Raw genomic sequence first — 57,671 nt, forward strand, 5'->3', positions numbered from 1 at the left:
CTAACTTTCTTATCCTGTTAGAAAACTTGGCTTTGCCAAGCCTCTGGCAAAGGCAAAGTCTTCGTTGCGACTGCCTAGTGTTCGGTGAGCCGCAGGACGCGGCGTTCTATCGAACCACGTACACTTCCTTATTTTTTGTACTGTCTTCCCAGTGCGAGATAAGATTCAGCCGGCATTCGGTTGCGGCTGCACTGAATTTTTCTTAAAGGTGATCGTAAAGGAAGATCCGTGTCCGGGTTCACTTTCAACATGGATGCGTCCTTCATGCGCTTCAACTAAATGCTTGACGATCGCTAAGCCTAATCCAGTACCGCCTGAATCCCTGCTGCGCGCCTTGTCAATCCTGTAAAAGCGTTCAAAAATGCGTGGAATTTTGTCTTTTTCAATACCGATGCCGGTATCGGTAATAACAACATCTACCTCGTCTTCTCGTTCATGGATTGAGATTGAAACCTTGCCGCCCTCCGGTGTGTAGGCGATCGCATTCGTGATCAAATTAATCATGATTTGGCGAATTCGGAACGCATCTCCGTCAATGATTCCCTCGTCCCCCGGTTCAAATCTCAGATCAATCGTTTTTTCTTTCGCTCTTTCCTTGAAAATAAGCAGTACACTTTCAATCAGCTGCTTAAGCGACAGTTTGGCGAATTCAAGATTAAAGTGCTCGCGTTCAATTTTGGACAGTTCAAGCAAATCCTTAATGAGGCTTTGCAAACGTTGCCCTTCATGAAGCATAATGTGCAGGAACTGATCCTCAAGTTCCTTATCTTCACGAGCGCCATCAAGAAGCGTCTCGATAAAACCAATTAAAGAGGTTACCGGCGTTTTCAGCTCATGCGACACATTCGCGACAAAATCTTTACGCATTTTCTCCAATTTTTTGATTGTCGTTATATCGTGAAATACGACAACAATGCCTCTGACCTTGTTGTGTTTATTTAGAATGGGGGCACAAGAAACATCATAGTATTTGCGTTCGATCCCCACATTCAGCTGCAGTTGACGAGCGAGCGTCGCTTTTGTGGTATAAACCTCGTCAATCATATGCTTCACGCTGTCATAAGTAATCACTTCATGATAGTCAGCAAGTTCCCAGTAACTGGCATTCGTTTGAAAGGAATCTTTAAACGTTTGGTTCACATAGTTGATTCTGCCGACACCATCAATGAGGATCAAGCCATTTCCGATATTTTCTGTTAAGGTTGCCATGCTGGCCCGCTGACGATTATACGAATGCTTGAGATCGTGAATTGACTCTGAAATCCGGTTCATCGCGAGATTCAAATGCAGGATACTCTCTCGTTTCACTCGATCGGGAGCGATCATATTATAAGAGCCTTCTAATAGATTCTCCGCCATTCGTGTCGCAAAGCGAATCGGTCGGACATACGTGCGTACGAGATAGTCACGATAAAGAAGCAAAGCAACCCCTGCAGCGACAAAGAAACAATAGAGAAGGTTAAGTCCGACAATCGACGACTTGTTCCCGATCAGTTTCAGATAGCCGGCCTGAGCGTGGGTGCTTGGCAGCTGCTTTATGTACGCTAAAGAATGCTCTGATACGACCAACTGCTTTGTCCCTTCAAGCATTCTTTGTTCCTCATTTTTTGTGGAAAACACGAGCTGTCGTTTCTTATCATAGACTGAAATCTGCATCTTTTGTTCTTTAGCAAACTGAACAAGCATGTTTTTCGTCGTGCTGGTCTGGATTGATTCATCTTGGCTTACCAAAGTCGCAATCCACTGCGCTCGTGATTCCATGGTCCGCCGATCATTATGCAGCATCGTCACGTCAACGACCTCATTTGTGACAAAAACGATAAAAAACAAACCTGTGAGTGCAAAAGCCCATCGCAATAGAGTTCTTATCTCAAACCTTTGGCTCATCAAGTTTATACCCCAGACCACGCACCGTTTTTATATAGAGCGGCTTACGCGTGACGTCTTCAATCTTGTCTCGGAGATGGCTGACATGAACGTCAACAATCCGTGTATCGCCGGCAAAATCGTAATTCCACACAGCATTGAGCAATTGTTCGCGCGTAAGTACGCGTCCTTTGTGTTTCATCATGTAAACAAGCAGTTCGAATTCTTTCGGTGTTAAAACCATTTCCTCATCTTTAAACTGCGCCTCAAAGTTATTCGGATAAACCTTCAAGTCGCCAATCACGAGCACATCGCTATGTTCCCGTTGGCCAATTTCGGTTCTTCTTAAGATCGCTTTAACTCGAGCAACGACTTCACGCGGACTGAATGGCTTCGTCATATAATCATCAGCGCCTAGTTCTAGCCCAAGTATTTTATCAAATTCATCGTCCTTAGCCGTCAACATCAGAATCGGAACATAATTCCTCTCTTGTCGAAGTTGTTTGCATACATCCATGCCGTCCATTTCAGGAAGCATGAGATCCAGAACAACCAAATCCGGTTGCCCCTCTTGAGCAAGCTTCAACGCATCAGCACCGTTCGTTGCCGTCTGGACATCAAACCCGGCTTTTTTCAAGTTAAATGAGAGTAGAGTAACAATCGATACTTCGTCATCAACAACCAGTATTTTCTTTGCCAAACCGATCACTCCTTGCATCTCTTCTTATCATATCAATTTTGAATCAAAGATACAGCAATGAGTTGACGGAATTAACCAAACCGTCCCGAAATATAATCAGCCGTGCTCTTTTTCTCTGGAGTCGTAAACAAGGTCTTTGTTGTACCGAATTCGACCAGTTCGCCCTGATAGAAAAATGCAGTGTAATCAGCGATACGGGCTGCCTGCTGCATGTTGTGTGTCACAATAACGATCGTGTAACTAGTTTTCAATTCGAGCAGAAGTTCTTCAATCTTGGCACTTGACACCGGATCAAGAGCAGATGTTGGTTCATCGAGTAGAATCACATCCGGTTTCAACGCTAATGCGCGTGCGATACAGAGACGCTGCTGCTGACCACCGGATAAGCTTGTTGCTGAACGATCCAAACGATCTTTAACCTCGTCCCACAGCCCAACCTGTTTTAAGCAATCTTCCGTGACTTGTTTCAATACTTTTTTGCTGCGCACACCTGCAAAACGGAGCGGCAGTTGAATATTTTCACTAATTGATTTTGGAAATGGGTTCGGCTGTTGGAAGACCATGCCAATTTCCTTGCGAAGTTGAACAACATCCACCTTAGGATTAAGAATATTAACCGCTTTATAGCTGATCGTTCCTTCGCATCGCGCGCTTGGAATTAAGTCATTCATTCGATTAATGGTGCGCAAAAAAGTTGATTTTCCACATCCGGATGGTCCGATCAATGCGGTAATCGACTTCTCGTGAATCGGAATCGTAACGTCTTTAACTGCATGGTTTTCGCCATAAAAAATATTCACATGCTCAACACTTAGTTGAACGGGACGCTTTTGGGTCACTGTATTATTTGCAAATGAAACAATGTTGTTTTTCATTTCAATCATTATGATTCCTCCCACTTATTTCCCAGAAAATTTTTGATTAATGATTTTCCCAAGCATACGTGCAAACAGATTGAAAATAAGCACGCAGATAACAAGTACTGCAGCAGAACCATTCGCAATCGTATCCACATCAGGCATAATTCCACCGGTATTGACGGACCAGATGTGTACCGAAAGTGTTTCGGCAGATCGGAAGAGATTAAGCGGCGAATTGGGTGCGAGTGGATTCCAGTTTCCAAAATTGAGATCCGGTGTTGATAACCCGGCCGTAAATAGAAGTGCCGCCGACTCACCGAATACACGCCCTGCTGAAAGAATAATTCCTGTAAGAATGCTTGGAAACGCTGCAGGCAAGAGGATCGTTTTAATTGTATGCCAATGCGTCATCCCAAGAGCGAGCCCACCTTCCTTCTGATGTCTCGGCAATGCACGGAAACCATCTTCGGTTACGCGGACGATGACCGGCAAGTTAAAGACTGTAAGTGCAAGCGCTCCTGAAAGAACCGAATACTTAAAGCCAAAATAATTAACGAATAAAAGCAAACCGAACATACCAACCACGATCGAAGGAAGCGAAGCGAGCACCTCAACGCATGTGCGTATAAATGAGGTAACTTTTCCTGGTTTCGCATATTCAGCCAAATAAATACCGCCACAAACACCAATTGGAACCGTAAGCAGCATGGTAATGAACAAGACATAGAAAGAGTTCCAAAGCTGGTCCTTTATCCCTCCACCAGGCATAAAGGGACTGGCACTCGTTGTGAGAAAATGCCATGAAATGCTTGATAGACCTTTCACTAAAATGTAACCAAGCATTGAAATCAGTATCGTAGCCATAGCCGCAGCACAAAGAACAATGACTGATAGGGCAATACGATTCGTTACTTTACTGTTCATCGTACTTCACCCCTTTTTGCTAAGTAACGGACAATAACAATAAACACATAGGAAATCAGTAACAAAATAAGTCCGAGAGACCAAAGAACATCGTTGAGCACACTGCCTGTTGTTGTGTGTCCCATACTTAAAGTAATGATCGTTGTCAATGTTGCTGCCGGATCAAGAATTGAGCCTGGAAGATTTCGCGCATTGCCAATCACCATCTGAACGGCCAGCGCTTCTCCAAACGCCCGCGACATGCCTAAGACAATCGCAGTAATCAAGCTCGAACCCGAGGCTGGAATGACGACACGCCATATCGTCTGCCATTTCGTTGCGCCAATGGCATAGGAGGCCTGCCGCAGCGAATCGGGAACAGCGCGAATGCTGTCTGCAGCAATACTCGCGACTGTTGGCAAAATCATAACGCCGACAACAATAGCGCCGGTAATCAAGTTAAATCCCGATCCTCCAAAATGTTGCCGCATGAATGGAGCAACGATCGATAAACCGATCAAACCATAAACAACCGACGGAATGCCTACCAAAATTTCAATCACCGGCTGCATTATTTTTGTGCCCCATTTTTGAGCAATTTCAGCCATGAAGATTGCAGTTCCAATTGCAATCGGTGTTGCAATTAAAGCAGCCAGAAAGGTTACTGCCAGCGAACCGAAAATAAACGGAAACGCACCGAACGAGGGGTTATTCGCGCGATCCGGATACCATTCCGTGCCGGTAATAAACGTCCAAAAGTTAAGGTGATCAACAACGAATGAGCGAAGTCCCTGCAGGGTTAAGAACAAAGTGATGGCCGTGACCGCAATAATCATTAATAGCGCGCTGCAGTAGATCAGCGCCTTTCCTCGACTTTCGCTTCTGCGATCAGTTAGACGGGCAAAAAAACTTTTCTCATTAATCAACGGTGATCTTCCGCTCCCTAATGCAGATCCAGCATTCGAAGTCGTTCTATTCTTAATCATTTTCACACCTCATTTGCATAGTGTCCGAACGCCCATATGACGGCAAGCGGGTACGTTAGCCGTTCCCGCTTAAGCCGCCATTGGACTAATCTTTATTCACTTAACCTGACATCAGGAAAAGTCATCATTTATCGGTTTGTTTTCCTGTCGCATCACGTTCAACTTTCATGTCTTTAACCGACAAGTAACCTTGTGCCGGTACATCTTTGGTTTGCACATCATCACTCATCATGAAGTCCAGGAATGCTTTAGCAAGTTTTGAAGGTTCACCTTTCGTATACATGTGTTCATAAGCCCATACAGGGAATTCACCGCTTGCAACGTTAGCGTCTGAAGCTTCCACACCGTCAATAGAGAGTTTAACAACAGAATCATCATTAGCGGTGAAGTAAGACAAAGCCATGTAACCAATTGCTCCAGGTGTATCAGCAACAATTTTCTTTACCGTATTGGTTGAATCTTGAGTAATTCCTTCTGCCGGAGTTTTGTTATCAAGAGCAAATTGATCAAATGTTGCGCGCGTGCCCGAACCATCCGGACGATTTACAAGCGTAATTTTTTGATTCTTGCCGCCAACTTCTTTCCAGTTCTTCACTTTGCCTGTGAAAACGTCTTGAAGGTCTTTCTTAGAAAGGTTTTTAACGCCCACTTTAGGGTTAACCGCTGCCGTCATGCCGACAACCGCAACTTTATAATCTTTAAGTGCTTTTGCGTCAACGTTTGACTTGCTTTCTGCGAAAACGTCGGACATGCCGATATCAAAGTTTCCAGCTTGTGTTTCGCTCAGCCCGGTACCGCTGCCGCCGCCCTGTACTTCGATCTGTACATCAGGATTCTTTTCCATGAATTCCTTTGCTGCCTGTGCCGCCAGCGGCTGGAGCGCTGTTGATCCGCCAATCGTCAGTTTTCCGGACAATGCAGCAGAGGAGCTGGATTCAGATTTTGAAGCGTCGCTACTGCTACCTGACGAGCTGTTTCCGCAGCCGCTCAATACGAGCGTTAATGAAAGGATGAAAACCAATCCAATCGCAAGCAAGTTTTTCTTTTTCATTAGACTATTTCCCCCTCAGAATGTTGAGTCACCTTATTGCACTATCTATATTAAGGCTTGACTTTTAAACGGGTATAAACGAATTGTAAAGGTTTTGTAAAGACGAATTGTGTCGATCGTTGCATCTACCCATAGAATGGACACAACGGGCTCAATCATGCATTAATAAAATGAGAAAATCTGGGCAAAAAGCGCCCGGTCCTTACTTCTGCCTTCCATTCATTCAGGCTTTGATTCATTACCTTGTACACGAACGACACTCCAGCTGCTCGCTGGCACGCATCAACAACACGTGATCCCGCAGGCGCCAGAGCACCTCAGCTTTGATCCTTGGCCAAGACACTGCTCTATTGGTTTGAAGAAGGGGCTAAATCATAAATTTTCTTTACCTGTTAAAAAACGAAAAGAGTCTTAAAGCGAATGCTTTAAGACTCTTTTCGTTTTTCATGCGTGGGTGCTGCATTTTCATGCAAAAATTTTTATGCACGAGTAGGCAAGAGTGTACTTATGAACGCCGTCATTGATCTGGTAATGAAGGTGTTAAATCAAAGATTTTGGATCAGTGCATCAGCAAATTCCGAGCATTTAACTTCCGTTGCATCGTCCATCAATTGTGCAAAATCAAAGGTCACGATCTTGCTGGCAATGGTTCGTTCAATCGCCTTCATAATTGCTTTTGCCGGTTCGTACCACTTCAGATGTTCAAGCATAAGCACTGCAGAAAGAAGAAGGGACGATGGATTGACCTTATCCAGCCCTGCAAAGGTCGGCGCGGTTCCATGCGTTGCTTCAAAAAGAGCGGTACCCGTCTCAAAATTGATGTTTGCTCCCGGTGCAATGCCGATCCCGCCAACCTGCGCCGCCAGTGCATCGGATATATAGTCACCGTTTAGATTCAATGTAGCAACGACATCGAAGTCTTCCGGACGAATCAGAATCTGCTGCAAGAAGTTGTCGGCAATCGCATCCTTAACGAGCACACGGCCATCCTGCAATGCCGCAGTCAATTCCTGGTCTGCAGCTGCTTTCCCTTGTTTTTTCGTAAGGGACTCATAGTGACGCCACGTAAACGTTTGATCCGGGAATTCACGCTCGGCCAATGCGTAGCCCCAGTTCTTAAAAGCTCCCTCGGTGAATTTCATAATGTTGCCTTTGTGCACAAGCGTCACACTTTTCCTATTTTCACGAATGGCGTAGCGAATGGCTGCGCGAACCAGCCGTTCCGTCCCTTCCTTTGAAACCGGCTTAATTCCAATTCCAGAGGTTTCGGGAAAACGAATCTTTTGCACATTCATTTCTTCTTGCAGAAAACGAATCAGCTTTTCGGCATCAGATGATTCTGCCGGAAACTCAATGCCTGCATAAATGTCTTCCGTATTCTCGCGAAAAATAACCATGTCAACCTTTTCCGGATGCTTGAGCGGTGATGGAACGCCTTCAAAATAACGAACCGGTCTCAGACAGGTAAATAAATCGAGCTGCTGGCGTAGCGCGACATTAAGCGAACGAATGCCGCCGCCTACTGGTGTCGTGAGTGGTCCTTTAATGGCGACTACATAGGTTCGGATTGCATCAACCGTTTCTTTTGGTAGCCATTCTCCTGTCCGGTCAAACGCCTTCTGACCAGCAAATACTTCCTTCCAAACAATACTTTTCTTACCTTGATATGCCTTTTGAACCGCTGCATTAAGAACACGTGAAGCTGCTTGCCACACTTCCGGTCCAATTCCGTCTCCTTCAATTAAGGGGATAATCGGATGATCGGGAACGACTAGGCTGCGTTGATCTACTTTAATTTGTTGTCCTTGTGTCATCAATTTCTGTCCTCCATACCTGTTTTTCTGATCCGATTTACAGTTCATTCACTCAGTCAACTCCCGTTTCAGCGCAAATCAATGGGGATGACGCGCCGCAGATGCGGACCATTGTATTCAGCACGCGGGCGAATGAGACGGTTATCTTTATATTGTTCCATGATGTGTGCCGCCCAACCCGATGTTCTGCTCACCGCAAATACGGGCGTAAATAAATCGTGGTCAATGCCTAAGAGATGGTACAGGGTTGCTGAATAGAAATCGGTATTCGGCAGCAGCCCTTTTTTCTCTTTCATGATTTGTTCAATTCTGAGCGACATCTCATAAAGACGTGTATCTTCGTGCAGTTCGCTGATTTGTCGTGCCATATCTTTAAGGATACGTGCCCGCGGGTCACCATTTTTATAGACTCTGTGACCAAAACCCATAATTTTCTTTTTTACCGCAAGCGCTTCATAGATATAATCATCAACCCAATCGATCGATCCAATTTCTTCGAGCATGTGCATGACTTGCTCATTTGCGCCGCCATGGAGCGGACCTTTCAATGCACCGATTGCTGCCGTTATTCCCGAATAGATATCGGACAGCGTTGCAACACAAACGCGTGCTGTAAATGTTGAGGCATTCAGTTCGTGATCTGCATGAAGAATTAATGCGCGGTCCAACAATCTCGCCTCAAGATCTGAAGGCGCTTTTCCGCGCATCATATAGAGGAAATTTTCTGCAAAATGCTTCGATGGGTCAGGGGACACAGGGTCAAGGCCTTGGCGAATTCTCGAGAATCCGGCAACGAGTGTGGCAACTTTAGCTTGCAGCCGAATCGCCTTAGTCTGATTTGCTTCAATGCCTGCCCGCTCGGCGTCGGTATCATAGATACCAAGGTTTGAGACGGACGAGCGTAACACGGCCATTGGGTGCACCTGATCGAGCGGGAACATCTTCATCATTGCAAACAGTTCATCAGGGACAGCAGCGTCAGCCGCAAGCGATTTTCGGAATACGGACAACTGTTCTGATGTTGGAAGATCTCCGTTCCACAACAGGTAAATAACTTCTTCAAAAGTTGTTTGTTCGGCTAAGTCCTGTATCCTGTATCCACGATAGGTAAGTACATCATCTCTTATTGAACTGATGGCTGATGTTGTCGCAACAATGCCTTCAAGTCCTCTTGTCATGGTCACATTGGTCCCCTCCCTAATAACATCTCTTTTTCTGCGCAGTACTTTGCTCTGTCGCGTGGCAAAGTACCCATTCATTAGATTGACATGAACAAAAGCAGATCCGCTCTATTCATGCATTTTAATTATCATATCGATACCTAATTTAACAACATTATATTGATTATATATGCTTTCAACTAATTTGTGAATATATTTTATTTTTCTGCAGTTTGTTTTCTGTGTATATTCGTACCTTGTCCGCATACCTATAGACGTAAGGTGGGATGAGGACATGAACGCTCAAAATTCGCAACCGTTTCTTACGCTTTTCTTTATTGTTTTGCGTGCCCTTGTTGTCATCGCGATTACAACATCGATCATCGCGATGTTAATGCTTGCCGTTCGTTATGCGCTGCCCTTCATCATTGCTTGTGCGCTTGCATTCTTAATAAATCCGCTGGTCCTGTTTATTGAAAAAAAAACGGGGCTGCCCCGGGGAGCAGCCTCATTTGTTGTTCTCTTCTCTTTTTTTTCCATTTCAATCGGCAGTCTTTTATTTATTGCCTTTGCTCTGGTTCGCGGCGTTGCCTCACTCTCCCGGACAGTGCCTGATGAGTTGTCCATCCTAATTGGTGACATGCAAACCTTCTTTTTTTCACGCCTTGTGCCGTCATGGGAACAAGCCATACACATTTTCTCCGGGCTTCCGAACGGACAGCAGAAAGCGATTCAGTTGAATGTAGAAAGCATGGCAGGAACACTCGTCGACATGCTGAATGATTTAGCCGGTCGGTTACTGACCAATTTAACTCAATTTATCGCTACAATTCCCAGCACCCTGGTTTCAGCACTCTTTATTTTCCTTGCGTCATTTTTCTTATCCAAAGATTCTGAGCGGATCAAGAATCACGTTCATCGATTATCGATGCGTTCTTCGATTGGGCGTCCGATCTACAAAGTTCTCTCCGAATTAAAGAAAACATGCATCGGTTTTGTACGGGCTCAGTTCCTGCTCATTTTTATGACCATGACTTTGGTTTTTGTCGGCATGCTGATCTTGAAAGTGCCGCATCCCATCACCATTACATTAATCACTGGAGTCGTTGATTTGATTCCCTATTTGGGTACCGGTGTTATTTTTATTCCCTGGATTATCTATCAATTTTTTACACACAACTATTCCTTCACCATATGCTTGACTGCTCTCTATATCGCTGCAATCATTCAACGGCAACTGATGGAGCCGAAAATCATTTCGGCGAGTATTGGCATTGACCCGCTTGCTTCACTTGTTTCCATTTATTTCGGATTTCGTTGGTTCGGGCTTACCGGTCTGATCATCGGACCATTAGTGCTTGTTGTCATTAAAACGCTCTACTATTCCGGAACTTGGATGGATCTTTGGCAGTACATCTTAGGCAAAAAGAGCACCTGATCATCTCCGAAAGAAGTGAACGGTACATTCGCCGCTGCGCATCCGTTCACGAATCCAGCGTGACATGCGTCTGACCAATACGCTGCGAACCGCAGGAATCAGCAAAATAATGCCCGCCAAGTCACTGATTAATCCAGGCAACATGAGCAGCAGACCACCAATCAGCAATCCGGCTCCGTCAATGAGCGGTTCACTGGGGACTCTTCGCTGCTCGAAATCCTGCCTGAACTTCTGCATGAGCTGAAGTCCTTGCTGCTTGATCATCCATGCCCCCAAAAGGGCAGATGCAAGCAAAATCAGCAGCAAATGAAATCCACCGATCAGTCCACCGACATAAATAAGGGTACAGACTTCAACCAGGGCATAGACGATCATCACAATGAACAGTTTGTTCAGCATCTTCTTAATCTCCCTTATTTTGATGTTACCTTTACCGGCAAGCTTCGACAATCAGATGATGCAGTTCCGGATTCTTTCTTCTAATCGATACCGGACGCAAAGACAGATCAGTCCAACAATGCTCACTTGAACCGTCCGCAAGCAGCTTCTGATCCGTTTTGCGATAGATCTTGTAATGAAACTTCATTCTGATACTGTCGTAGGCGGCAATCGTGGTTTTCACGATCAGTGTATCATCATAAAATGCCGGTGAATGGTAGTGAGCCTCGACGCCCAGCACCGGCATCATTAGCCCCTCTTCTTCAACCTTTCGATAGGGGATCCCTGATTCTTGGATAAAATGAGTGCGTGCCAACTCAAAATAGATGACATACTGGCTGTGGTGCACAATGCCCATTTTATCGGTCTCATTGTAGCGGACAACGACTTCCGTAGTTGATTCGATCATCATTCATCACTCCGTTTAGCTAGTCGGTTTACTTGAAATAGAGGTTTTAAAAAAGGAGGCACATTAGGATGTGCCTCCTCTTATCATAAACGATGAACTTACAGAATAGAAATAAGTTGAGAAATTCAACACATTTCTTAAGCTTGTGTCAGTGTTTCTCCAATTTGGTGAACACGCATGATGTTCGTTTTGCCTGACGCAGCAACCGGAAGACCTGCTGTAATGACGACAAGATCACCGTCTTTAACCAGTTCCGTTTTCTTTGCGCTGTCAACAGCAATTTCGAACATTTCATCCGTTGACTTTGCTTGTTCGCTCAGTACCGGAGTCACGCCCCATGCCAGGCACATTTTGTTTGCCACACGTTGTGAGTTCGTAACCGCAACGATTGGTGCTTTCGGACGGTAGTGGGAAACAACGCGCGCTGTGTAGCCGCTGACCGTTGCCGTAACAATTGCGCCAACACTGAGGTTCAATGCTGTATGCGCTACGGCTTCGCCGATTGCAGCCGTAACTGTTGCTTCACTTGAATCACTCAATTTCTTGAGTATCGCCTTGTAGTCAATTGCAGATTCTGCTTTCAACGCAATATTGCTCATCGTTGTAACAGCTTCAACCGGCCATTTACCAGAAGCAGATTCACCGGAAAGCATGATCGCATCGGTGCCGTCGAAGATCGCGTTTGCAACGTCGCTTGCTTCGGCACGCGTACAACGTGGGTTGCGAATCATCGAATCAAGCATCTGTGTTGCTGTAATAACCGTTTTGCCTGCTTTGTTGCACATTTTGATGAGACGCTTTTGAACGAGCGGTACATCTTCTGGCGGAATTTCAACACCAAGGTCACCACGGGCAATCATGATGCCATCGGAAACTTCGAGAATTTCATCGATGTTGTCAACAGCTTCTTGGCTTTCGATTTTAGGGAAGATGTGTACGTCTTCTGCACCATTTTCTTTGCACAGGTTGCGAATGTCGTTAACATCCGATGCATGGCGAACGAAAGAAGCAGCGATAAAGTCAATACCTTCGCCGATACCAAAAACGATGTCGTTCGCATCTTTTTCAGTCATTCCCGGCAGGTTGATGCTGACGTTAGGTACGATAATACCTTTTTTGCTCTTCAGAACACCAGTATTCAAAATTTTGTTATGGATAAGGCCGGCTTCTTTATCGATACCTGTAACTTCAAGTTCAACTAAGCCGTCATCGATCAGAATCTTTGAACCAACATGAATGTCGTCAATCAATTCTGCGTAAGTAATGGAGAATTTTTCTGCTGTTCCGGCAACTTCTTTTGTTGAAATATCAACTGATTTGCCCTCTTCAAGAAGAACTTCTGGAGTTGCCATATCATGTGTACGAATTTCCGGTCCCTTTGTATCGAGAAGAATACCAATCGTTTTGCCGGTAATCTTCATCGCTTCACGAAGGTTAAGTACTTTTTGATGGTGTTCTTCATGATCACCATGCGAGAAATTAAAACGCGCAACATTCATGCCTGCGTTAATCATTTTGACAAGCATTTCAACCGTATCACTTGATGGTCCCAGTGTACAAACAATCTTTGTCTTTTTCATTAAATAGTTCCCTCCAGCAATTTATATGGATAATACTTTTGCTAACTTATACAACTCATCGTTAAACTCGTGTTTCTTCGTGAGAAGATCGAGAATGTTATGCGCGACTATCTTGTTATCTTGAATACCGATCATTTTGCCCTTCTCGCCATTCAATAACAAGTCGACAGCCTTATTGCCCATCCGGGCTGCCAATACACGGTCGAATGCTGTTGGTGCACCGCCGCGCTGAACATGTCCGAGAACCGTGACGCGAGTATCCATGTTCGTTTTCGCTTTAATTGCTTTTGCGACTTCATCGGCACTGCCCACACCTTCAGCCACGATAATAATATTGTGCCGTTTTCCGCGTTCTATTCCTCGGTTCAAACGTTCAACAATCGTGTTCAAATCTTCTTTTGTTTCCGGAATCAGAATCGATTCAGCACCATCAGCAAGTCCGGACCACATCGCCAAGTCGCCGCAGCCCCGACCCATAACTTCAATAATGAATCGGCGTTCGTGCGAAGTTGCCGTATCACGGATTTTATCGATCGCATCAATGATGGTATTCAATGCTGTATCGAATCCAAGGGTGAAGTCGGTTCCCGGGATATCATTGTCGATGGTGCCGGGAATACCGATCGTAGGGAAACCAAGCTGTGTCAACTTGACACCGCCCATGAAGGATCCGTCGCCGCCGATCACAACAAGACCTTCAATGCCGAACTTCTTCAACTGTTCAATTGCGATCGCACGACCTTCTTCAGTCTTGAATTCTTCACAACGTGCGGTGTAAAGAATGGTACCGCCGCGCTGGACGATGTCGCCAACATCAGAAACCTCAAGCTTTTTGATGTTGCCGGTGATTAAGCCTTTGTACCCGTGGTAAATGCCGTAAACTTCCACACCGCGATAAATCGCCGAGCGGACGACAGAACGAACCGCTGCATTCATACCCGGAGCGTCTCCGCCACTTGTCAGAACTCCAATTTTTTTCATCACAATAATCACCTCATTTTAGTGTCCCTACTATTGCTTATCTGATGAAGATGAATAAGAAAAAATAGAAAGATCGGTTTGATTCTTCTGGGCAGTATCATAATCACCGATCTGGCGATACTTGGCCAATCGCTGCTCGCGCACTTGGCAGGGACTTAATTGATCCAATTGGTCCATCGAGCCCGCGAGCGCCTGATCAATGAGTTCAGCTTGTTTCTTCGGGTCATTATGCGCACCGCCCAAAACCTCCGGAACCAGTTTATCAATAATGCCGAGTTTTTTCAAATCTGATCCGGTAATTTTCATCGTTTCTGCGGCTTTTTCTGCTTGACCGGCATCTTTCCACAGTAATGCGGCAGCTCCTTCAGGCGAAATAACCGAGTACCAGGAATTTTCCAGCATTAAAATCTGATTGCCGACACCGATGGCAAGTGCCCCGCCGCTTGCTCCCTCACCGATTACGACACAAATGACCGGTACGGACAGCCAAGACATTTCATAAAGATTGCGGGCAATCGCTTCGCTTTGGCCGCGTTCCTCAGCAGCTTGCCCTGGAAACGCTCCTTTTGTATCTATAAAGGTAATGATCGGCCGATGAAACTTATCTGCCTGTTTCATCAGACGCAACGCTTTGCGATAGCCTTCCGGATGAGGACTTCCAAAATTACGCATAATATTTTCTTTTGTATCCCTGCCGCGTTGTTCGCCGATAACCGTGACCGGGCAACCATGAAATTTTGCGATTCCGCCTACAATTGCCGAATCATCTCCATAGAGCCGGTCACCGTGACATTCAAGAAAATCGGTAAAAAGAAGCGGAATGTAATCCAGTGTTGTCGGACGGTTCAATTTTCTGGCGACACCAACACGTTCCCAAGGAGTCATGCTGCCGTAAGTTTCTTTTTCAAGGTTTGCCAGCCGTTCTTGCAAGTGATTCAATTCATCGGAGAGGTCAATGCCCTTCTCATCCATAAACTGTTTTAATTCAGCTATTTTCCCCTGAAGCTCATGAATCGGCTTTTCAAATTCTAGTTCCGGTCCCATGCTTCAGCACTCCCTTCAGTATGAATCGACAAGATCCGTCCCAGAACAGTTCTCAATTCAGCGCGTGGAACCACTTGATCGAGCTGTCCGTGCTTCAACAGAAATTCAGCCGTTTGAAAATCCGGAGGAAGCTCCGCACCGATTGTCTGTTCAATAATGCGTCGTCCGGCAAAGCCGATTAATGCCCCCGGTTCGGCAAGGTTATAGTCGCCTAAAGAAGCAAAGCTTGCCGAAACCCCGCCAGTGGTCGGGTGGGTCATGATTGAAATATAGAGACCGCCGTTCTCGCTGAACGCCTTTAGCGCAGCACTCGTTTTTGCCATTTGCATCAAGCTGAGGACGCCTTCCTGCATACGTGCCCCGCCGGATGCTGAAAAGATGATGACCGGTATCCCCTGTTTTCCGGCATATTCAATCAGTCGCGTAATCTTTTCACCGACAACCGAGCCCATACTGCCCATCCGGAAGCCCTTATCCATAATAGCTACCGCACATTCGCAGTCTTCAATCCGGCCTTTTCCTGTCCAAACCGCTTCGTTCAACTTGGTCTTTTTGCGATCCGATTCCAATTTATGCATGTAATTGGGAAACTGAAGCGGATTTAATGAAACCATGTTCTTGTCAAATTCGACATATGAATCTGCGTCAAAAAGCATTTCCGCACGTTCATACGCACCGATGGGATAATGATAGCCGCAAGATTGGCAAACAAACAGATGCTTCTTCAATTCTTTGACATACATTATCTTCTTGCATTTTGGGCATTTACGGACAATGCCCTCAGGAACGTCCTGTCTCGCTTTTGCAGATGGGACGGTAGCGTACTTTTTTTTCTTGGTAAAAAAGTCCTTCATCAAGTATATCACCCTCTTACATAGTCAAAGCTCGCGATTTGCTTTGTCAGACAACATGTCACTATTTCTTCACGTATAATTCATGGAATCGTCGAATATTCATCCGGGTTGTCCTATAAAAAATAGAGATAAAATAAATGCATTCCGATTATCGAGCTTGAATTGAAAAATGCACTAAACCATACCATTATAACAAACGTTACATCAAAAAATAAGCGGGCACCCTGATCATTCCACTCAAGAAAACCGCTGATCGTCTTTTCGAGGTTTTCGTGCAGCCCCGTTTCCCATCATTCGTTTCGCCATGACATTCTGCTCTCCGAGTAAGCTGCGCATCGACCTTACAAGCGATTCATTGATCTGAACGGCATAGTTTAATCCAAGTGCCACAGTACGCTTATTCGCTTCGTAGTAAAGAATCACGCGATGCAGTCCTGGGGCAGTCTCAATTGCTCGTTTTACTTTTTCAAGAAGCTGAGTTTGATGATGCGCCTGATCAATTCTCAAGAAAAGCGCAGTATCCCGTTCATCAAGATAATCCTTTAACGAAAGTGCCCGTTGAAGGATAAGCTGCGGATTGTTCTGTTTTCCTGACGACTTTTTCGCTTGAATGACGAGCATCTGACCATTATTTATCCATTGCTCAATCTTTTCATACGTATTTGGGAAGCAAACGGTGTCAATTAATCCGGATTCATCACTTGCGGAGAAAAACGCCATGGGCTGCCCTGATTTTGTACGGATCCGTTTAACCTGCTCCACCATGACTGCAAGTACGGCATCGTTTCCTTCAGGCAGCCGCTCTGTTTCGCGAACGGTCAGGACCGATCGAGGCAGAGCATCCCGGTATTCTTCGATCGGATGGGCGGACAAAAACACGCCAAGTGCTTCATGTTCGTAATGCATTTTTTCTTCCGCGGTAAGCGGCGGCACATCAATATAAATTTCTTCATCATGCTCCGGAATTAAAAAGGATGTTTGTCCTTCACCTTGTTTTTGCTGCTCCTCCCCAAGTCGGAGGGCTTGGTCTAAGGTAGCCAGTAAACCCGCACGATCAACACCAAATAAATCAAACGCGCCGGCAAAAATCATCGATTCGATTGCTTTTCTGTTCACTTTCCGAGCGGGCACGCGCCGGCAGAAATCATAAAGATTCTTAAATGATCCATGCTTGGTCCGTTCCTCAATTAGTGATTCGATCGCACCTATGCCGACATTTTTGATCCCTGACAAACCAAAGCGGATGGCCTGTCCCGATGGTTCGAAACTGGCGACACTCTCATTAATCGATGGTGGAAGCAGCCGAATGCCCTGATCACGCAGTTCACGAAGTGTCGCTTCCATTTTTTCTTGATTTCCGATAATTCCGGTCAAGTGGGCGGCCATGAATGATTGCGGCACATGTGCTTTGAGGTAGGCAAGCCTGTAAGACAGAAAGCTATACGCAACGGCATGAGAACGGTTAAATCCATAATTGGCAAACCGTACAATCAGATCAAATAGCTGATGCGCGGTTTTCTCCGAGTAGTGGCACGCCATACATCCGGAAATAAAGGTTTTTTTCTGCGCCTCAAGCAGTTCACGCTTCTTCTTGCCGACTGCTCGACGCAAAATATCGGCTTTTCCCAACGTATAGCCGGCCATCTGTACAGCAATTTGCATGATTTGCTCCTGATAGACCAAAACGCCGTAAGTCGGCCGCAGTATCGGTGCCAAATCCGGATGTGGATAGACAACTTTTTCCAATCCATGCTTTCGCCGAATATACTGATCAATAAATTGAGAAGGTCCGGGACGGTACAGCGCGTTGACGGCAACAATATCTTCAAACTCAGTTGGTTTCAGCTTTCGAAGCACTTGCCTCATACCCTCGGATTCCAATTGAAAGATCCCCATTGTATTCCCGCTACACAGCAGTTGAAAGGTCTCCGGATCGTCAAGCGGTATGGAATCGATGGACATCCGCCCTTCGCGGAATGCCGGCGTACGTTTTAACACCTCACGCATGAATGTTAAATTGCGCAAGCCTAGGAAATCAATCTTTAACAAGCCGAGTGATTCCAATACATCCATTGGATACTGCGTGACCGGTATGCCTTCATGGCCGCTTTGAATCGGTACCGAACGTTTCAGCGGCTGGTCGCTCAGAATCACTCCGGCCGCATGGATTGAGGTATGTCTCGGCAGTCCTTCAATGCGGCGTGCCAGTGTAAATAATGCTACTGCTTCGGTTGACGCTTGGAGCAGTTCCTTTAGTTTGTCCGAATCCTTATAAGCTTTCTCAAGGGTCATCTTCGGAACACCGGGTATCAGTCGGGCCATGCGATCCACAAGCCGCGGATCGGTGTCCAGAGCGCGCCCAACATCACGAATCGCCGCTTTTGCTGCCAGAGTTCCAAATGTAATGATTTGTGCAACATGATCGTGGCCATACTTTTCAAACGCGTAGGCGATCATTTGATCACGATTAACATCTGGAAAATCCAAATCAATATCCGGCATGGTCACACGCTCCGGATTCAGGAAACGTTCAAAAAGCAAATGATAGCGAATCGGATCAACTTCAGTTATTTTTAACACATAGGCAACAAGTGAACCGGCAGCTGAGCCGCGCCCAGGACCCGGAAGATAACCTGAATGTCGCGCATGGGCAACAAGGTCGGCAACAATCAAGAAATAGTCGTTGAAACCCATTTGATCAATAATTGACAACTCATCATTCAATCGAGCTTCAATTGTTTCGTTCACATCCGAATAGCGTTCTTTTAATCCCTTCGCACATAGTTCACGCAGCTTCTGAGCAGCCGTCATCCCGCCGGAAATCGGAAAATGAGGCAGGCGCGCCCGTCCGAATGAAAAAGAAACCTGACATGCCGCAGCGATTTTCTCCGTCACAGCTAACGTCTCCGGCAAATCGGCAAATCGTTCCAGCATTGCCTCCGTCGTCTGGAAGGACAAATCGCGCGGATCTTGAGGCTGGTCTGCAAGTTTCGTTCCATCCTTAATGCATCGTAAACAGGCATGAGCCTTTGCGTCATTTTTGCTCAAATAATGAATGGTTCCTGTTGCTGCGCAGCGGATCGATCGGCGCTTCGCGATTTCCAGCACCTGCTTCTCGATTTGCCGCTGGCTTCGATCCCCTTGCCGCTGGATCTCCAATAAAAACCGACCGGAAAACAACGTTTGCAGACCAACCGCCCATTGTTCTGCCCGTTTTGATTCCCCAGATGCGAGTGCTTGGTCTACCAGCCCGTCGGTACCGCCGGACAGCGCGATGAGCCCGTCCGTATAGCGCTTCAACTGATCCAATGACACATAGTCACGCGCATTCAGCTGTACAAGAGAAGAAAGCTGGACTAAGTTTTGATACCCGAGATCATTTTGAGCAAGAAGAACCAGCACAGGCATTGATGCAGCGGACTTAGGACGTGCTGTGCCGATTTCAGCGCTCATTGAATCATCAAGAGCTACAGCTACCTCCATGCCGATCACGGGATGAAGACCTGCGTCTCGACATGCCTGATAAAAAGGAACAACGCCATACATAACGTTTCGATCGGTAATCGCGATCGCTTTTTGTCCCGATCGTTTCGCTTGAGCAACAAGATCGCTGATTCGACAAGTGCTGTCTAATAAACTGTATTCACTATGTACATGAAGATGAACAAACCCCATATGCCTGTACCTCCTTTATGCTGTGGTGTATGAAAAAAGAAGCGGAATAAGGGGCGTCAATCGGCACACAACGCGCGCAGATCATCAACCAGTTGATCCGCTTCTTCCCAATTAGCTACCGTCGCACCCGAGGCCATTGGGTGCCCTCCGCCATGATATTTTGCCGCCAATTCATTAATTGAAGGCGCTTTGGAGCGGATACGTGCACGAATCTGTTCCTCATCTTCTGAAAAGAGTACCCAGGCTTTTAAGTGTTCGACATTGGCAAAACAATTCACGAGTGCCGATGCATCGGAAGGCTCAAGCCCATAAGAATGAACCAATTCTTTTGTCAGTTTAATATAACCGACGCCTTCCTCTGTTAAGGAAAAGTGCTGCAGCACATAACCATTAAGCCGGGCCTGCTTTAAATTACGCGCATAGAGCTGGTCAAAAAAAGATTGACGGTCAAACGGCTGCTTAACCAGTTCTGAAGCAGCGAGAAACGTCTCAGAAGTCACATTGCTGAACTGAAATCTTCCGGTATCACCAACAATTCCTGCAAAAAGCAGCCGGGCCGATTCCTTGGACAGAGTGAGTTCGGGATGTGCCCGATAGATTGAGGCAATCATTTCACTTGTTGAACTTGCTTGCGTATTCACCCATTCAGGTTCCCCATAAGAATCAACGACCGGATGATGATCGATTTTGACGAGACGTGCGCCTCGCGCATAGCGTTCGTCTGAAATACGTTCTTGTGTTGCGGCATCACAAACAATAACGAGTGCTCGATGATAAACGGAGTCTTCGATTGAATCCATTTGAATCAGAAAGCGCAGCGACTCTGATTCCTCGCCGACTACATACACCTTTTTATCTGGATAATTGTCTTTGATAAGCGTCGCGAGGCCGCCCTGCGACCCTAATGCATCAGGGTCGGGCCGGACATGTCTGTGTATAATAATGGTTTCGTACTGTTGAATAAGCGCCAGAATCTCATCGATCATTGTGAATCTCCTCCTTATGCATTCAATGCATGCATTGTGCAAAACGCTGTTAATAGCGGTCAATAAACTGAGCATTCAATAGTGCCTTGCCGCACAGCTGACCGTCTACAAATAATTCAATATCCATTTTTCCATTCCGCCTGGTCATCTCAAGAACCTTTGGCTGAACGGTGACGGTTTGTTCCAACTGCACCGGTTTAAAAAAGTAAAAGGAAAGATTGTCAATGACCAAATCGCCACGTCTCATGTGATTAAGTACCCGGCGGCATACCGTCGTAATCATGGACGTCATCACGCCATGGGATACCGATCCCAGATAATCACTCATTTGCGGTGTGACATTAAAGTGAAAAATGTAATGGTCATTCTTCGAGTAGTCCTTTAATTGTGAAGAGACAATATCCTCAATGGTTTCGCCCATTTGTGGCTGCTGCTGAATCATTTGCAATGCTTTAAGGACATCGCGCCGAGTGATCATCCCGAGCAGATGCTGCTGCGTGTCAACAACGGGCAGCCCGTCAAAGCCTTCCCAAATCATCTGATGGGCGGCAGCAGCAACGGATGTTGTCGGATTCACGACAACCGGAAGTGGTGTCATCAAGGTTTCAATGGTATCGGCCGTCTGCTGCTTCATGACGTCTTTCATCGCCACAATACCGACAACTTTCATCTGAGAATCAACGACTGGAAAACGACTGTGCGACGTTTTATGATTTAACTCATACCAGCGTTTCGGCGCATCGTAGGTAAAGACAAACTCCGTCTCAGCGAAAGGGATCATGATGTCGGAAACATGAACGATTTCTTTTTTAATTAATTGATCATAGATCGCGCGATTGATTTTCGCCGCAACAGTAAACGTATCGTATGAAGTGGAGATGACCGGAAGCCCTGTCTGATCCGCAAGTCGTTTAATTCGCTCGCTCGTATTAAATCCACCTGTAATGAGCACAGCCGCACCTTCTTTAAGTGCGTACTCTTGTACCGATTCGCGGTTGCCGACAATCATCAGATCGTTTGCGCCAATGTAGCGCTTCATTGCATCCATCTCCATGGCGCCGATCACGAAATGATTCAGCGTGCGTGACAGGCCGGCTTTTCCTCCAAGAACCTGACCGTCAACAATGTTTACCACAGAGTCGAAGCTCAGCTTTTCAATGCTCTCCTGCACTTTCTGTTCAATCCGGATCGTTCCGACACGTTCAGCCGTACTGACTAATCCTTGGGTTTCTGCATCTTTAATTGCGCGATAAGCTGTTCCCTCGCTGACTTGAAGTGCTTTTGCTGTCTGACGCACCGAAATTTTACTGCCGATTTCCAGATTTTCAATATATTTTATGATCTGCTCATGCTTCGTCTCCATTTCAATCGCTCCAAACAGCCCCTACAGCTCTAGTGTTTGACCAGGTGACACTACATATCCATGTCCGCCAAGCTGGTCTGCAAATTTATCGGCATCTTGAGTAATGACGGGGAACGTATTGTAGTGTATTGGGACAACGCGTTTTGCCTTAAGCCACTTTGCAGCGATCAAAGCATCTTCAGGCCCCATCGTGAAATTGTCGCCGATTGGCAAGAAGGCGAGATCGAGATCATTTTGCTCGCCAATAAGCTTCATATCAGAAAAGAGTGCCGTATCTCCTGCGTGATAAATCGTTTTGCCTTCCAAGCTCAGCAGCAGTCCCGCCGGCATTCCGGCATAAATGATCTGCTTGTGCTCGGAGTCGGTGATGCTTGAACCATGGAACGCTTGCGTCAATTTTACCTTACCGAACGGGAACGTATAGGAACCGCCGATGGACATTCCATGGACACGAAGTCCGCTCCAGCTAAAATAGGTAGCAAGCTCTGCGATTGCAATCACAAGTGATCCGTCCCGCTCAGCAATCGCTTGAGTATCCAGAATATGATCGCCATGCCCGTGAGTGAGCAAAACGGCATCAATTTTCGGCAAGTCGTCAAGAGACAGCGGCGTATGCGAATTACCGCTGATAAAAGGATCGATGATCAGATTTGCCTTTTCCGTTTGAATAAGAACCGTTGAATGGCCAACATAAGTCACATGCATGCTCTTCACTCCTCATTATAGAATGTTTGTTCGTATTTCAGCAATCGTTTTTGTCTCTTGGGAGGATCCTTGGACACGTGTTTAATTTTCACCTTATTATACACTACGCCGCACACCATCCGCATCGGCCGGCTCCTTAGCCTGAGGATTCGCCAACCTTTTTCCAATGAAATCGATTTAGATTTATCCGTAATGCTCGAGATTGTGATACATTAAAGGTATTATGAATGAAACTGGAGTGACCCTTATTGTCAGAGAAAATGAAACAAATTGAAGCATGGTTAAGAAGACAGGACGGCCGGTTCGCATACATTGCTGATCCGACGAATGTATTCTATCTGACCCATTTTAAATGTGATCCGCATGAACGTTTTCTTGGATTATTTCTCTTTCCTGAAGATGAACCCTTCTTAATTTGCCCTGAGCTCGAAGTCGGTCAAGCACAAGCTTCCGATTTCGGCCATGAAGTAATCGGCTACCGAGACGACCAGGACCCATGGATTTTTGTAAAAAAAGCCTTGGATCAGCGCCATACCGATTCGACTAAAGTTTTCATTGAACCAACGACACTGCCTTATCAAAAGGCGCTTGCTTTGAAAAGCATTGACGAAAAGGTAACGTTTGGCTCGATTGAAGACTACCTTTCCGATATGCGCAATATTAAAGATGCTCATGAACTTGCAGCCATGAAGAAGGCGGGAGAGATTGCCGATTATGCCGTTAAATTGGGCATTGATGCAATCAAAAAAGGCAGAACAGAGGCGGAAATTGTTGCAGAAATTGAGCATGAACTTGCAAAACAAGGCTATTCGCAAATGGCCTTTGATACCATGGTCCTGACGGGCGAAAATACCGCCAACCCGCACGGTTATCCGGGTACCCATCAGATTCACGAAGGCGATTTTGTTTTGTTTGACCTCGGCGTTGTCATTGACGGCTATTGTTCCGATATCACCCGAACGGTTTGCTTCAAACATGCAACCGATGAACAGCATAAAATCTACGAGACCACCCTGCAAGCCAATCGAGAGGCGATTAAGGCTGCGCGAAAAGGGCTACGCATCGGTGACCTGGATGGTGTCGCTCGCAAAGTGATCGCAGATGCCGGTTACGGTCACTACTTTACGCACCGCCTTGGACACGGACTTGGGCTTGGCGAGCATGAGCAGCCATCAATGAGTGCCGCAAATGATAAAACCTTGACCACAGGGATGGTATTTACAATCGAACCAGGGATATATGTTCCAGGCGTTGGCGGCGTTCGTATTGAGGACGATGTTTACCTCAGTGAAAACGGTCCGGAAACATTAACCCATTTCCCAAAAGAGCTTCAAATTATTGATTAAATAAAAGCGAACGATTCAAAATAAAGAAGGTGTCTCAAGAGCTATTTTTGCTAAAGAGACACCTTCTTATTATTTTCAAGAAATTTACATGCATCGTTTCGCGAATGATCGCGCGCACTTAGGACTCGTCAATTTCTTTCTGCTGGTTTGAGAGACGCACCGTATCGCGCGCAATCATCACTTCTTCGTTTGTCGGAACGACCAGAACTTTTACCGTCGATTGATCGGTGCTGATGAATAGCTCCTGACCATTAATTTGATTGCGCCTCTGATCCCAATCAATGCCCATAAAACTGAGTCCTTCGAGAACGCGGGCGCGAATCATGGAACTGTGTTCCCCAATGCCTGCCGTAAAAATAATTGCGTCAACGCCGTTCATCTTTGCTGCAAACGAACCAATGTACTTTTGAATCCGTTCGACAAACACGTTAATCGACAGAATTGCCCGTTTATTGCCTCTTTTCGCTTCTTTTTCAATATCTCTCAAATCACTGGAGAATCCGGAGATGCCAAGCAAACCGCTCTTCTTGTTCAGTACATTGACAACTTCGCTGGCATTCATTCCGGTCTTATCCATAATGTATGGAATCAGCGCAGGATCAATATCACCGGAGCGCGTCCCCATCGTCAATCCGGCAAGCGGAGTAAAGCCCATCGAGGTGTCAATTGATTTGCCGCCCTTGATCGCGGTGATACTTGCACCATTGCCCAGATGACAAGAAATCAAGCGCAGATCTTTAATTGGCTGCTTCAGCAGTTCGGCCGCGCGGTAGGCAACATATTTGTGGCTGGTGCCATGAAATCCATACTTTCTAACCCCGTAATCCGTGTAATATTTATAAGGCAGACTGTATAAAAAGGCAGCGCTATCCATGGTCTGATGAAACGCAGTATCGAAGACGACAACCTCCGGAACATTCGGGAGAACATCGCGAAAAGCGCGAATTCCCACTAGGTTGGCCGGGTTATGAAGCGGGGCCAGCTCGGAAAGGTCTTCAATCTTTTGAATCACTTCATCCGTGACAAGTGCCGAATCATCAAAGGTTTCGCCTCCGTGCACCACCCGATGACCGATGCCTTCAATTTCATCTAATGAACCGACGATCTTCTGCTCCGTGAGCTTATCAAGCAAGATGCGAACTGCTTCTTCATGATCTGAGATGGATGCGATCTCCTGCTGTTTTTCGCCATTTACTTGAATGGTAAAAATTGAATCCGACAAACCAATCCTTTCTACCGAACCTTTAGTGACCAAATGCTCAGCAGGCATATCGAGAAGCTGAAACTTCAGCGACGAACTGCCGGCGTTGATCGCGAGTATTAAAGCCATTGTCGATCACCCTCTCGTCTTCTTAAACCGAACGATGTAGAAACCAATGATCCAGCTGCTGCATAAACTTACGCATCTTGACTTCGTTGGAGAAGTCGGGCATTTCTGCAAGCAATGCTTGTTTTGCATGATCCTGGATATCGGTTTTCTTCTGCATCAACAAGATGCTCTTCGCTTGATCCGCTCGAAGAAAGAGTGACACCGGGAGCTGAATCAATGCGAGAATGGTCGCCTTCTTTTGAAGAAAATCGTGAAAAGCATGCCCTTGATCATCTGCAAACAGATGGTTGGGAACAAGCGCAAGGAAGTATCCTTCGTCTTTAAGCATACGTAGTGCTTGTTCCACAAATAAGAAGTGAATCAGCGGCTGCTTCGGATCAACATCATTCAAACGATAATTTTTTGCAGTTTCTTGATCCGGATAGACTCCGATCGGCAAATCACAAACAACATAGTCGACCGGATCAGCCAAGATTGGCTTCAAACCGTCTTGGTGAAAAAGCTGCACTGCTTTCTGCTGCAAATTGGCATTTGCCGCAGCCAAACGAATAAGCAATGGATCTGCATCGACACCAAACGCTTGAATTTCATCTGTCGCCGACTGATTCATAATTCCTGTCAGCAGATTTGCCGCACCAACAGCCGGATCAAGAATTGAAAACGGCTTTTTGCCAGCAAGCATGGCAACCATATGCCCCATGAGCAGCACCAATGTATCCGGAGTCAACTCGTGATTTGGCTGAGGCGATGCTTTCATTCCCTTGAGCAACGCAAGTTGAAGTGAACGCCGTACATCTTCTGCCGTCATCTTCTGACTATAAAAACGTTCATACAACGGCTTCAGTTTATCAGCAATCGTTTCAGCCTTTATTTCGTCCTGAACCAATCCTTCAGCCGTTTCGCATAGTGCGGTTAAGTAATCTGATTTTCGTTCTTTTTTTGTATAAAGTGTTGCTTGATCAATTATTGTAAAAAGTTCACTAACTGTTGTTGTCTGCAAAACGATTTCCTCCATAACAATTAAAACGCTTACATTGTATATTATACAGCGAAGTAAAAAAGATTACTTGCTGATTTTGGCGCTTATTTATGTATTTGTGACAAAATAGTGAAAATCCACAAAAAAATGGAATGACGTTGCGGATCTGTGCTGCGAACTGGCGGCACGTGTCACATCCGGATACAGATCTCTTGCACAGTTGTCCCATTGCCATTCACTCCTTCCATTTTTCCATTCTTTCACATGCCTATGTTCACTATAGACCAAATTTGCGAGCAGAGCAATTGATGCACAGATCCTGCTCCCTACATACGCGATTAGCACCGGTTTTGTTTCACGAATCAACAATATACTTGAAAGACACTTCAGCTGCTCGCATCAACAGCGTGCGACCGCTTGCATCTAGGAGCCTCCTCGGACACGCAATTTATTTGCGGGATCTCGCTGTCACGCATCAACAAGGCGAGATCCCGCAGGCGCCAGAGCATCTAAATGAGGGGATTCTTGGACATTATTGAGATAATAAAATGATCCCCATCCCTCTCACTTCTTTTTCATTAAGCATTCTGGTCCTTAATTAAGTAAAAATAAGCGGAGATTTTTCGGTTATATGCCGGGTAGCGCTCATTTCAGAGGTATATAAGCGGAATTTTTCCGATTATGCAAGGCAAAATCCCCCATTTTCACATTTTTCAAGTGAATAAGCGGAATCTCTCCGTTTATTAAAGCTATTTTTTATTTTATTTTCTAATTAAGGGGAATTTTTCCGTCTATTTAATTCCGCGTTGTGCACAGGACGTACTTTCACCGGACGTGATGACTTCCGCATTGCATACAGGACGTGCTTCCGCAGGATGCGGTGACTTCCGCGTTGGTTCATAAATAAAAAAAAAGAGGCATCCCAAAGTCAGCGGCAGACTTCTGAGACGCACTCTCATATTTTGGTCAGTTAATCGCGTTATTCTTCGTCGTTCCATTCACTGCGGCGTTTTTTCCGCTTTAAACTGCTTCCTGCACCGCTTTTTTCAAGGATTTCTTTAATACGCTCAATCGTTTGCGGTGCCAAATCGATCAGCCGTTCATACAAATGCGTATTATTGTCGAGATGGATTGTTTTTACGCCTTCATCGCCGATGATTAAAAAAGCAATCGGTGTAATCGAAACGCCGCCGCCGGTACCGCCGCCGAATGGAAGATAAGCTTCGGTCTCCTCAGTTTGATCTTCATCCGGATTTTCATTCTTTGTATTGAACTCGCTGCCGCCGGCAACAAAACCGAAACCGACCTTTGACAATGTGATGATGGTATGTCCGTCTTCTGTTTCAATCGGATCTCCGACAATCGTGCCTACGTCCACCATGGACTGCAGGCTTTCAAGTGCAGTCTTCATCAACCCTTGTATCGGATGATCTGCCATAGTTTACCCTTCTTTCAATTGGCTCCTTAATTTCCTGATCATAGCTATAGCGTCTCCGAAGCGCATCTGAAACATGCACGACAATGCTGAGTTCAAACATTTTCTCTGGTAAGCCGGGACAACATTGATCCGCGGATGATCGGAACTCATTGCGTTCACCCAAGGCAATAACGATGCTTTAACTGTCCAAATCAAGCCGCAGAGCATAGCCGTTTCCGCGGCATCCCCGGTTCCGCATGTCGTCACCCACACAACCTGGGTTATTTGAATATGTTGGTCATGCTGTCCCGTTCGTAGAAAATCAACGCCTTTTTCCAATTGTTTATAAAGGGACGCCGCTTGGTCTGTCGTTTGTTTTTCTTCATTTTGGAAAATGTTCTTGTTTTCATTTTTTTTAGAGGAAGGTTTCCTACCCGTTTTCTTTCTTGGCGTTTCGGAGTGAAAAGTAAAAATTTTCCTCTTCCTAAAGTACAGATCAGCCTTCCACTCGAAATGATGCATGCCGATCAGATACTTGACGCGCAGTGTCAGCGTACTTTTTAAAATAAATAAGATCAATAGAATCAAAAGTCCAACACTTAACCCTGACAAGACAATGAACAGGCGCACCAGCAAACGCTCCTTTTTTGTACCCTTTATACTTGCTAGTATTCGAAAAATGGTTCAAAACATACAAAAACCCGAGAGCAAGATCGCTCTCGGGGCGCTACTTATGAATGCATTATAAGCCAAGATCTTTTGCTTTTTCCCGCTGAAATTCACTCTTGTCACGGTGACGCTGTTCAAGCACACGAAGCACGCGGTCAAAGCCGACGCCTTGTTCACGCAGCATAACCAGTGTGTGATAGACCACATCAGATACTTCCCATTCCAGTTCTGCAATGGAATGATTCTTGGCAGCGATGATTACTTCGGACGTTTCTTCACCGATTTTCTTCAAAATCTTGTCAATGCCTTCGTTAAACAGATACGTTGTATAGGTGCCTTCCGGACGTTCTGCCTCGCGCTTTGCAATCACGTGTTCCAGTTCAGCAAGGATTTCATAGCGAGCGGACCCTACCGTTTCGGCTTCCTGCTTGTCACTTTTTTCCGGAACAAAACAACTGTACTTGCCTGTGTGGCAGGCAGGTCCCGCCGGTTTCACTTTAATCAGCAGAGTGTCTGAATCGCAGTCAACCGCCCAGTCAACGATCTCCTGGGTGTTGCCTGAGGTTGCACCCTTGTGCCAGAGTTCCTGACGTGAACGGCTGTAGAACCATGTTTCGCCGCTCTCCAGCGATTTATTAATCGATTCCTTATTCATATAAGCCATCATTAGGATTTCCTTGCTCTGCGCGTCTTGCACAATGGCTGGAATCAATCCTTGTTCGTTATACTTTAATGTTTCTGCATTCATCGTATTGCCACTCCTTTTTGTTTTAAAAACGACTTCACCTTTGCAACAGATGTTTCTTTGTAATGGAAAATGGATGCGGCGAGTGCGGCATCTGCCTTGCCTGATTCAAATGCATCGAGAAAATCCTCGGCTTTGCCTGCTCCGCCGGACGCAATGACCGGAACATCGACTGCTTCGCTAATCGTTCGCGTCAGTTTCAATTCAAATCCGCTTTTCTCGCCATCTTGATCCATACTGGTGAGCAGAATTTCGCCCGCACCCAAAGAAACAGCCTTTTTTGCCCATTCAACGGCATCAAGTTCGGTTTCCTTTTGTCCACCGTGTGTATAGACCTTGTATGTACCTGAATCCGAATCCCAGCGAGCATCAATCGCACAGACAATACACTGATTGCCGAAAAAATCGGCCCCTTCTTTAATTAGCTGTGGATTCGCAACTGCTGAGCTGTTCAGCGAGATCTTGTCTGCACCGGCACGAAGCAGCGTTTTAATATTCTCCAATGTTCGAATCCCGCCACCAACCGTAAAAGGAATGTTGAGTTTGGCGGCAACTTGTTTGACGACTTCAACCATTGTGTTTCTGCCTTCATTCGAAGCAGATATGTCAAGAAAGACCAGTTCATCGGCGCCTTCACGATTATAAAACATTGCCAGTTCCACAGGGTCACCTGCGTCGCGCAGCTGCACGAACTGTTTGCCTTTTACAACGCGGCCGTCCTTAACGTCCAGACAAGGAATAATCCGTTTGGCAAGCATCAGTCGTTCACCGCCTTCAACACGTCGCTTAACGCGATCTGTTTCGTGTACAGTGCTTTACCGATGATCGCTCCGCTCACTTTGCGATTGCCGATCATCTTTTTGATTTCATCCAGCGTCGTGACTCCGCCGGAAACTACCACCGGTTTTCCGATTTCTTCGGCAAGCTGTTCCGCCGCTGCAACATTTGCGCCTTTAAGAGCACCGTCGCGCGAAATATCGGTATAGATAAATTGCTCAGCGCCTTCTTGAATCAGCTGTTTAGCCAATTCAGCAGCACTTAAATCGGACACTTCGAGCCAACCGCGTACAGCAACCTTGCCTTTTTTTACATCCAAACCTATCGCAACCGCATTTGGATAGCGTTGAAGCACTTTTTTACAAAAGTCCGGATCGCTGATTGCCGAACTCCCGAGAATCACACGCTTAATTCCTTTTTCCAAATACCATTCTACCGAATCCATGGAACGAATGCCCCCGCCAATTTCAATATTAATCGGCACTTCTTGAGCCATACGTGCGATCAGTTCTTGGTTCAGCGGATGCCCCGCTTTGGCACCGTCAAGATCGACGACATGCAGCCACTCCGCACCCTGATCGAAAAAGGAACGCGCGACTTGGATGGGATCCTCTCCATAGACCGTCGACTGGTCGTAATCGCCCTGAAACAGACGGACGCATTGGCCATCAATGAGATCAATTGCCGGAAATACGGTAAACATCAACATTTCCCCTTTTCTAAATCACAAGTGTCGCCTTTATTATCTTGGTGCACGAACTGCACGTAATTTTTGAGAAGTGCCTGGCCGAATGCCCCGCTCTTTTCAGGATGAAACTGGGTACCAAAAACACGGCCCTTGCCGACTACGGCCGGAACTTCACCATAATAATCGGCAACCGCAATCAGCGCCGAACGATCCGTAAGCTTGGCACGGTACGAGTGCACAAAATAGGCGTAATCCGGTTTCAATCCGTTCAGAAGCACTGAATCAGGAGTGAGGAAGGTCAAAGTATTCCATCCCATATGGGGGACTTTGTAGCGTCCCCCTTCTTCAGCTACGCCGGAAAAACGAACCACACGCCCAGCAATTAAGCCGAGTCCCTTAGTCGGCACGCCTTCCTCGCTTTCATCAAATAACAGCTGCATACCGAGACAGATTCCGAGCAGCGGCTTTTTCTCAGCATACCCTCTAAGGTAATCGCTCAATTTCTTCTGATTGAGCAGTCCCATCGCATCCTTAAAGGCACCGACACCGGGAAGAATTAAACCGTCTGACTTGTCCAACTCGCTCGGATCATCACTGATCACATAGGGTTGTTCCAATCTTTCCAATGCTTGGCTCAGGCTGTAGAGGTTGCCCATGCCATAATCTACGATTCCGATCATCACAGCGTTCCTTTCGTTGACAGAACCCCTTGAATTCTTGGATTTTGTACAGTCGCCGCGTCAAGGGCACGGCCGAGCGCTTTAAATACCGATTCAATCATGTGGTGCGTATTTTCTCCGTAGCGTACGGTCACATGAAGGTTCATCTGCGCCTCGATGCACAGCTTATCGAGAAATTCCTTTACAAGTTCCGTATCAAAGGTACCGACTTTTTCAGAAGGAAAGTTTCCGTTAAATACAAAATAAGGACGCCCACTTAAATCGATAGCAACTTCAGACAAGGCCTCATCCATCGGGACAACTGCATAACCGTAGCGATTGATTCCCTTTTTATCTCCCACGGCCTGCCTGATTGCTTTGCCAAGACAAATACCGATATCTTCGGTCGTGTGGTGATCATCGACGTCGGTATCCCCATGGGCCTCAACGTCCAAAGAAAACAAGCCGTGTTTGCTAAACAGTGTCAGCATATGCGTTAAAAAAGGTACACCGGTTTCCAGATGCGATTCACCGCTGCCGTCGATCGCAAAGTTTAATTTAATCTGTGTCTCAAATGTATTACGTTCCACAAATCCTGTTCGATTACTCATGAATGACAGCACCCTTCATTCGTTTTTCCACCGCTCGTGCATGGCCTTCCAATCCTTCAAATCGCGCGAATGCGGCAATAGCTTGTCCGTTTGCTTGCAGCGCCTCATCACTATATTCGATGATGCTTGAGCGTTTGATGAAGCTCTCCACACCCAGCGGACTCGCATAGCGTGCCGAACCATTTGTCGGAATGATGTGGTTCGGTCCGGCAAAATAGTCGCCTACCGGTTCAGAACTGTATTTTCCAAGGAAAATTGCGCCGGCATTCCGAACAAATTTCAATACTTCCTTCGGTTCCCGTGTCGCCAGTTCCAAATGTTCCGGAGCAATTTGATTAATAACGTCGGCAGCCTGCTGCAGATTGGCGGTCAAGATAATTTTCCCTTGTTTATGCACTGACTCTGAAGCAATGGCTTCGCGCGGCAGTTCTTTTAACTGATTTTCAACTTCCTGCTCCACTTGTTGGCCGAACGCCTCCGAATTGGTAACGAGCACCGGCATCGACAAACGATCGTGTTCTGCTTGAGACAGCAAATCGGCAGCCACCCATGACGGATTCGCAGAATCATCCGCAACAACGGCAATTTCACTCGGACCCGCAAGACTGTCAATCGCTACATCACCGAATACATATTTCTTGGCAAGCATCACGTAAAGGTTCCCCGGTCCGACAATTTTATTTACCGGACGTATCGATTCGGTTCCGTAGGCCAGTGCTGCGATTGCCTGGGCGCCGCCGACTTGATAGATTTCATGAATACCGATCTCACGTGCGGCAGCCAGTACACCGTCAGCGATTAAGCCGTTTTTCTGTGGCGGGGATACCAATACAACCCGCTTCACGCCGGCCACCAATGCCGGAATTGCGCCCATCAGAACGGAGGATGGATAACAAGCCGTTCCGCCGGGTACATAAACACCAACCGAATCCAGCGGTGTCACTTTTTGACCAAGGACGACCCCTTGGTCCACGGTTTCCGTCCATGATTGAGGGAGCTGTTTTTCGTGAAAAGCGCGAATATTACGCGCGGCTTGCTTGATCGCCTGAAGAACCGGTTTCGGTACACGCGCAGCGGCGGCAATCATCTGATCTTCCGTTACTTGTATCGCTTCTAGTGCAATGCCGTCAAATTGCTTCGTAAATGCCTTCAGCGCTTCATCGCCGCCGCTTTTAACCCGATTAATAATTTCCGCGACCGATTGCTGCGCATCTTCTCTTGCTTCAACTTTTCTTTTTCTCAAAAAGTCCAAATTCCCGTCTTTAATCCATTCCAACCTTGGTCCCCTCCGTTGCCTTGATCATTTTTTCAACGATTCGATCAATCAGCCCTTTTTTTAATCGGTAGCTGACCGGATTCACAACAAGCCGTGAACTGACGTCCAAGAGACGGTCATATTCGACCAGACCGTTTTCTTTCAGCGTCTGTCCGGTAGATACAATATCGACAATTGCATCGGCGAGACCGACAATGGGTGCCAACTCAATCGATCCGTTCAGTGCAATAAGATCCACTTGTTCGCCGCGTTTTCGATAGAAGTCCGAAGCAATGTTCGGATATTTCGTGGCAATCTTCAAAAACGGCCGGCGGCTTTGATGCTTTGCTAACCCGGCAACGGCCATATGACATTTACTGATCCCAAGATCGACCATTTCGTATACATCTCTTCCGCTCTCAAGCAATACGTCTTTCCCTGCAATGCCGATATCGGCCGCACCATATTCAACATAGGTTGGTACATCAACCGGTTTGGCAAGAATAAAACGGAACGGTTCGGATTCAAGATCAAAGATCAGCTTTCGCGTTGTTTCAAATGTTTCCGGAAGCCGAAAACCGGCATTTCTCAGCAGTCTACAAGCATCGCCGAATATTCGTCCTTTAGGCATCGCAATTGTTATGAGTGATTCATTCATTCTTCCGTCTCCGTTCTCTCAAGAAAATAAGTAACCGATTCAAATTGCTGTTCAAACGTTTCCTGTATGTCGATCCCCTCTGCGTGCTGGAGAACGACCGATCGCCCCTTCTCACGTTCTTCTGCCGCGTAGCGCATTGCGTTGCCGGCATTCTCACGGTCGTAGATGACCGCACATTTCTTTTCACGCTCTGCCTCTGGCATGGCTATGGCACTCATCAGCCGGTCCAAACGAATACCAAATCCGGTAGCCGGACATGGCCGATTGAATTTTGCCAGCAAATCATCATAACGTCCTCCGCTTGCTACCGGAAAACCAAGATTGCCGCCGAAGCCTTGGAAAACAAAACCGGTGTAATAACTCAGATGAGGCACAAGCGTGATATCAAGATCAATCTGTGCGTCGAGATTATCTAACTTCAACAAATGAATGAGTTCCGTAATATTTTGATAATAGGAGTGAACCGGAGTCGAAGACGTATCCGCCAATCGTTCCAAAAATTGAAGCGTTTCCTTATTGTTCATTCGCCTTGAGTCAACGAAGCTATTCAATAGAGCGGCAACTTCGCCCGTGACGTGAAGCGTCGCCACATAGTCGTGAAAACCAACATCATTTTTGCTGTACAATAGATTACGTAAATGATTCACAATCGCTTTGTCTTTAACCATATCATAGAAAAAAGCATTCACGAATCCGACATGACCGACAGCCAAGCGCACGGATGCCAATCCGCTTTTCTCAAGCAGGCTCATCATTAAGGAAATAACCTCTACATCTGCATAAGGGGTTGCATCGCCGATTAATTCGGCACCGGTCTGTTCGAATTCGCTCGGATGTCCGCCTTCTTTACGCTGGCTCCGGTAAAGATCTGCTGTATACGCCAAACGAAGCGGCAGCGGTTCTTCCCGCAAACTGGATGCAGCAATCCGTGCAATCGGGGTTGTCATATCCGGACGTAAAACGACCGGATGTCCTTCCGCATCTAAAAATTTAAACAGACGGTTATCGGCAATCGCTGAAGCACGTCCAATGGTTTCTGCGTATTCCAAAGCCGGTGTTTTAATAAAATCGTATCCCCAACGCTGCAATTCACGTTGAAAAATCATTTCTAATCGGGAGATTTCTTTTTGGGCTTGCGGCAGCGTATCACGCAGCCCAAGCGGTTTTTCAAACATATAGGGTTGGGACATCATGTTTTTCTCCTTCTCGCAGTGCCTTTTTATTATGTAGTTTATCATAAAAGGAAAGTCGCTTTATCTCATTAGCATAGTAAAGTATGTAACGTGTATTTTAGCGGAAATCATTCCATTAGTCAATAGGTGATTATGCCAATGTACCGCTTAGGACGGTCGGGAACTGAAGGACCGTACAGCTTATTTTCAACCTATTTTCTCGTTGTAGGTTTCTATTTTTTTGCATACAAAAAGGACGGCATCGCCGCCCTTTTTTAATCCATTCAGATTAGAACTTGCCGCCAAGCTGCTGTTGTGCCGTTGCAACGAGACGTTTCGTAATTTCACCACCAACGGAACCGTTAGCACGTGAGGTCGTGTCAGGACCAAGTTGTACACCAAATTCAGAAGCGATTTCGGTTTTCATTTGTTCAAGAGCTTTTTCTGCACCTGGAACAAGGATCTGGTTGCTATTATTTTCTGCCATGTCTCTCACCTCCTTGTGCCATTATATTGTGCAGACTTAGTGGTCTACATACACAAGGAGGAATGGTAGTTTTTTCTAGAACATTTTGTGATACCCGTTTAAAACGGTACGGAATCACAGCAACTGACTGAGTGCATCTTCCTGTGCATCTTCATCAATCACAATGGTTTCGATCCCATCGACCGCTTCACGAACCAGCGCATCAACATCCAGCTTCTGTTCAAATCGTGCCGCATGGTTGCGATCCGGTCGTGTACGCGGGGCTTTCGGCAAGAAAATGGTACAGCAATCCTCATAAGGACGAATCGAAATCTCATACGTATCGATTTCCTTTGCGATTTTTGCAATATCAATCTTGTCCATCGTGATCAATGGGCGAAGTATAGGAAGATTCGTTACCGCATTAATCGTATTCATACTCTCCAGCGTTTGACTGGCTACTTGACCCAAGCTTTCACCGGTAGCAAGTGCCAATGCGCCGCGCCGAGCTGCCTGCTCTTCCGCAATACGGAACATCAGACGGCGCATAATCGTGATTCGGTAATCTTCAGGCACTGCATCTCTTATCGCAACCTGCGCCTCAGTGAACGGAACAAGGTGCAGCACAAACTTGCCTCCGAATTCCCTTAACTTCTTCGCTAAATCAATAACCTTTTGTTTGGCACGATCGCTTGTATACGGCGGACTTTGGAAGTGAACCGCTTCAACAATTGCACCGCGTTTGGCAACGAGGTACGCGGCTACCGGGCTGTCGATCCCCCCGGACAAAAGCAGCATGACTTTTCCGCTTGCACCAACCGGAAGACCGCCTGCCCCTTGGACTTCTTTTCCATAGATATGCGTCTCATGATACCCGACATCAACTCTGATGCGCAGATCAGGATCATGGACATCAACATGCAGCCAGTCGCAATGTTCCAGTACCGTGCCGCCGAGATCCTGATTGAGTTCGCTGCCATGAATTGGATAGCGCTTATCTTTTCGCCGAGCAGCGATTTTGAACGTTTCGGCACTTTTTTCCTGATTGGCAATGCGTAATACGCCTTCGCGTATGTCTTCGATGTCGGTTCCGACTTTAATCGCCGGCCAAATGTTTTGGATGCCAAAAACTTTCTTCAGAACAGCGAGCACATCGTCGGCTGTTTCATTATTTAGTTTTATTTCCAGGTCATCAAAATGACGCTTGATCTCAAGTGATGCAAATTTGCGTAATTTGTCGCGCACATCATTTTCCAATTTCACGACAAATTGTTTTTTATTCTTGCCTTTCAACGTGATTTCGCCAAAGCGAACCACCAAATAATCATAAATCACCTCATTCACCTCATCACGATCTTTAGCTGACCGACTTTTTCAGCCAGTTTTTTTAAGAATACGTCTATGTCTTGTTCCGTTGTCTCATAAGCCAGACTGATCCGGATGGTTTGCTCTGCTTCTTCGTCCGAGATACCCATCGCCGTTAACACCGCACTGACTTTATTTTCTTTTGACGAACACGCTGATTTCGTTGAGACGTAGATCTCATCTTTTTCCAGTGCGTGAACGAGTACTTCCGATTTAATGCCGCGCAGCGAGACGTTGACAATACTCGGAGCGGAATGCTCGGCCGGTGTATGAATAACGGCACCATCAATGTTCCGCAATCCTTCAAACAGTTGGCTTTGCAGTTTTTTTAAATGGCGGATGCCTTCATTTTCATGTTCACGCGTGATGCGCAGTGCCTTAACCATGCCGCAAATGCCCGGTAGATTCTCGGTGCCTGATCGGCGCTGATGTTCCTGACCGCCGCCGGCAAAAAGCGGCGACAGCACAGTGCCTTGTCGAACATAAAGCAGTCCGGTTCCCTTTGGTCCGTGGAATTTGTGACCGGAAATGGTGCACAGATCAATCCCGCTTTCCGCGAGTTGCAGAGGTACTTTAGAGAAGCCTTGAACATGATCGACATGAAAGACCGTTTTCGGCTTATCACGCAAAAAAGCTGCAATTTCTTTAACCGGCTGCACCGTTCCGACCTCATTATTCACATGCATCAGTGAAACAAGAATCGTATCATCGCGATAGGCTTGTTTAAACTGTTCAAATGAAACGCGCCCGTCACGGTCAACAGGCAAGTACGTCACGTCAAAGCCAAGCGACTCCAGCTGCGTGAACGCACCACCTGCTGAAGCATGTTCAATCGCCGTCGTAATCAAATGCTTGCCGCGTTTTCGATACGCGAAAGCCGCGCCTTTAATCGCCAAGTTATTGCCTTCAGTGCCTCCTGAAGTAAACACAATCTCTCCCGGTTCAACGCCAAGCAGTGCAGCTGCTTGTTCGCGAGACCGCGTAAGTAGCTGCTCGCTTTTTCCACCGAGACTGTGAAGTGATGACGGATTAGCAAAAAATTGTTCAGAAACCGTACGGTAGGTGTCCAGCACCTCAGCATACGGCTTCGTCGTCGCACTATTGTCTAAATAGATCATGAAAACAAGGGAACTCCTTTCAAAAAAACTCAGCTCATTAATAAAATAGGTAATCTCTCCGCTGCCCATTTTATCTGAATCTTAGCATGAGTATTTCCTTCTTGTACATTAAGATGCAATTTTTTTATAAAATTGTTATTCACTGACTTCAATTTGCTTCTTGGTCTTCATACAGTTCTGTGCGTTTCAGAATTTTCGGTTCTCTTTTTTCAACGGCATGAACTGCTGTTTCGACAGCCGACTGGTAGTCATAATTTCTGAAATGCTGTTCTGCTTTTTTTAACGCTTGGTCAATCTCAGCATCATCAGAACGGTACCGGTTCCCGTATTGGATCATTTCTTCCGCAAATTTAGCCGTATCCACCAGTTTCTCGGTTCGCTGGAAAACATCATCGGCATCCTGACCGGCTTGCTCAAGCAGCTTCTGAACCATCACCATATTAAGCGGTTTTTCGTCAAGCTTGGCATTTACTGCATTCAGCTGCTCTCCTGCTTTCTGCAATGCTGAAGCAAATGAACCCGGAACGCCGGGAAGATTACTTTTCAAAAGGATTTGTCTCGCTTCGTAAAGCTGATGCTTGAGGCTTTGGACCTGACCGCGCGCCTTCATTTCATCTTTGCGGAGTGCTTTTATTTTTTGATTGAATTCATCGGCTACCGTCTCCATTTCAGACAGATCCGATTTAATGGCCTCCAATTTTTCATAAATGGCACTGAAGGCTTCCTGCTGCTGGTCGGTCTGCGTGTCAACATATACCGATTCAATCTTTTGAAATGACCGGCTTAGATCATGATGCATCTTCAAGTCCTCATCGGAAATATGATAACTGTCCTGAACCACAGCGGTTTCCTCGCTCAGATTCTTGATTTTTGTACCGATACGTGTCACATTGGTTTCGATTGCAGGCGCAAGCTCCTGCAGTCTTTGGCGACTGACCGCTTCTTTTTCCAGTTGTGCATACAGCCAGTCCAGCTGGTCATGAATCCCCTTCAATCCATCCTCTGCTTCGTCAAGGGCCAGCTTGTTCACAGCCGTTTCCAGAAGAAGACGGTGTTTCTCCATTTCTTCCAGCTGCTCATCAATCTGCAGCTGATCTAAATAATAGCCGTCGTCGATCATCTCTTGTTTGCCTTGGCGAAGCTCTTTCATTTGATCCGGGATTGTTTTTCGAAGATCCTTATAGAGATCGGGAATGCGATTGATTTGATCAGACAGAACATCTGCAGCCTCACGGACGTGTACGAGGATTTCGCGTGCATTAAGATAATTGCCGTTTTCGGTTTCCGCCGCGTAGTTCATCAATTGCGTTTCAACAGCTTTCATCGACTGTTCTAAAGCTGGAAGCGTTTTGTCGAACCGGCTTCTCTTTGTTATCATATTCTTTTTAATCTGATGAAAAGTTTCTTTGATCGGTGTGATATCCGTGCGGTTCTTCTCTTCACTTTCAACGATAAGGTTCAAATCTTTGATCATCTCATCAATGCTTTTTTGAATCGCGACGATCTTTTTATCGGTTTCTTTAACCTGCTGTTCCGCTTTATGAAAACGATATTTATCCGTCAATTCTTCTGCATTGAAGAGCATCTCCTCAAGGTTCGGCAGTGACTGGCTGACGATATTGTCCCAATCCTTGCGCCATTGATCGAATTTTTCCTCAGTATCTCCCGCCATGTTCAGCTGTTTAATTTTGGACAGTTCGGCAGCCACCGGCCGGTTCATTATTTCGACCCGTCGCTCCTCAACACGGTCGATTTCGCCGAACAGGCGCTTTCTCATCCAAGTGCCGTAACCAACGAGAAATACGATTACTAAAATCAAGCCTACCAGAACGTATAACAACATACGGAATTTCCCCCATTCTCGCATGGAACCTCGCATTGCTTCTATATGTTTACATTGTAACAAAATATTGCGGTTTAAGGTCAATAAATTAAGCAAACTGTCGTTTTTTATGTGACTAAAGCAAAGTTCTGTTTTTTTATCAAGTCATCGGTACCCTTCGCGGAAAACAGTTTTAACGCCCCAACTTAAGCTTCTCCAAATACAAATAAGCTCGCCAGTATTGTAAAATCACTCGCTGACGAGCACGCTGCATCTATTCGTTTCGAAATAACGGACACCGTCAGGCGCGCTGCAAGCGTCGATCCAGCCCGCATGCCCACTCATTAATAAAGCGCAAATATTGGATGCGAAAGGACGGTTCGCTTGGCTGCATAAAAAAGACTTCTCTAAAATATTGGGGCTGAAGAAACGGTTGTATGATCAAATCACGATAGTGAATAATCGCAAATTCAAGTTGGATCGGACGCAATGACTGCTCGTGAAACAAATGCTGAAAGAGATTGATGAACAAAAATTTTTCCTTAATCAAATAACTCGACATTAATTCTCTAACCAGCTGATTGTCAAACGTCATTTCGCGATGGACGAAACGTGAAAGATAGAATGCGTGCTGCTGATAGCGAATCAATTGATCCGCAAGTTCAGTCAGACAGTCAGCTGCAGATTTGTTTTCCATTACGATTTGCTCCGTGTCTTCTAGCGTAGACAAATACCCCTCGAAGAAAGCGGCCATTAAATACTCCAGCAAACCTTGTTTCCCGCCGAAATAATAGGAAACAAGTGCCACGTTAACCCCGGCATCCGATGCAATCGCGCGAACAGAAACCCCATCGTATCCACTCATCGTGAACAGTTTCAGCGCTGAATGCACCACAGCATCCTTCGTTTTATTTCCGCTTGCTTGATTCACACGTTTCGCCTGCATCCACATTCGCTCCTTTTCTTGAACAGATCCTGCCCGTCCTCTTACTATTATATATGTTCGACTCTAAATACCTCTTCCCTCTCAGAACCTTTCGACATCAGAGCTGAAAAATACGGATTGTTCTGCTAAAATTAGAGTAAATTCTCTAATGATCGAGGTGGAAATAATGAATTCTGTCAATAAAACAAGAATTCAGGTTCTCGAATCCTTAATCAAGGATGAACCCAATCGAATAACAAATTTGGCAAATGCCTCTGCGTGGTTAAATGAATGCCTTGATAAAATAAATTGGGTGGGCTTTTATTTAGTAGAAAACAACGAGCTTGTTCTTGGTCCATTCCAGGGAAAAACCGCCTGTGTACGCATTACAATCGGCAAGGGTGTTTGCGGGACAGCAGCAAAAGAACGTGAAATCCTTCGCGTTCCTGATGTTCATGAATTTCCGGGACATATTGCCTGTGACGCTGCATCACGATCGGAAATTGTGGTTCCATTGATTAAAGGAGGCACCTTGATCGGCGTTCTCGATATCGACAGCCCGATCTGCGACCGTTTCTCAGAAAATGATCAACAATTTCTTGAAGCGTTTGCTGAAACATTAGTTGCCTACCTCTAGGCTTGACATGTTCTCCTGAAAAAGGGTATAATCGCTTTCGTGTAAAAGACGGCAGCACTGCATGGCTTCAAAGCCCTTCTATTTTGTTCCTCTTAGTGAAGAGGTGTACTGCGTAACCTAGACTGCCTGGGCGAAGGTGCAAGATAGCAAAATATCTTTGACGCGCGTGCAGAGGTGTCATTTTATACCGCTTGAGTTTGTTTGTGGGCTTACCGCAAACACTCTCGAATAAAATGACGAAGGAGGAGTCATTCAATGGCTCGATATACTGGTCCAGTTTGGAAAAAGTCCCGTCGTTTGGGTATTTCACTCAGCGGCACGGGCAAAGAACTCGAAAGACGTCCTTATGCTCCGGGTCAGCATGGTCCGACCCAACGGATTAAGCTGTCTGAATATGGTCGTCAGCAACAAGAAAAACAAAAACTGCGTTTCATGTACGGTTTAAATGAGCGCCAATTCCGCCGCACCTTTGATGATGCTGCGAAAATGAAAGGTGTTCATGGTGAAAACTTCATGGTTCTGCTTGAATCCCGTCTCGATAACCTCGTTTATCGTCTCGGTCTTGCAAGAACACGCAGACAATCACGTCAGCTCGTAAATCACGGTCACATCACCGTTAACGGTAAACGTGTCGACATTCCGTCTTATCGCGTAAAAACCGGCGATACGATTGGTGTACGTGAAAAATCACGCAACCTTGTGATTATTAAGGACGCTCTGGAAACAAATGCGTTTGTTCCGGAATACCTGACTTTTGATGAGAAGACGCTGGAAGGCACCTACAACCGTCTTCCTGAACGTTCGGAACTCCCTGCAGAGATTACCGAAGCAATGATCGTCGAATTCTACTCAAAATAATGAGTCCTGCATTAAACCTTTCCGGGTTTCTCGGAAAGGTTTTTTAATTATCAAGACGCATGGCCATCACTGCAACGCGCAACACGCATTAATTCTTTTCTTCCTTATCGATTTACGCTAATATATAAGAAGCTTTAATGAAACTTTTCGAATGTTACATGATAACTATGACTAACCATTAAGAGGAGATTTGCGAATGCATGCCCCATTAAAAAGCTTTTCCGATTTTTTCGACCGGTTGGCGGAAAAATGGGCGACCAGCTCAGTCATCCAAAACGCGCAATCCATAACAAACATTATATGGAATTCATTTTTATTCACGCTGTCTTTGCTTCTGATCGGATCCTTTTTTGCAGCAGGAACCGTGAGCGGCTATTTCGCTGCTTTAGTACGCGATCAGCCTGCTCTAAGCTACGAGACAATGAAGCATGACATTGACAATTACTCAGAGAGCAGCATCACCTATTTTGCCGGAAAAATCCCGATTGGGAAAATGAACAGCGATCTCGTGCAGACCCGAACACGATTAAAGGAGACCTCTCCTGCCCTCATCCATGCAGTGATTGCGACCGAAGACGAACTCTTTTATCAACATAAAGGGGTTGTCCCGAAAGCGATCCTCAGAGCGAGTACAGAAGAAGTGTTACATAGGCCCCAAGCCACGGGCGGAAGTTCAATCACGCAGCAATTGGTTAAAAACCAAATCCTTACGAATGAAGTCTCTAATGAACGTAAATTCAAAGAAATTCTGCTCGCGCTGCGCGTAGAACGCTATTTCTCAAAAGATGAAATTCTTGAATCCTACTTTAACATGGCTTCATTCGGACGAGACTCATCCGGAAAAAATATAAATGGTGCTGCAACTGCGGCTGAAGGAATTTTCGGCGTTAAGGCAAACAAGCTCTCAATCCCGCAGGCCGCATATATTGCCGGATTACCGAAAAATCCGTTTTCATACTCCCCGTTTCAAAATCACGGCGGGCTTAAGAAAGATCTCTCTGCCGGAATCAATCGCGCGCACTCCGTACTGAAGCGTATGTACGCTGCCGGTTACATCAACAAAGATGAATTGAATCAGGCGCTCAAGTATGACTATAAAAAACACTTTGCGAAACCAAGCAAAACGATCAATGATGATTATCCTTATCTATCCAAAGAAATCGAAAATCGCTCCGCCATAATCCTTGCCAAAATGATGGCACAGAGCCAAGGATACAGCAGCGATAAGCTTTATAACGATTATCTCAAGTACAAAAATATCGTATACGAAGATAACCACGGAATCTATAAAGGAAAAAGTTTGCAGGAAATCGCAAAAATCCATGATTACAACGCGGCAACGCTGACGGATCACTATAATCTATTCAAGGAATTCATGAGCAATGCAGCGGTAAAATTGGAAAGCGGCGGCTACCGGATTTATACAACAATCAATAAATCGATTTACGATGATATGGAGTTGTTTGCCCAAAATTATTCCGGATACAGTCCGGATCAAATTGCGCGCGATGCAAAAGGAAAAATACTTGAAGTGACCGGTCGCGACGGCAAAAAAGTACCGGTAAAAGATCCGATGCAAGTTGGGTCGATTCTGATTGAGAATAAAACAGGTAAAATCATCAGTTTCGTCGGCGGACGCGGATTTAACCAGTCACAACTAAACTATGCGACCGAAGTTCCGCGTCAGAACGGATCCACAATGAAACCTCTGCTCGTCTATGCACCGGCGCTGGAACTTGGGCTTATTCAGCCAGGCTCGATCGTCGCCGATCTTCCCTACAAACGGATGATTAACGGCAAATTGTACGCACCGACAAACTATGGCACCACATCAACCAGTGGAGCTTTCCACGGTTTTGAAACGGCTCGTGCAGCTTTGGCCGCATCTCATAACGTGCCTGCGGTCAGTGTCTTTACCCGCCTAAGTGCAAAAACAAATACGGCACCGGATTACTTGAAGAAGATGGGCATCACTTCCTTGGTTGGTTCGGACGGTTACAATGTTTCCGCCGCACTCGGGGGAATCAACCGCGGCATTACCATTGAAGAAAATACGGATGCCTATACGACCTTTGCGAATAACGGAAACTTCGTTGATGCCTATATGATCGATCACATTACTGACAGCAACGGCAAAGTCATTTATCAGCATAAGACGGAACCGGTAAACGTTTTTTCGCAGCAAGCGAACTATGAAATGTTGGATATGATGCGTGATGTCTTTAAGTACGGAACCGGCAGAGCATTGCCCGGAATGCTCAATTTTTCCGCCGACTGGGCTGGAAAAACCGGTACGTCACAGGATTGGCGCGACTCATGGCTGGTTGCTTCAAACCCGAATATCACAATGGGCGTTTGGAATGGGTACGCGCATAACCAACAGCTAAACCATGCCCGCTATTCGGAACAAACACGCACGCTGTTTGCTGGCTTTGCAAATCGTGCCTATAACGTCGATCCTGAACTGATGGCGCCGAAAGATCGATTCAAACAGCCTGAAGGTGTTTCAAAACTAGTCTATGATGGACTGACCGGTGGAAAACCAACGGGCTACTCCAAGGCGGCGGGCTTTGAGGTCAACGATTTAATGAATGCAAAATACGAACCTAGAGATGAAATAGAGGCTCTTGAGCCATTGACGCCAAAGCAGCCTGATGTAGAAGACCCGGCACAAGATCCAAATCTGATTCCTGGCCAAAATGATGGAAATGAAGCGGAACAGCCGCAAGAAAATGAACAGTCTCAAAATGGACTGTTCCGAATAAAGCCCGACTTCCTTCAATCACATTTTCCATACACAGATCTGAAGGCTGCGAGGCCGGAACTTCTTGGCAAAATTCATCCTTAATCAACTCGGATTAATGAAGACAAATAGGGCTGTGCCCAGCCCTTAACTTCCACAGGACGCGGTGGTCGCGTTGTGCACGAACAACACTCCAGCTGCTCGCACAGGGTGCGACCGCGGACATCCGGGAGCCCCCTCAGACATGCAAGAATCTGCGGGGCTCCTTTGGCTTGCGATCAACAGAGCCGCTCCGCAGGCGCCCGAGCGCTTTCGCGTCTTCCGCTTGCCAAAACAGCAAAATCAAAATGATAAATCTTTCACCTGTAAAAAAAAAGCCTCCCTGCTGATGTGAATCACAACAGCAGGGAGGCTTTTTCGGTAACTTTTTTTGCTCGTGTTCCTCATTTATTTTGTTGAATTACGCCAATCAATGCGATGCGGAAGTTGAACCGTGATTGAGTCGACTTTTTCATTGTTCATCAGTTTTGTCAAGAGACGCATCGCCACCGCGCCGATATCATACGTAGGTTCAGCGATGCTTGAGAGCGTCGGGCGAACCATTTGCACCAGTCGCGTATTTTCGCTGCTGACTACTTCAACATCCTCAGGAACTTTTAATCCTTCATCTTGCGCCTCATTAATGACACCGATTGCCATTTCATCTGAATCAACGAAAATGGCCGTTGGCTTTATGTCCTGATTCAAGAACTGCGCAGCTGCTTCTTTGCCGGACTCATAGCTGTAATCGCCCTCTGTGACCAGAGCCTCATTAAATGTCAGCCCGTGGGCTTCAAGCGCACGTTTGTAACCATTCAGCTTGTGCTTGCCATTAAGCGGAATGTCAGTTGGGCCGTTGATAAAGCCTATGCGTTCATTCCCTGATTCAGCCAGCTTAGAAATAACTTCGAACACGGCTTGTTCGTAATCAATATTCACCGAAGGAATCTCATGCTGCTCGTCCACTGTCGATGCAAGAACAATCGGTACATTGGCTTGTTTGAATTCTTCAATATGCTCCTGATCAATTTTACCGCCCATAAAGACGATTCCGTCAACCTGCTTACCGAGCAAGGTTTGGATCAAATGAATTTCTTTATCTTTGTTTTGGTCCGAGTTGCAAAGAATGATATTGTATTTGTACATCGTTGCAATATCCTCAATACCGCGTGCAAGCTCCGAGAAATAAACGCTTGAAATGTCGGGAATGATGACCCCTACCGTTGTTGTTTTTTTGCTTGCAAGACCTCGAGCAACAGCATTTGGTCGATAGCCAAGCCTTTTTATTGCCTCAGATACCTTCTTCCGTGTTGTCGGTTTTACATTCGGGTTGCCGTTTACCACTCGCGAAACGGTAGCCATCGAAACGCCAGCTTCTCTGGCTACATCATAAATCGTTGCGCTCAATGCTCATTCCTCCTCAAAATCCACCATTTTTCTATAGTCAGCCTGAACCCCGTCCACGCTCTATAACGTTTTCATTTTTGAGTAAGTCAAATACGCATCAATGATCCATTGATGCCTATTTTTAATAATAACAAATTTCGACATGATGTGCTATATTTTTTTGACAAGGCCGCGCGGGATTGCATGCGTTTTCCGCAGATACATTAGGAGCTGGACAGGCTGGATAATTACTGCCACTATGTATGCGGCTGATTCATCGATCTTGAACTTGAGTGACGAGTGACACTTCAGCTGCTCGCATCAACAGGGCGGGCCGTGCGAGCGATCGGTAAACGGATCAGTAGTCCTTCGGGATTGGAATCATCTGTTCTTTTTCCTCTTGATCCTTTCTCGCTGCAGCTGTCAATTGATGCGTCAGATCGATCGACTTGTGCTTAGCGACTTGAAACAGGTCTTCGCTTCTTCCTTTAAGCGCTATACTTTCTTGCTGCATTTGCTGCACGATCTTTTTCCCGGAAGGAGCAGCTGTGAAAAAAACCGCTGTAGCGCCAAGCAACCCGCCCCAAATCAGACCGGAAATGAAAGCCGCACGTTTACCTGTTGTGCTTGTCATGCTCATGATTCAAACACTTCCTCTCACTGATTTGTTTTGCGAGCATTTTGCCAACGGTTAAACAAATCGATGGCGGCCCTGCCCCATTGAACCGTACGTGCCACTTTATCGGATTGCTCCATTCCTTTATTTTCAATGCTCGCCGAAACGCGTTTAACTGAAGTGTTAATGGTTCCAAGTGATTGTCCAAAGCCTTCAACGGCATCGAAAACACTATTTAAGCTGTTCGACTTTTTCTGCAAGTCTACTGCAAGACCATTTGTCCGGTGCAGCAGCTCCGTCGTCTCTTCAGTCAAACCTTTCATTTGCTCCTGAACATCTTCAAGCGTTGAGGCTACATCTTCCATCGTTTTTTGAGCAGCACTCAGTGTTTGTGACAAGAAATAAACCAGAACAGCAAATGCGATCGCAATAACAGCAACGGCTAAGTACAAAATAATGATCACCGTACATCCTCCCTTTCACTTGTTCCATATTAGTTTAATGAATCATCGCTTTTCTATACGTCCACGGGATTAAAATTCCACCACCCCGTCTGTCCTACTCTCCTATCTTAACATTTTAGACATATTAAAGAAAACTTGCCGGTCGGCAAGTTTCTCGTATGCAGGGAAGCATTGCTTCATCGTCCCCACTATTGAAAACACCTTAGAGCGCAGATGCCTCAAGTGCTTCCTTATATGCTGTTTGGTACTTCTGAATGTCTCCGGCTCCCATAAACAACAGAACACTGTGCTGGTACTGCTTCAAATCATCAATCGTGCTGTTGTGCAGAATATGTGCTCCGTCAATGCGGTCTTGAAGATCATGAATCGACAACTTGCCGCTTTTTTCTCGGGCAGAGCCGAAAATATCACAGAGATAAACATCGTCTGCCGTAGCCAGTGCAGCAGCGAACTCATCCATAAACGTCATGGTCCGAGAATACGTATGCGGCTGAAATATGGCAACTAATTTACGGTCCGGATATTTTTCACGCGCCGCGTCAATCGTTACTCGAATTTCTGTTGGATGATGCGCATAGTCATCGATCATTATCTGATCTTTGGGCACCAGCTTCGTCTCGGAGAAGCGGCGCTTCACACCATGAAACTTGGCAAGACGTTCCTGAACGAGTTCAAGCGGGACACTCATATAATTACAGAACGAGATCACTGCAAGTGCGTTGAGCACGTTATGCTTACCGTATCCGCTAATTTTGAAATGTCCATAGAAATCATTGCGGATATATACGTCAAATTCCGTTCCTGAATCATCAGAAAGAAAATGAACATTTCTTGCTTGAAAATCATTCTCCTCATTAAATCCGTAATAGATCATCGGAACATTCGATTTGATCATTTGAAGCTGTTCATTATCGCCACAAGCAAATACTGCTTTTTTCACCTTAAGTGCAAGTTCTTGAAACGCGCTGACAACGTCATCAAGGTCTTTGTAATAATCCGAGTGGTCAAATTCAATATTGGTAATCAGGCAATAATCAGGGTCAGCATGAAGGAAGTGACGTTTGTATTCACAGGATTCCCAAATAAAGTACTTACTCTTATCATCGCCATAACCGGTGCCGTCGCCGATCAAATAGGCGGTTGGGGCAAACGCCTTAAAAACAAATGAAAGCAGTCCGGTCGTTGAAGTCTTTCCATGTGTACCGGTCACCGCGACACTTGTATAGTTCTTCGCCAACATGCCCAAAAAATCGTAATAACGATAAACCGGGACGCCCATCTCTCTGGCTTTGCTTATTTCCTCATGCTGATCCGGGAATGCGTTACCGGCGATCACTACCTCATCCGAGGATATATTAGCTTCCGTGAAAGGAAGAAGCTTAATCTTTTTATCCTCAAGTGCCCTTTGTGTAAAAAAACGTTTGTCATAATCCGAGCCTTGAACCTCGTGGTGCAGCCCCTGAAGGATTTGAGCAAGTGCGCTCATTCCGGTGCCTTTTATGCCAACAAAATGGTACTTCGTCATACAAATGACCTCCATAAATTGCTTCGTGCATGACCAAATCGCTGCAATATGAATAGTATACTCATTCATTGGCTATTCTGTGTGCTGCAGATTCGTTTTCAGCAAAAAATATAAAAACCGATCAATGAAGCGGACACTGCATAAAAAACCGCAACGTTCATTTTATTGCGTGTTCCGCTCTGCATTGCCGTCATGCTCGACATTTATTTTAACCTTTATTATCGCCATTGTAAAAACATATTTTATCCATATAAAATGCTAAAAAATTGTCCACCGTTTTAATCCGGTTCGCCAAGCCGCTCGCTAAGTTTCTCCTTGGAGACCAGTACTTGACGCGGCTTACTTCCGTTATTTGCTGAGATAATATTACGCATCTCCAGTTCATCGGCAAGTCTGGCGGCGCGATTATAGCCTACTCTGAAGTGGCGCTGAATGGCGGAAACGGAAGCTTGACCCTGCGCAACGACAAAAGCAGCCGCTTCGCCGAGCAATTCATCTTCCTGATCCGAGCGTTCATAATCGGTGCGCACTGCTTCAGGAGAAAAAAGATACTCCGGCTTTTGCCAATCATGAAATGCGTGAGTGACACGGTTGATTTCTTCATCAGATACATAGCAAGCTTGAAGCCGGCGCAGACTTCGCGATCCATTTTCCGCAAACAGCAAATCACCGCGCCCGAGTAAGCGCTCAGCACCGCTGCAATCCAAAATTGTTCGCGAGTCGGTCTGTGAGGAAACGCTGAACGCAATCCGCGTCGGTATATTCGACTTAATCAAACCGGTAATCACATCTACCGAGGGGCGCTGGGTCGCGACCAGCAGATGAATGCCCGCCGCCCGCGCCTTTTGCGCAATTCGGCAGATCGATTCCTCAACATCCTGCGGCGCTGCCATCATCAGATCGGCAAGTTCATCAATGACTATAACGATATAAGGCATCTTGTCGCCTTGGATCTGACCGGAGCGTCGTTTGCGATTGTAGCCATCCATATCGCGAACGGCACAATCGGCAAACGTTCGGTAGCGTTGCTCCATCTCATCAACGGCCCATTTTAGTGCAGCCGCCGCTTCTTTCGGTTCGGTAATGACCGGAGCAGCCAGATGTGGGAGTTCCTGATAAGGGGCAAGCTCAACGACCTTAGGATCGATTAACAGAAAACGCAGATCTTCCGGTGATGTACGGTAGATTAAACTTAGAATAAGTGAGTGGATGCAGACACTCTTTCCTGATCCGGTTGCCCCGGCAATAAGTCCATGCGGCATCTTTGCCAGATCCGTGACCACTTGATTCCCGGAAACATCCTGACCGAGTGCAGCAATCAGTGGTGCCTTGCTTTCTCTGAAATTCTTTGATGTGACTAATTCTTTAAGCAGCACAGGACGTCGAACCTTATTCGGAATTTCAATGCCTACGCTGCTTGTCCCCAAGACCGGTGCAATTCGAATTTGCCGCGCAGCCAGACTCAATTTAATGTCCTCTGTCAAACGGAGCACTTTATTTATCTTGACACCGGGGTGCAGGTGAAGATCGAAGCGTGTCACACTTGGCCCCTGAACATGACCGACGACGTCGGCATCAACATGAAAATTCTCTAACGTTTCAACCAATATTGCTTTGTTTTTCTCAATCCAAGACGCACTGTCTTTTTCTGAAGCAGCAGCGTCATGAAGCAGTTCAAGCGGCAGCAGAAATTCGGAGCGAGCGGTCGCTTGTTGCGCAGGCTTCCGCTCTTCCACTGTTCGTTTTCGATCCGTGTGAAACATCAAAACATTGAAGGGAACTTTGGACTGGTGTTCCTGACGAAACGGTGAGCGTGGCAAGCGACTCGTAACGCGCATCGGCTCTTTTTTCTGTTGCATCGTTTGCTCCTGCGAAGCGGATGCCGTCTCCTGCTTAACAAGTTCTGCATGTGGCTGCGCTTCTTGAAACGCCGAATCAGGCTGCTCATCCTGATGAGTAGCTGCAGGTTCATGTACTTCCTCATTCAATGACGTTTGTTCCTCATCCGCTGCAGATAGCGGATCGGCAGGAACATCGGTTGCTTCATGGTCGGTTAAGTCGGTTAATGGGTTCTTCGTTCGATGAATTGCCGGCTGATCGGCAATTGTTCGGTCAATCACCGGCTGTTCCGGTATTGACTGATGCTTTTCATTTGATCGGTTCACTTCTTCTTGACGATAGGCTTCAATCTGCCGCTTTTCCTGATCCTCTTTCTTCACGTCCAAGTAGCCTTCAGCTTCTTTAGCCTTATTCGGCTTTCGAAAGCCGAAAACCGGAGATGGAACGCGGGTCGGATGAAAAGGCGCTTTCTTCTTTGGTTTCGGTGTCTCTTCACGCTTATCCTCGTTGCGCTTGCGTTTGCTGCTGTTGTCTCGATCAAATGAGCGATCCGCGCGTACATGCTCCGGATAACGTGCGAGCATCTTCACTTCAACCTTCCGATTTGGATCTTTGAAACGGCCAACCGAGGTTGACGTTGGTTCGTTCTCGAGAGGTGTTTCACGGCGATCAGGCTCATCTTCGCTGTCCATACTGAAATATTTACGCCACCATTTATCGGCCATTGCGATTCGCCTCACCTTCGCAAAATTTTTCGATTTATGCGTTCATTTTATGTGCTGCTCGTTCATAAAAATCTTGTCCAATTTTTGTCTCCGAGTGAAGGACTAGGATGCCGCGTTTCTGCGGTGCATTAGGAAGTGCAAGTTCGCGTGCGGAACAGATCATGCCATAGGAAGCGACTCCGCGAAGCACCGTTGGGCGGATCAAGGTTCCGTTTGGCATCAAGGCACCGATTTTGGCAACAACAACTTTCTGTCCTTGATCGATATTCGGTGCGCCGCAGACAATGTCCAGTTCTTCGTCTCCTAAGTCGACTTTGCAGACATGCATATGATCGGAATCCGGATGTTTCTTCATTTCTTTTACATAACCGGTGACGATCATCGGTTCGCACGTTTCAGGAAGTATCGCGTCAAATCCCGCACGCACTATTCTTTGATTCAGCAGATGAATCAATGCGTCATCCGCTTTTAGTTGACCGCTTTCTTGCGTACCGAGGAATGTAGAGGCATTGAATAAATTAAAGCCAAGCGTTTCATTCGTTGCTGCATCATAAATCCGTGTCACGGAGCCCAACGTTTGAACAGCCTGTTTTTCCCCTTCTTTGAAGTAAACGATTAATGTATCGCCAATCCCTTTGCGGTTGTAATAGAGAATCATTCATTTAACCCCTTCCAGACAAGATGCTTCCATCCACGCCGTTTCATTACTGCTTTTTTGTTTTTCCTGGTTTTGGCCGTTTATTTGCCATGATAAAGATGGGTTCCAGTTCACCTTGCTCATTAAAAATAAACGGCATCATGGTGATCGGAATCGTACCTGAAGTGTAAAATTTCATCGTCATTTGTGCCAGAATGTCATAGCCTTCAGGATTGACAATATCGCCAAAAATCAATACATCTTGATGTGGCACAGCCACCGTCAGATCTCCGTGCGCTTTGCTACGCATCTTTTCGATCAGCTTGCGGTTTAGAATTCTGCTGGCATCGTAGCCGTCATTTGTGTTTATAAAATAAAACGCATTGTTTCGTACAACATCTTTCTTCATTTTTACGGGCAGCGCGTTTAAATTAAAGGCTGCGGACTCCATAAGCATCTGTTCTGCGATACCTTCTTGTTCGAGAAAACGATCATCAATCAATCGGCAAGCATTGCCAAGGTCAAGTGCATAGAGAATTTTTGTTTCTGCTGTATGTGCCTTGGCAATCAGCCTCCGTCCGTCCTTTGTTTTTTCTGGAAAGGACGCCGAACGAAGGACTGGAAAAATTCGCTTTTCTTTTCCTTTCAGATGGGGCGAAACCGACATGGCTTTCAATCCGCGCTCAATCGTAACAAGTGCTTGGTCGAGCGCCGGTTCGCCTTTCTCATGATAATGCTGCAGAAGTTCGGGTAGGGAAAGCGTGACCCCTTTTCCACTTTTAATTAATTCAACGCGCAACTGCTCGCTTTTATCATCAAAATGAATGGTTGTCTCATCAGACTGCAATCTTTGTTCAACTAATTTTCTTAAATTGGCACGATCCATTGAGCGATCAGCTCCTTTATTCTGCGTGTTCTCGCATGAGTCATGCTTGGCTGAAGATGTACTTTACTTAGTTTAGCATAGATAAAACCCGGAGTTACAGTGTGATCTTCAGACACTGTTCATTTACCGTTTCTGATAAGCGTAGATTCCTTCAATGAGTTTCAATATATGGCGAAACATCTCGGTACGCGACACACGTCCTTCAGTCAGTATGCCGATGGTTCCGCCATGCGTATGTACACTTTCCTGATGAAAATAAGCATCGGCAACATCGCCGAGTTCATGTCCGCTGCGCACGCCGTCCGCCAGCACTTGTGGAAGCAAGATGCGGGCGCCTCCTGCACGAACAAGCCGTCCTTCGCGATCGGCACAGGCGCCCCAGTTGACCAGGAACATCTCGCCGTCAAGATCGGAAACGCCGCCTTCCATGCCGATTCCAAAGGTTACCTCAGGATCTTGATTTAGCACCGCTTTCGCCCGGTTCACCGCTCCTTGCCTTGTTTCATGATCGGACATCGGCATCGCGGACACACCTGAAGGCACATCATAACTTCGAATTTCAGCATCGATTGCTTGCTCTTCGACAATTTGTTTCACCGCATTGAGTTTTGCAGGATTTTTCGTTCCAACGCCTATGATGATCATACCGTTCGCCTCATTTCTTCATAAAGATCACGGACCTGTTTCGTTAACGCTCAAGCGTATCTTATTACTTCTTCCATGTTATAATACAAACTATGCATGCACATGCGTTCAACCTAATGAATAAACCAAAACACAGGATCATCTGCACACTGAGCGCCACGGTCCTGCGTTCGTAAAAAGGAGGACGATCATGAAAAAAGGATTCGGTTTCGGTACCGCCTTTTTGATCGGTTCACTAATCGGTTATCTTGCCGGAAGAGTCACCACATGCAACGCGACCGGTAAAAAGTCGTTAAGTTCTGAACATGTATTGGAACAAGTCAAGCGCGAAGTCAAAGAGCAAATTCCAATTGAGGGCGCATGGATCTTCCTTACCCCGCATACTTGGTCCAAAGACAACCTAACTCATCTGGTTTATAAAGGCGGCCTCATCGCGAGTCGGAAAAATGACACGCACCATTTTGACTTCATTGCTGACGCCAAAAGCGGGGCAGTCCTTGAATTAAACGCGCAAGACTAATCCGAATGATCTCCCGTTGCAGGCAGCGGGAGATTTTCTTTATTCGCTTGAAATGGCTTCACAGCGATAAATTCTTTGGCCCTTTTCAGCAAACTTTTCTTCATATTCGGTAACGACATTGTCCTTCGTTTTTGCATGATGCAAGTCGAGACTGATATTTTGGAGAATAAATCCATATTTCGAAAAGCTTTCGAGCGAGTATTCAAATAAGCCTTGATTATCCGTTTTAAAATTCAATAGGCCACCCTTTTTAAGTACATATTCGTATTGTGCAAGAAAAGCAGAATAGGTCAGGCGCCGCTTTTCATGACGGTTTTTCGGCCACGGATCACAAAAGTTCAAATAGAGAGCATCCACCTCGTCTTCAGCAAAGAACTCAGTCAGACCGCGCGCGTCCTCATTAATCAGCCGCACATTATCTAAACCTTCATCCAAGCATCGCTGCAGTGCCGTTACAATCACACTCTCATGAAGTTCAATACCGACAAAATTAATATCCGGATATTTTTTCGCCATTCCTGTAAGAAAACGGCCTTTTCCGGTGCCGATTTCTACATGGAGCGGTGCCTCTCGGTGAAAAATGTCATACCATTCACCACTGTGATCTTTTGGCGATTGAACCACAAGATTCGAATGCTGATTCAGTTTGCTTTTTGCCCAAGGTTTGTGTCGTACTCTCATGTGTAACTCTCCCTTTGTTCGCTCATACGGGACAATCATCCTAAACGTGCTACAAGCGCTTAGGCGGGTCCGTCATCTATTCTATTTCTTTTCGCTCCAGTTTACCATGGAGAATGGTTCAATAATCAGCAAAAAGTTGAAATAAGCGTCTGCCTGATCCGCAAAAAAGCGCACCTTCCCGTCACGGAAAGATGCCGATCCACGAATTGATCACTTGTCGCCGCTTGATGCTGCATTGATTAAACAAGCAGTCCGGCAGCGTAGTCATTCAGCCACAGCAGATCCTTCTCAAAAAGGATGATTTTCTTCATCTCTGCATGCTCCTGATGCCAGAACATAAAGCGTACGGTCATTGCAATCATATGCCATACGAGGCGCAGCTGTAATGATTTTGTTCGTTTCATGCCATACAGACTCAGCCAATCTTCCCAATCTTCCTCTTCAACGTACCAATAGAGAAGCATCGCCAAATCCATAGCAGGATCCGCGATGACCGCTTGATCCCAGTCTACCAAGTATAAGCTCTTTTCATCTTCGCCAAGCAGCCAATTATTATGGTTTATATCCGAATGGCAAACCATTTTCTTCGGATATTCCGCGCGTTCGGCATTATCTTTTAAAAAGTTCAGTGATTGACGCAATGCACGTGTCTCCGTCCTGCCGCGTGCCTGACTCGATAATCGGTTCAGCAACTGTGTAGTCGTCACGGGTTTCTTTCCCAAGCGTTTCATCATGGTCAAGAGTGGTTCGGAAGAATGGATTTTTTTGAGCATTTCGGCAACCTGCTCTGAAGCCATTTCATTCGGTGTCAAAACTCTCCCTTTTAACCACGTTTGGGCAGTAAGCACATCTCCGTTATCCATGCGCCGAGTCCAAAGCAGTTTTGGGACAATTCCTTCCGCAGAAAGAACAGCAAGAAAAGGGGAAGAATTTCGCTTAATAAAAAGCTTACTTTCCCCAGAGCTTGCCATATATGCTTCTCCTGTCAATCCTCCTGCTGGAGAGATTTCCCAATTATCGCCATCGAAAAAATGAATCAAAGCATTCCACCATTGCCTTTCCATGTCCGTTTCGCATGTTATCGAAAAAAACAGACTATGCATAAAAATATACCACGTTCACGGATAATCAACAATCATAAAAACGCGAATTCTGTCATTTTTTCACGATTCGCTTGTCCTTGGTTCCGCAAATGTTTCGCTCGCATGGAGCAGCGCTTCGGCACATGCAACTTGTTCTCTTTTTAGGAGCAAAGAATGCTGATCGGCTCGTTGAAACCATTCACGCTCATTTCTTCGGTCAACAAACACAATTTCTGATTCGGCGGGCACCTTTTCAATATAAGCTTGCGGCGCATAAACCACTCCTTGCGCTTGCAGCTCAGTCATTCCTTGATTGCGCAAAAAGGCGGAAATGACCGCTTTGGTGCGCCGCAAAGCGATCAGCGGATTGACCAATGTCCGCTTTGCTCCATTGGTGATCTGCTGCCATCGCCGCTGTTCCAATGGTTGGAACACATCGCCTGCTGCACCTAAGAGCGGATGAATGCAGCAGATCCGGTCGTTCATGAGCAATATTGAGTCGAGTTGAACCGGCCCGGATTTTGTCAGCAAGACCGGCTGGTACATAAGAAAAGACACATCATTAATCCCTTTTAACAGACGCCGCAGCCAAACGGTTTGTAAAAGTTGATCCGGAAAGGGCGAATACGCCTCCGCGGTACTGCTTGCCCACAATAATTGTTTTGCAAACAGCCAATCGTCAAATCGCTGCTCCGGCTCGGCACGATCAGCCAATCCGCCCTGTTGACGCAGTTTCCACTCTACGTGGCGCCGCTTTTTCAGCCACGGATAGCGATTGGCATAGCCAAGAAAGTTTAACTGATAACGCGAAATACATTGATTAACTTTGATCAATTGAGTCATGCTTGTTCCCCTTTAGTGTTTCTAAACCTTATTTTAATACAAAAACAGGGTTTAGGAGTACTCTCTCTTTTCAGATTGAAAAGGAAATAAGCAGATCTGTTGATAATTGGGCAATTTACCTGGACAAACTTGAAAGAGCGATACCGCGGATACGGGCCACTGTTTTCCAGCAAGCTCATGATGCGCCTCAGGCAGCTGTGTCGGAAGGTCGCCGCCTGCCCAGCGTTTCGCGAGTGTGATATGTGGATGGTACGGGCGGTTCTCCAATCGCACGCCAAGCGGAGCCACTGCTTGCGCAATTGCAGCTTGAAGCTCAGTAAGCCGTTCTGTTTCTTTTAATGAAGCAAATAAAACGCGTGGATGCCTACGATCACCAAACCCATCGATTTCTGACAAGGCGAGCGTAAATGGCGTCCAGTTCTCCGAAATTTGCTGTACTGCTTGTACAATTGCCGTGCGCTGCTCGGAAGCCAGTGCGCCAAAAAAGAGGAGCGTGATATGATAATCACGAGCGTCGGTTTTATGCTTATAAGCAGCAGCTTCAAGATATGAGCGGGCAGCATGATGTAACGTTTCCCGTAACGCATCCGCAACAGGAATGCCTAAAAAATAATGATTGGACATGGAATACCTTCTCTCCATAGATGTACTTGTTCCGTTATAACCTAGAATACCCACTATTTTTATAAGGAATGCTTATCAATAGTCGACCCAAGTTCACTTCATCCTG

The 57,671-nt window shown here is 46.1% G+C and carries 53 protein-coding genes and 1 pseudogene; 7 read left to right on the forward strand and 47 right to left on the reverse strand.

Annotated elements, in window-relative coordinates:
- Positions 1-165: 165 nt before the first annotated feature.
- The 8 genes from pnpS to citZ form a co-directional block, all read right to left on the reverse strand.
- Entirely contained in the window at positions 166-1,785 is a 1,620-nt protein-coding gene (gene pnpS / locus SIN01_RS00215; protein WP_237760190.1) for a two-component system histidine kinase PnpS, read from the reverse strand.
- Positions 1,786-1,870: 85 nt separating this feature from the next.
- Positions 1,871-2,566 (reverse strand): response regulator transcription factor, encoded by a 696-nt coding sequence (locus SIN01_RS00220; RefSeq protein WP_010027302.1) that lies wholly within the window; start codon positions 2,564-2,566, stop codon positions 1,871-1,873.
- A 71-nt stretch (positions 2,567-2,637) separates the two neighbouring features.
- Entirely contained in the window at positions 2,638-3,441 is an 804-nt protein-coding gene (gene pstB, locus SIN01_RS00225; protein WP_237760189.1) for a phosphate ABC transporter ATP-binding protein PstB, read from the reverse strand.
- Between the two features lie 24 nt (positions 3,442-3,465).
- Positions 3,466-4,350, reverse strand: a complete 885-nt coding sequence (gene pstA, locus SIN01_RS00230) for a phosphate ABC transporter permease PstA (RefSeq protein WP_010026163.1) — start codon at positions 4,348-4,350, stop codon at positions 3,466-3,468.
- A complete protein-coding gene (gene pstC, locus SIN01_RS00235) occupies positions 4,347-5,315 on the reverse strand; it encodes a phosphate ABC transporter permease subunit PstC (protein WP_010026162.1) in 969 nt (322 codons plus the stop codon). The genes pstA and pstC overlap by 4 nt, the downstream gene beginning before the upstream one ends.
- A gap of 124 nt (positions 5,316-5,439) precedes the next feature.
- Positions 5,440-6,366, reverse strand: a complete 927-nt coding sequence (locus tag SIN01_RS00240; RefSeq protein ID WP_010026160.1) for a phosphate ABC transporter substrate-binding protein — start codon at positions 6,364-6,366, stop codon at positions 5,440-5,442.
- Positions 6,367-6,911: 545 nt separating this feature from the next.
- Positions 6,912-8,180, reverse strand: a complete 1,269-nt coding sequence (gene icd, locus SIN01_RS00245; RefSeq protein ID WP_010027118.1) for an NADP-dependent isocitrate dehydrogenase — start codon at positions 8,178-8,180, stop codon at positions 6,912-6,914.
- A 68-nt stretch (positions 8,181-8,248) separates the two neighbouring features.
- Entirely contained in the window at positions 8,249-9,364 is a 1,116-nt protein-coding gene (citZ, locus tag SIN01_RS00250) for a citrate synthase (protein ID WP_010027120.1), read from the reverse strand.
- Positions 9,365-9,635: 271 nt separating this feature from the next.
- On the opposite strand from citZ, the gene ytvI reads away from it, so the two are divergent.
- Complete coding sequence (gene ytvI, locus SIN01_RS00255) at positions 9,636-10,778, forward strand: sporulation integral membrane protein YtvI (RefSeq protein ID WP_047035530.1); 1,143 nt, start codon at positions 9,636-9,638, stop codon at positions 10,776-10,778.
- Here ytvI and SIN01_RS00260 read toward each other — a convergent pair whose 3' ends face one another.
- From SIN01_RS00260 to SIN01_RS00305, 10 genes and pseudogenes are all read right to left on the reverse strand, one after another.
- Entirely contained in the window at positions 10,779-11,177 is a 399-nt protein-coding gene (locus SIN01_RS00260; protein WP_010024875.1) for an FxsA family protein, read from the reverse strand.
- Positions 11,178-11,208: 31 nt separating this feature from the next.
- Positions 11,209-11,628 (reverse strand): acyl-CoA thioesterase, encoded by a 420-nt coding sequence (locus SIN01_RS00265; protein ID WP_237760187.1) that lies wholly within the window; start codon positions 11,626-11,628, stop codon positions 11,209-11,211.
- A gap of 140 nt (positions 11,629-11,768) precedes the next feature.
- Positions 11,769-13,205 (reverse strand): annotated as a pseudogene (pyk, locus tag SIN01_RS00270) (pyruvate kinase); the annotation flags it as partial.
- Positions 13,206-13,226: 21 nt separating this feature from the next.
- Positions 13,227-14,186: a 6-phosphofructokinase gene (pfkA, locus tag SIN01_RS00275; RefSeq protein ID WP_010024871.1), complete on the reverse strand. Its 960-nt coding sequence runs from the start codon at positions 14,184-14,186 to the stop codon at positions 13,227-13,229.
- 30 nt (positions 14,187-14,216) lie between these two features.
- Positions 14,217-15,230, reverse strand: a complete 1,014-nt coding sequence (locus tag SIN01_RS00280; protein ID WP_010024868.1) for an acetyl-CoA carboxylase carboxyltransferase subunit alpha — start codon at positions 15,228-15,230, stop codon at positions 14,217-14,219.
- A complete protein-coding gene (accD, locus tag SIN01_RS00285) occupies positions 15,215-16,087 on the reverse strand; it encodes an acetyl-CoA carboxylase, carboxyltransferase subunit beta (protein WP_010024867.1) in 873 nt (290 codons plus the stop codon). Before accD ends, SIN01_RS00280 begins: the two co-directional genes overlap by 16 nt.
- A gap of 234 nt (positions 16,088-16,321) precedes the next feature.
- Positions 16,322-19,759, reverse strand: a complete 3,438-nt coding sequence (gene dnaE / locus SIN01_RS00290; protein WP_010026522.1) for a DNA polymerase III subunit alpha — start codon at positions 19,757-19,759, stop codon at positions 16,322-16,324.
- A gap of 56 nt (positions 19,760-19,815) precedes the next feature.
- Positions 19,816-20,745 carry a DHH family phosphoesterase gene (locus SIN01_RS00295; protein ID WP_010026521.1) on the reverse strand — a complete coding sequence of 310 codons (930 nt, stop codon included), beginning with the start codon at positions 20,743-20,745 and terminating at the stop codon, positions 19,816-19,818.
- Between the two features lie 49 nt (positions 20,746-20,794).
- Positions 20,795-22,108 carry a DRTGG domain-containing protein gene (locus tag SIN01_RS00300; protein ID WP_010026519.1) on the reverse strand — a complete coding sequence of 438 codons (1,314 nt, stop codon included), beginning with the start codon at positions 22,106-22,108 and terminating at the stop codon, positions 20,795-20,797.
- 21 nt (positions 22,109-22,129) lie between these two features.
- Positions 22,130-22,813 (reverse strand): metal-dependent hydrolase, encoded by a 684-nt coding sequence (locus tag SIN01_RS00305; RefSeq protein ID WP_010026518.1) that lies wholly within the window; start codon positions 22,811-22,813, stop codon positions 22,130-22,132.
- Between the two features lie 248 nt (positions 22,814-23,061).
- Between SIN01_RS00305 and SIN01_RS00310 the strand changes: the two genes are divergently transcribed.
- Complete coding sequence (locus SIN01_RS00310) at positions 23,062-24,159, forward strand: M24 family metallopeptidase (protein WP_010026517.1); 1,098 nt, start codon at positions 23,062-23,064, stop codon at positions 24,157-24,159.
- Between the two features lie 118 nt (positions 24,160-24,277).
- On the opposite strand, the gene SIN01_RS00315 is transcribed toward SIN01_RS00310, so the two are convergent.
- The 17 genes from SIN01_RS00315 to refZ form a co-directional block, all read right to left on the reverse strand.
- A complete protein-coding gene (locus SIN01_RS00315) occupies positions 24,278-25,489 on the reverse strand; it encodes an acetate kinase (RefSeq protein WP_010026516.1) in 1,212 nt (403 codons plus the stop codon).
- 22 nt (positions 25,490-25,511) lie between these two features.
- Complete coding sequence (locus tag SIN01_RS00320) at positions 25,512-26,489, reverse strand: class I SAM-dependent methyltransferase (protein WP_010026515.1); 978 nt, start codon at positions 26,487-26,489, stop codon at positions 25,512-25,514.
- Between the two features lie 958 nt (positions 26,490-27,447).
- Positions 27,448-27,906, reverse strand: a complete 459-nt coding sequence (gene ytfJ / locus SIN01_RS00325; protein WP_010027850.1) for a GerW family sporulation protein — start codon at positions 27,904-27,906, stop codon at positions 27,448-27,450.
- 3 nt (positions 27,907-27,909) lie between these two features.
- A complete protein-coding gene (locus tag SIN01_RS00330; protein WP_047034934.1) occupies positions 27,910-28,515 on the reverse strand; it encodes a DUF2953 domain-containing protein in 606 nt (201 codons plus the stop codon).
- A 112-nt stretch (positions 28,516-28,627) separates the two neighbouring features.
- The gene (hisIE, locus tag SIN01_RS00335; protein ID WP_010025870.1) at positions 28,628-29,302 is read right to left on the reverse strand and encodes a bifunctional phosphoribosyl-AMP cyclohydrolase/phosphoribosyl-ATP diphosphatase HisIE; all 675 of its coding nucleotides are present in this window, start codon (positions 29,300-29,302) and stop codon (positions 28,628-28,630) included.
- Complete coding sequence (gene hisF, locus SIN01_RS00340; RefSeq protein ID WP_010025871.1) at positions 29,299-30,057, reverse strand: imidazole glycerol phosphate synthase subunit HisF; 759 nt, start codon at positions 30,055-30,057, stop codon at positions 29,299-29,301. Before hisF ends, hisIE begins: the two co-directional genes overlap by 4 nt.
- Positions 30,057-30,785 (reverse strand): 1-(5-phosphoribosyl)-5-[(5-phosphoribosylamino)methylideneamino]imidazole-4-carboxamide isomerase, encoded by a 729-nt coding sequence (hisA, locus tag SIN01_RS00345; protein ID WP_029548231.1) that lies wholly within the window; start codon positions 30,783-30,785, stop codon positions 30,057-30,059. Before hisA ends, hisF begins: the two co-directional genes overlap by 1 nt.
- The gene (hisH, locus tag SIN01_RS00350) at positions 30,779-31,444 is read right to left on the reverse strand and encodes an imidazole glycerol phosphate synthase subunit HisH (RefSeq protein ID WP_010025873.1); all 666 of its coding nucleotides are present in this window, start codon (positions 31,442-31,444) and stop codon (positions 30,779-30,781) included. Before hisH ends, hisA begins: the two co-directional genes overlap by 7 nt.
- Positions 31,444-32,034 (reverse strand): imidazoleglycerol-phosphate dehydratase HisB, encoded by a 591-nt coding sequence (gene hisB / locus SIN01_RS00355; RefSeq protein ID WP_010025874.1) that lies wholly within the window; start codon positions 32,032-32,034, stop codon positions 31,444-31,446. Before hisB ends, hisH begins: the two co-directional genes overlap by 1 nt.
- Positions 32,027-33,310, reverse strand: coding sequence for a histidinol dehydrogenase (gene hisD, locus SIN01_RS00360; protein ID WP_010025876.1), 1,284 nt, complete (start codon positions 33,308-33,310; stop codon positions 32,027-32,029). The genes hisB and hisD overlap by 8 nt, the downstream gene beginning before the upstream one ends.
- The gene (gene hisG / locus SIN01_RS00365; protein WP_010025877.1) at positions 33,297-33,947 is read right to left on the reverse strand and encodes an ATP phosphoribosyltransferase; all 651 of its coding nucleotides are present in this window, start codon (positions 33,945-33,947) and stop codon (positions 33,297-33,299) included. The genes hisD and hisG overlap by 14 nt, the downstream gene beginning before the upstream one ends.
- Positions 33,944-35,140: an ATP phosphoribosyltransferase regulatory subunit gene (locus tag SIN01_RS00370; RefSeq protein ID WP_029548232.1), complete on the reverse strand. Its 1,197-nt coding sequence runs from the start codon at positions 35,138-35,140 to the stop codon at positions 33,944-33,946. The genes hisG and SIN01_RS00370 overlap by 4 nt, the downstream gene beginning before the upstream one ends.
- A gap of 268 nt (positions 35,141-35,408) precedes the next feature.
- Complete coding sequence (locus SIN01_RS00375) at positions 35,409-35,606, reverse strand: alpha/beta-type small acid-soluble spore protein (RefSeq protein WP_010025879.1); 198 nt, start codon at positions 35,604-35,606, stop codon at positions 35,409-35,411.
- Positions 35,607-35,720: 114 nt separating this feature from the next.
- Positions 35,721-36,920 carry a tRNA uracil 4-sulfurtransferase ThiI gene (thiI, locus tag SIN01_RS00380; protein WP_010025880.1) on the reverse strand — a complete coding sequence of 400 codons (1,200 nt, stop codon included), beginning with the start codon at positions 36,918-36,920 and terminating at the stop codon, positions 35,721-35,723.
- 5 nt (positions 36,921-36,925) lie between these two features.
- On the reverse strand, positions 36,926-38,068 hold the full coding sequence (locus tag SIN01_RS00385; protein ID WP_029548233.1) for a cysteine desulfurase family protein: 1,143 nt from the start codon (positions 38,066-38,068) through the stop codon (positions 36,926-36,928).
- Positions 38,069-38,216: 148 nt separating this feature from the next.
- Positions 38,217-39,911: a septation ring formation regulator EzrA gene (gene ezrA / locus SIN01_RS00390; RefSeq protein ID WP_010025882.1), complete on the reverse strand. Its 1,695-nt coding sequence runs from the start codon at positions 39,909-39,911 to the stop codon at positions 38,217-38,219.
- 280 nt (positions 39,912-40,191) lie between these two features.
- Positions 40,192-40,836 (reverse strand): forespore capture DNA-binding protein RefZ, encoded by a 645-nt coding sequence (refZ, locus tag SIN01_RS00395; protein ID WP_010025883.1) that lies wholly within the window; start codon positions 40,834-40,836, stop codon positions 40,192-40,194.
- A 166-nt stretch (positions 40,837-41,002) separates the two neighbouring features.
- Between refZ and msrC the strand changes: the two genes are divergently transcribed.
- The 4 genes from msrC (at position 41,003) to SIN01_RS14900 (ending at position 45,447) form a co-directional block, all read left to right on the forward strand.
- Positions 41,003-41,452, forward strand: coding sequence for a free L-methionine (R)-S-oxide reductase MsrC (msrC, locus tag SIN01_RS00400; protein WP_010026667.1), 450 nt, complete (start codon positions 41,003-41,005; stop codon positions 41,450-41,452).
- Between the two features lie 255 nt (positions 41,453-41,707).
- Complete coding sequence (gene rpsD / locus SIN01_RS00405) at positions 41,708-42,310, forward strand: 30S ribosomal protein S4 (RefSeq protein WP_010026668.1); 603 nt, start codon at positions 41,708-41,710, stop codon at positions 42,308-42,310.
- Positions 42,311-42,506: 196 nt separating this feature from the next.
- Positions 42,507-45,158, forward strand: a complete 2,652-nt coding sequence (locus SIN01_RS00410; RefSeq protein WP_010026669.1) for a transglycosylase domain-containing protein — start codon at positions 42,507-42,509, stop codon at positions 45,156-45,158.
- Between the two features lie 139 nt (positions 45,159-45,297).
- Positions 45,298-45,447: a hypothetical protein gene (locus SIN01_RS14900; protein WP_156994743.1), complete on the forward strand. Its 150-nt coding sequence runs from the start codon at positions 45,298-45,300 to the stop codon at positions 45,445-45,447.
- Between the two features lie 53 nt (positions 45,448-45,500).
- Here SIN01_RS14900 and ccpA read toward each other — a convergent pair whose 3' ends face one another.
- The 8 genes from ccpA to SIN01_RS00450 form a co-directional block, all read right to left on the reverse strand.
- Positions 45,501-46,499 (reverse strand): catabolite control protein A, encoded by a 999-nt coding sequence (gene ccpA / locus SIN01_RS00415; protein WP_010027563.1) that lies wholly within the window; start codon positions 46,497-46,499, stop codon positions 45,501-45,503.
- Positions 46,500-46,836: 337 nt separating this feature from the next.
- Complete coding sequence (locus SIN01_RS00420; protein WP_010024079.1) at positions 46,837-47,118, reverse strand: YtxH domain-containing protein; 282 nt, start codon at positions 47,116-47,118, stop codon at positions 46,837-46,839.
- A 17-nt stretch (positions 47,119-47,135) separates the two neighbouring features.
- The gene (locus SIN01_RS00425; protein ID WP_010024078.1) at positions 47,136-47,558 is read right to left on the reverse strand and encodes a DUF948 domain-containing protein; all 423 of its coding nucleotides are present in this window, start codon (positions 47,556-47,558) and stop codon (positions 47,136-47,138) included.
- Between the two features lie 202 nt (positions 47,559-47,760).
- Positions 47,761-49,083 carry a UDP-N-acetylmuramate--L-alanine ligase gene (gene murC, locus SIN01_RS00430; protein ID WP_010024077.1) on the reverse strand — a complete coding sequence of 441 codons (1,323 nt, stop codon included), beginning with the start codon at positions 49,081-49,083 and terminating at the stop codon, positions 47,761-47,763.
- Between the two features lie 278 nt (positions 49,084-49,361).
- Positions 49,362-51,647, reverse strand: coding sequence for a DNA translocase FtsK (locus SIN01_RS00435; RefSeq protein ID WP_047034932.1), 2,286 nt, complete (start codon positions 51,645-51,647; stop codon positions 49,362-49,364).
- Between the two features lie 34 nt (positions 51,648-51,681).
- Entirely contained in the window at positions 51,682-52,305 is a 624-nt protein-coding gene (gene ytpR / locus SIN01_RS00440) for a YtpR family tRNA-binding protein (protein WP_010023963.1), read from the reverse strand.
- Positions 52,306-52,351: 46 nt separating this feature from the next.
- Entirely contained in the window at positions 52,352-53,170 is an 819-nt protein-coding gene (locus SIN01_RS00445; RefSeq protein WP_010023961.1) for a DUF1444 family protein, read from the reverse strand.
- A 123-nt stretch (positions 53,171-53,293) separates the two neighbouring features.
- Positions 53,294-53,815: a DUF84 family protein gene (locus SIN01_RS00450; protein WP_047034930.1), complete on the reverse strand. Its 522-nt coding sequence runs from the start codon at positions 53,813-53,815 to the stop codon at positions 53,294-53,296.
- 190 nt (positions 53,816-54,005) lie between these two features.
- On the opposite strand from SIN01_RS00450, the gene SIN01_RS00455 reads away from it, so the two are divergent.
- The gene (locus SIN01_RS00455; protein WP_010027446.1) at positions 54,006-54,335 is read left to right on the forward strand and encodes a PepSY domain-containing protein; all 330 of its coding nucleotides are present in this window, start codon (positions 54,006-54,008) and stop codon (positions 54,333-54,335) included.
- 39 nt (positions 54,336-54,374) lie between these two features.
- Here the strand turns inward: SIN01_RS00455 and trmB are convergent, their stop codons facing one another.
- From trmB to thpR, 4 genes are all read right to left on the reverse strand, one after another.
- Entirely contained in the window at positions 54,375-55,016 is a 642-nt protein-coding gene (gene trmB, locus SIN01_RS00460) for a tRNA (guanosine(46)-N7)-methyltransferase TrmB (protein WP_010027447.1), read from the reverse strand.
- Between the two features lie 239 nt (positions 55,017-55,255).
- On the reverse strand, positions 55,256-55,987 hold the full coding sequence (locus SIN01_RS00465; RefSeq protein WP_010027448.1) for a phosphotransferase family protein: 732 nt from the start codon (positions 55,985-55,987) through the stop codon (positions 55,256-55,258).
- Between the two features lie 192 nt (positions 55,988-56,179).
- Positions 56,180-56,941, reverse strand: a complete 762-nt coding sequence (locus SIN01_RS00470; RefSeq protein WP_010027449.1) for a hypothetical protein — start codon at positions 56,939-56,941, stop codon at positions 56,180-56,182.
- A 51-nt stretch (positions 56,942-56,992) separates the two neighbouring features.
- The gene (thpR, locus tag SIN01_RS00475; protein WP_010027451.1) at positions 56,993-57,565 is read right to left on the reverse strand and encodes an RNA 2',3'-cyclic phosphodiesterase; all 573 of its coding nucleotides are present in this window, start codon (positions 57,563-57,565) and stop codon (positions 56,993-56,995) included.
- Positions 57,566-57,671 lie beyond the last annotated feature (106 nt).

This window comes from Sporolactobacillus inulinus (genome assembly GCF_006539285.1).
Classification (GTDB): Bacteria; Bacillota; Bacilli; order Bacillales; family Sporolactobacillaceae; genus Sporolactobacillus; species Sporolactobacillus inulinus.

Bases quoted from the DNA above. Each gene is read 5' to 3' on its own strand.
- SIN01_RS00370 (WP_029548232.1), bottom strand. From the start codon at position 35,140: ATGATGTCCCAACCCTATATGTTTGAAAAACCGCTTGGGCTGCGTGAT.
- SIN01_RS00470 (WP_010027449.1), bottom strand. From the start codon at position 56,941: ATGACTCAATTGATCAAAGTTAATCAATGTATTTCGCGTTATCAGTTA.
- murC (WP_010024077.1), bottom strand. From the start codon at position 49,083: ATGACGAAGTACCATTTTGTTGGCATAAAAGGCACCGGAATGAGCGCA.
- icd (WP_010027118.1), bottom strand. From the start codon at position 8,180: ATGACACAAGGACAACAAATTAAAGTAGATCAACGCAGCCTAGTCGTT.
- ytfJ (WP_010027850.1), bottom strand. From the start codon at position 27,906: ATGGCAGATCATCCGATACAAGGGTTGATGAAGACTGCACTTGAAAGC.
- SIN01_RS00465 (WP_010027448.1), bottom strand. From the start codon at position 55,987: ATGGCAAGCTCTGGGGAAAGTAAGCTTTTTATTAAGCGAAATTCTTCC.
- hisA (WP_029548231.1), bottom strand. From the start codon at position 30,785: ATGTTGATGTTTACCGTATTTCCGGCAATTGATCTCATTGATGGCCAA.
- ytvI (WP_047035530.1), top strand. From the start codon at position 9,636: ATGAACGCTCAAAATTCGCAACCGTTTCTTACGCTTTTCTTTATTGTT.
- SIN01_RS00445 (WP_010023961.1), bottom strand. From the start codon at position 53,170: ATGGATCGTGCCAATTTAAGAAAATTAGTTGAACAAAGATTGCAGTCT.
- rpsD (WP_010026668.1), top strand. From the start codon at position 41,708: ATGGCTCGATATACTGGTCCAGTTTGGAAAAAGTCCCGTCGTTTGGGT.
- SIN01_RS00240 (WP_010026160.1), bottom strand. From the start codon at position 6,366: ATGAAAAAGAAAAACTTGCTTGCGATTGGATTGGTTTTCATCCTTTCA.
- refZ (WP_010025883.1), bottom strand. From the start codon at position 40,836: ATGCAGGCGAAACGTGTGAATCAAGCAAGCGGAAATAAAACGAAGGAT.
- SIN01_RS00455 (WP_010027446.1), top strand. From the start codon at position 54,006: ATGAAAAAAGGATTCGGTTTCGGTACCGCCTTTTTGATCGGTTCACTA.
- SIN01_RS00260 (WP_010024875.1), bottom strand. From the start codon at position 11,177: ATGCTGAACAAACTGTTCATTGTGATGATCGTCTATGCCCTGGTTGAA.
- SIN01_RS00265 (WP_237760187.1), bottom strand. From the start codon at position 11,628: ATGATGATCGAATCAACTACGGAAGTCGTTGTCCGCTACAATGAGACC.
- SIN01_RS00385 (WP_029548233.1), bottom strand. From the start codon at position 38,068: ATGATCTATTTAGACAATAGTGCGACGACGAAGCCGTATGCTGAGGTG.
- SIN01_RS14900 (WP_156994743.1), top strand. From the start codon at position 45,298: ATGCAAGAATCTGCGGGGCTCCTTTGGCTTGCGATCAACAGAGCCGCT.
- trmB (WP_010027447.1), bottom strand. From the start codon at position 55,016: ATGAGAGTACGACACAAACCTTGGGCAAAAAGCAAACTGAATCAGCAT.
- SIN01_RS00315 (WP_010026516.1), bottom strand. From the start codon at position 25,489: ATGGCTTTAATACTCGCGATCAACGCCGGCAGTTCGTCGCTGAAGTTT.
- pstB (WP_237760189.1), bottom strand. From the start codon at position 3,441: ATGAAAAACAACATTGTTTCATTTGCAAATAATACAGTGACCCAAAAG.
- hisG (WP_010025877.1), bottom strand. From the start codon at position 33,947: ATGAATGAATCACTCATAACAATTGCGATGCCTAAAGGACGAATATTC.
- thpR (WP_010027451.1), bottom strand. From the start codon at position 57,565: ATGTCCAATCATTATTTTTTAGGCATTCCTGTTGCGGATGCGTTACGG.
- SIN01_RS00420 (WP_010024079.1), bottom strand. From the start codon at position 47,118: ATGAGCATGACAAGCACAACAGGTAAACGTGCGGCTTTCATTTCCGGT.
- hisF (WP_010025871.1), bottom strand. From the start codon at position 30,057: ATGCTTGCCAAACGGATTATTCCTTGTCTGGACGTTAAGGACGGCCGC.
- SIN01_RS00375 (WP_010025879.1), bottom strand. From the start codon at position 35,606: ATGGCAGAAAATAATAGCAACCAGATCCTTGTTCCAGGTGCAGAAAAA.
- SIN01_RS00435 (WP_047034932.1), bottom strand. From the start codon at position 51,647: ATGGCCGATAAATGGTGGCGTAAATATTTCAGTATGGACAGCGAAGAT.
- ezrA (WP_010025882.1), bottom strand. From the start codon at position 39,911: ATGTTGTTATACGTTCTGGTAGGCTTGATTTTAGTAATCGTATTTCTC.
- hisB (WP_010025874.1), bottom strand. From the start codon at position 32,034: ATGAGTAATCGAACAGGATTTGTGGAACGTAATACATTTGAGACACAG.
- pfkA (WP_010024871.1), bottom strand. From the start codon at position 14,186: ATGAAAAAAATTGGAGTTCTGACAAGTGGCGGAGACGCTCCGGGTATG.
- msrC (WP_010026667.1), top strand. From the start codon at position 41,003: ATGAATTCTGTCAATAAAACAAGAATTCAGGTTCTCGAATCCTTAATC.
- SIN01_RS00280 (WP_010024868.1), bottom strand. From the start codon at position 15,230: ATGGGACCGGAACTAGAATTTGAAAAGCCGATTCATGAGCTTCAGGGG.
- pnpS (WP_237760190.1), bottom strand. From the start codon at position 1,785: ATGCTGCATAATGATCGGCGGACCATGGAATCACGAGCGCAGTGGATT.
- SIN01_RS00295 (WP_010026521.1), bottom strand. From the start codon at position 20,745: ATGATCGATGAGATTCTGGCGCTTATTCAACAGTACGAAACCATTATT.
- hisIE (WP_010025870.1), bottom strand. From the start codon at position 29,302: ATGAATGCAGAAACATTAAAGTATAACGAACAAGGATTGATTCCAGCC.
- SIN01_RS00300 (WP_010026519.1), bottom strand. From the start codon at position 22,108: ATGGAGACGAAGCATGAGCAGATCATAAAATATATTGAAAATCTGGAA.
- pstC (WP_010026162.1), bottom strand. From the start codon at position 5,315: ATGATTAAGAATAGAACGACTTCGAATGCTGGATCTGCATTAGGGAGC.
- SIN01_RS00450 (WP_047034930.1), bottom strand. From the start codon at position 53,815: ATGATCATCATAGGCGTTGGAACGAAAAATCCTGCAAAACTCAATGCG.
- dnaE (WP_010026522.1), bottom strand. From the start codon at position 19,759: ATGGGGTTTGTTCATCTTCATGTACATAGTGAATACAGTTTATTAGAC.
- ytpR (WP_010023963.1), bottom strand. From the start codon at position 52,305: ATGATTCTCTATTACAACCGCAAAGGGATTGGCGATACATTAATCGTT.
- SIN01_RS00305 (WP_010026518.1), bottom strand. From the start codon at position 22,813: ATGCATGTGACTTATGTTGGCCATTCAACGGTTCTTATTCAAACGGAA.
- pstA (WP_010026163.1), bottom strand. From the start codon at position 4,350: ATGAACAGTAAAGTAACGAATCGTATTGCCCTATCAGTCATTGTTCTT.
- hisH (WP_010025873.1), bottom strand. From the start codon at position 31,444: ATGATCGGAATCGTAGATTATGGCATGGGCAACCTCTACAGCCTGAGC.
- SIN01_RS00410 (WP_010026669.1), top strand. From the start codon at position 42,507: ATGCATGCCCCATTAAAAAGCTTTTCCGATTTTTTCGACCGGTTGGCG.